This window comes from Mesonia aquimarina, from assembly GCF_003667275.1.
GTDB classification, from domain to species: Bacteria; Bacteroidota; Bacteroidia; order Flavobacteriales; family Flavobacteriaceae; genus Mesonia; species Mesonia aquimarina.
In genome coordinates, this window is the sequence record NZ_RCNV01000009.1 from 115,344 (window position 1) to 164,847 (window position 49,504).

At 34.4% G+C, this 49,504-nt stretch carries 43 protein-coding genes, 1 rRNA gene, 2 pseudogenes and 1 riboswitch (1 of these 47 running past the window's edge); of the genes and pseudogenes, 17 read left to right on the forward strand and 29 right to left on the reverse strand.

Annotated elements, in window-relative coordinates; genetic code table 11:
• The 7 genes and pseudogenes from D9R05_RS11995 to D9R05_RS12025 all read right to left on the reverse strand — a co-directional run.
• On the reverse strand, nt 1-125 hold the 5' end (the start) of the coding sequence (locus D9R05_RS11995) for an AAA family ATPase (RefSeq protein WP_121667464.1). Its footprint begins 1,078 nt before the window's first position; 125 of the gene's 1,203 nt are visible here — the first part of the coding sequence; it begins with the start codon at nt 123-125; its stop codon lies off the left edge, out of view.
• 1 nt (nt 126) lies between these two features.
• Nucleotides 127-1,335, reverse strand: coding sequence for a restriction endonuclease subunit S (locus D9R05_RS12000; protein ID WP_121667465.1), 1,209 nt, complete (start codon nt 1,333-1,335; stop codon nt 127-129).
• Nucleotides 1,332-2,879, reverse strand: coding sequence for a type I restriction-modification system subunit M (locus D9R05_RS12005; RefSeq protein WP_121667466.1), 1,548 nt, complete (start codon nt 2,877-2,879; stop codon nt 1,332-1,334). Before D9R05_RS12005 ends, D9R05_RS12000 begins: the two co-directional genes overlap by 4 nt.
• 404 nt (nt 2,880-3,283) lie before the next feature.
• Nucleotides 3,284-5,503 (reverse strand): annotated as a pseudogene (locus D9R05_RS12010) (AAA family ATPase).
• Nucleotides 5,504-5,697: 194 nt separating this feature from the next.
• Entirely contained in the window at nt 5,698-6,573 is an 876-nt protein-coding gene (locus tag D9R05_RS12015) for a hypothetical protein (protein ID WP_121667467.1), read from the reverse strand.
• 167 nt (nt 6,574-6,740) lie between these two features.
• Entirely contained in the window at nt 6,741-8,702 is a 1,962-nt protein-coding gene (locus D9R05_RS12020; protein WP_121667468.1) for an AAA family ATPase, read from the reverse strand.
• 157 nt (nt 8,703-8,859) lie between these two features.
• On the reverse strand, nt 8,860-9,078 hold the full coding sequence (locus D9R05_RS12025; RefSeq protein WP_121667469.1) for a helix-turn-helix domain-containing protein: 219 nt from the start codon (nt 9,076-9,078) through the stop codon (nt 8,860-8,862).
• A gap of 206 nt (nt 9,079-9,284) precedes the next feature.
• On the opposite strand from D9R05_RS12025, the gene D9R05_RS12030 reads away from it, so the two are divergent.
• Both D9R05_RS12030 and D9R05_RS12035 read left to right on the forward strand, forming a co-directional pair.
• Nucleotides 9,285-10,118: an RNA polymerase sigma factor gene (locus D9R05_RS12030; protein ID WP_240463046.1), complete on the forward strand. Its 834-nt coding sequence runs from the start codon at nt 9,285-9,287 to the stop codon at nt 10,116-10,118.
• A 72-nt stretch (nt 10,119-10,190) separates the two neighbouring features.
• The gene (locus tag D9R05_RS12035) at nt 10,191-11,288 is read left to right on the forward strand and encodes a transposase (RefSeq protein ID WP_121667470.1); all 1,098 of its coding nucleotides are present in this window, start codon (nt 10,191-10,193) and stop codon (nt 11,286-11,288) included.
• A 2,537-nt stretch (nt 11,289-13,825) separates the two neighbouring features.
• On the opposite strand, the gene D9R05_RS12040 is transcribed toward D9R05_RS12035, so the two are convergent.
• From D9R05_RS12040 to D9R05_RS12055, 4 genes are all read right to left on the reverse strand, one after another.
• Nucleotides 13,826-14,257, reverse strand: a complete 432-nt coding sequence (locus D9R05_RS12040; RefSeq protein WP_121667471.1) for a UPF0158 family protein — start codon at nt 14,255-14,257, stop codon at nt 13,826-13,828.
• Nucleotides 14,258-14,535: 278 nt separating this feature from the next.
• On the reverse strand, nt 14,536-15,090 hold the full coding sequence (locus tag D9R05_RS12045; protein WP_121667472.1) for a DUF4494 domain-containing protein: 555 nt from the start codon (nt 15,088-15,090) through the stop codon (nt 14,536-14,538).
• A gap of 1,361 nt (nt 15,091-16,451) precedes the next feature.
• On the reverse strand, nt 16,452-16,826 hold the full coding sequence (locus D9R05_RS12050; protein WP_121667473.1) for a DUF2200 domain-containing protein: 375 nt from the start codon (nt 16,824-16,826) through the stop codon (nt 16,452-16,454).
• 26 nt (nt 16,827-16,852) lie between these two features.
• A complete protein-coding gene (locus D9R05_RS12055; RefSeq protein ID WP_121667474.1) occupies nt 16,853-17,290 on the reverse strand; it encodes an SRPBCC domain-containing protein in 438 nt (145 codons plus the stop codon).
• Nucleotides 17,291-17,436: 146 nt separating this feature from the next.
• Nucleotides 17,437-17,529: riboswitch (TPP riboswitch) on the forward strand.
• 155 nt (nt 17,530-17,684) lie between these two features.
• Here D9R05_RS12055 and thiM point away from each other — a divergent pair.
• The 9 genes and pseudogenes from thiM to D9R05_RS12100 all read left to right on the forward strand — a co-directional run bounded on the left by thiM (nt 17,685) and on the right by D9R05_RS12100 (nt 27,235).
• A complete protein-coding gene (thiM, locus tag D9R05_RS12060) occupies nt 17,685-18,488 on the forward strand; it encodes a hydroxyethylthiazole kinase (RefSeq protein ID WP_121667475.1) in 804 nt (267 codons plus the stop codon).
• Nucleotides 18,481-19,113, forward strand: coding sequence for a thiamine phosphate synthase (thiE, locus tag D9R05_RS12065; RefSeq protein ID WP_121667476.1), 633 nt, complete (start codon nt 18,481-18,483; stop codon nt 19,111-19,113). Before thiM ends, thiE begins: the two co-directional genes overlap by 8 nt.
• Entirely contained in the window at nt 19,110-19,949 is an 840-nt protein-coding gene (gene thiD / locus D9R05_RS12070; RefSeq protein WP_121667477.1) for a bifunctional hydroxymethylpyrimidine kinase/phosphomethylpyrimidine kinase, read from the forward strand. Before thiE ends, thiD begins: the two co-directional genes overlap by 4 nt.
• Nucleotides 19,936-20,589, forward strand: coding sequence for a thiaminase II (gene tenA / locus D9R05_RS12075; protein ID WP_121667478.1), 654 nt, complete (start codon nt 19,936-19,938; stop codon nt 20,587-20,589). The genes thiD and tenA overlap by 14 nt, the downstream gene beginning before the upstream one ends.
• A 909-nt stretch (nt 20,590-21,498) precedes the next feature.
• Nucleotides 21,499-22,077: a cob(I)yrinic acid a,c-diamide adenosyltransferase gene (locus D9R05_RS12080; protein WP_121667479.1), complete on the forward strand. Its 579-nt coding sequence runs from the start codon at nt 21,499-21,501 to the stop codon at nt 22,075-22,077.
• Nucleotides 22,078-22,214: 137 nt separating this feature from the next.
• The gene (locus tag D9R05_RS12085; protein ID WP_008272287.1) at nt 22,215-22,436 is read left to right on the forward strand and encodes a DUF2795 domain-containing protein; all 222 of its coding nucleotides are present in this window, start codon (nt 22,215-22,217) and stop codon (nt 22,434-22,436) included.
• Nucleotides 22,437-22,523: 87 nt separating this feature from the next.
• The gene (secA, locus tag D9R05_RS12090; RefSeq protein ID WP_121667480.1) at nt 22,524-25,880 is read left to right on the forward strand and encodes a preprotein translocase subunit SecA; all 3,357 of its coding nucleotides are present in this window, start codon (nt 22,524-22,526) and stop codon (nt 25,878-25,880) included.
• A 392-nt stretch (nt 25,881-26,272) separates the two neighbouring features.
• Nucleotides 26,273-26,602, forward strand: a pseudogene (locus tag D9R05_RS12095) (outer membrane beta-barrel protein); the annotation flags it as partial.
• Between the two features lie 138 nt (nt 26,603-26,740).
• Complete coding sequence (locus D9R05_RS12100; protein ID WP_121667482.1) at nt 26,741-27,235, forward strand: DUF4199 domain-containing protein; 495 nt, start codon at nt 26,741-26,743, stop codon at nt 27,233-27,235.
• Nucleotides 27,236-27,562: 327 nt separating this feature from the next.
• On the opposite strand, the gene D9R05_RS12105 is transcribed toward D9R05_RS12100, so the two are convergent.
• The 5 genes from D9R05_RS12105 to D9R05_RS12125 all read right to left on the reverse strand — a co-directional run bounded on the left by D9R05_RS12105 (nt 27,563) and on the right by D9R05_RS12125 (nt 31,615).
• A complete protein-coding gene (locus D9R05_RS12105; RefSeq protein ID WP_205589291.1) occupies nt 27,563-27,979 on the reverse strand; it encodes a hypothetical protein in 417 nt (138 codons plus the stop codon).
• Nucleotides 27,980-28,257: 278 nt separating this feature from the next.
• Nucleotides 28,258-28,944, reverse strand: coding sequence for a peptidoglycan DD-metalloendopeptidase family protein (locus tag D9R05_RS12110; RefSeq protein ID WP_121667484.1), 687 nt, complete (start codon nt 28,942-28,944; stop codon nt 28,258-28,260).
• A 76-nt stretch (nt 28,945-29,020) separates the two neighbouring features.
• Nucleotides 29,021-30,469, reverse strand: a complete 1,449-nt coding sequence (locus tag D9R05_RS12115; RefSeq protein WP_121667485.1) for a hypothetical protein — start codon at nt 30,467-30,469, stop codon at nt 29,021-29,023.
• 8 nt (nt 30,470-30,477) lie between these two features.
• Nucleotides 30,478-31,086, reverse strand: coding sequence for a hypothetical protein (locus D9R05_RS12120; protein ID WP_121667486.1), 609 nt, complete (start codon nt 31,084-31,086; stop codon nt 30,478-30,480).
• The gene (locus D9R05_RS12125; RefSeq protein WP_121667487.1) at nt 31,070-31,615 is read right to left on the reverse strand and encodes an RNA polymerase sigma factor; all 546 of its coding nucleotides are present in this window, start codon (nt 31,613-31,615) and stop codon (nt 31,070-31,072) included. The genes D9R05_RS12120 and D9R05_RS12125 overlap by 17 nt, the downstream gene beginning before the upstream one ends.
• A 276-nt stretch (nt 31,616-31,891) precedes the next feature.
• Between D9R05_RS12125 and D9R05_RS12130 the strand changes: the two genes are divergently transcribed.
• Nucleotides 31,892-32,455 carry a DUF2911 domain-containing protein gene (locus D9R05_RS12130; RefSeq protein ID WP_121667488.1) on the forward strand — a complete coding sequence of 188 codons (564 nt, stop codon included), beginning with the start codon at nt 31,892-31,894 and terminating at the stop codon, nt 32,453-32,455.
• Nucleotides 32,456-32,548: 93 nt separating this feature from the next.
• Complete coding sequence (locus D9R05_RS12135) at nt 32,549-33,244, forward strand: hypothetical protein (RefSeq protein WP_121667489.1); 696 nt, start codon at nt 32,549-32,551, stop codon at nt 33,242-33,244.
• Nucleotides 33,245-33,314: 70 nt separating this feature from the next.
• Here D9R05_RS12135 and D9R05_RS12140 read toward each other — a convergent pair whose 3' ends face one another.
• Nucleotides 33,315-33,740 (reverse strand): organic hydroperoxide resistance protein, encoded by a 426-nt coding sequence (locus D9R05_RS12140; protein WP_121667490.1) that lies wholly within the window; start codon nt 33,738-33,740, stop codon nt 33,315-33,317.
• Between the two features lie 99 nt (nt 33,741-33,839).
• Between D9R05_RS12140 and meaB the strand changes: the two genes are divergently transcribed.
• Nucleotides 33,840-34,925, forward strand: coding sequence for a methylmalonyl Co-A mutase-associated GTPase MeaB (meaB, locus tag D9R05_RS12145; RefSeq protein ID WP_121667491.1), 1,086 nt, complete (start codon nt 33,840-33,842; stop codon nt 34,923-34,925).
• A gap of 230 nt (nt 34,926-35,155) precedes the next feature.
• Here the strand turns inward: meaB and D9R05_RS12150 are convergent, their stop codons facing one another.
• The 4 genes from D9R05_RS12150 to D9R05_RS12165 all read right to left on the reverse strand — a co-directional run bounded on the left by D9R05_RS12150 (nt 35,156) and on the right by D9R05_RS12165 (nt 38,455).
• Complete coding sequence (locus D9R05_RS12150) at nt 35,156-36,100, reverse strand: NAD-dependent epimerase/dehydratase family protein (RefSeq protein WP_121667492.1); 945 nt, start codon at nt 36,098-36,100, stop codon at nt 35,156-35,158.
• Between the two features lie 191 nt (nt 36,101-36,291).
• On the reverse strand, nt 36,292-36,852 hold the full coding sequence (locus D9R05_RS12155; RefSeq protein ID WP_121667493.1) for a phosphatase PAP2 family protein: 561 nt from the start codon (nt 36,850-36,852) through the stop codon (nt 36,292-36,294).
• 3 nt (nt 36,853-36,855) lie between these two features.
• Nucleotides 36,856-37,083 carry a hypothetical protein gene (locus D9R05_RS12160; RefSeq protein ID WP_121667494.1) on the reverse strand — a complete coding sequence of 76 codons (228 nt, stop codon included), beginning with the start codon at nt 37,081-37,083 and terminating at the stop codon, nt 36,856-36,858.
• Nucleotides 37,084-37,096: 13 nt separating this feature from the next.
• Nucleotides 37,097-38,455 (reverse strand): MATE family efflux transporter, encoded by a 1,359-nt coding sequence (locus D9R05_RS12165; protein WP_121667510.1) that lies wholly within the window; start codon nt 38,453-38,455, stop codon nt 37,097-37,099.
• A gap of 134 nt (nt 38,456-38,589) precedes the next feature.
• On the opposite strand from D9R05_RS12165, the gene D9R05_RS12170 reads away from it, so the two are divergent.
• Nucleotides 38,590-39,201, forward strand: coding sequence for a hypothetical protein (locus tag D9R05_RS12170; RefSeq protein ID WP_121667511.1), 612 nt, complete (start codon nt 38,590-38,592; stop codon nt 39,199-39,201).
• Here D9R05_RS12170 and D9R05_RS12175 read toward each other — a convergent pair.
• Nucleotides 39,198-40,730 carry a GH3 family domain-containing protein gene (locus D9R05_RS12175; RefSeq protein WP_121667495.1) on the reverse strand — a complete coding sequence of 511 codons (1,533 nt, stop codon included), beginning with the start codon at nt 40,728-40,730 and terminating at the stop codon, nt 39,198-39,200. The genes D9R05_RS12170 and D9R05_RS12175 overlap by 4 nt on opposite strands.
• Before the next feature lie 178 nt (nt 40,731-40,908).
• On the opposite strand from D9R05_RS12175, the gene D9R05_RS12180 reads away from it, so the two are divergent.
• On the forward strand, nt 40,909-41,505 hold the full coding sequence (locus D9R05_RS12180) for a hypothetical protein (protein WP_121667512.1): 597 nt from the start codon (nt 40,909-40,911) through the stop codon (nt 41,503-41,505).
• Between the two features lie 40 nt (nt 41,506-41,545).
• On the opposite strand, the gene D9R05_RS12185 is transcribed toward D9R05_RS12180, so the two are convergent.
• The 6 genes from D9R05_RS12185 to D9R05_RS12210 form a co-directional block, all read right to left on the reverse strand.
• Nucleotides 41,546-42,709: a sigma-54-dependent transcriptional regulator gene (locus tag D9R05_RS12185; RefSeq protein WP_121667496.1), complete on the reverse strand. Its 1,164-nt coding sequence runs from the start codon at nt 42,707-42,709 to the stop codon at nt 41,546-41,548.
• 1 nt (nt 42,710) lies between these two features.
• Nucleotides 42,711-43,610, reverse strand: coding sequence for a DUF6268 family outer membrane beta-barrel protein (locus D9R05_RS12190; protein WP_121667497.1), 900 nt, complete (start codon nt 43,608-43,610; stop codon nt 42,711-42,713).
• Between the two features lie 135 nt (nt 43,611-43,745).
• Entirely contained in the window at nt 43,746-45,041 is a 1,296-nt protein-coding gene (locus D9R05_RS12195) for an ABC transporter permease (protein ID WP_121667498.1), read from the reverse strand.
• Entirely contained in the window at nt 45,034-45,963 is a 930-nt protein-coding gene (locus D9R05_RS12200) for an ABC transporter ATP-binding protein (RefSeq protein ID WP_121667499.1), read from the reverse strand. Before D9R05_RS12200 ends, D9R05_RS12195 begins: the two co-directional genes overlap by 8 nt.
• Nucleotides 45,964-46,151: 188 nt before the next feature.
• The gene (gene dnaJ, locus D9R05_RS12205; protein WP_121667500.1) at nt 46,152-47,273 is read right to left on the reverse strand and encodes a molecular chaperone DnaJ; all 1,122 of its coding nucleotides are present in this window, start codon (nt 47,271-47,273) and stop codon (nt 46,152-46,154) included.
• A gap of 30 nt (nt 47,274-47,303) precedes the next feature.
• The gene (locus D9R05_RS12210; RefSeq protein WP_121667501.1) at nt 47,304-47,882 is read right to left on the reverse strand and encodes a nucleotide exchange factor GrpE; all 579 of its coding nucleotides are present in this window, start codon (nt 47,880-47,882) and stop codon (nt 47,304-47,306) included.
• Between the two features lie 103 nt (nt 47,883-47,985).
• On the opposite strand from D9R05_RS12210, the gene D9R05_RS12215 reads away from it, so the two are divergent.
• Nucleotides 47,986-48,711, forward strand: coding sequence for a YceI family protein (locus D9R05_RS12215; RefSeq protein WP_240463047.1), 726 nt, complete (start codon nt 47,986-47,988; stop codon nt 48,709-48,711).
• 708 nt (nt 48,712-49,419) lie between these two features.
• Here D9R05_RS12215 and rrf read toward each other — a convergent pair.
• Nucleotides 49,420-49,504, reverse strand: a 5S ribosomal RNA gene (gene rrf, locus D9R05_RS12220); the annotation flags it as partial.

Below are 49,504 nucleotides of genomic sequence, written 5' to 3' on the forward strand. Positions count from 1 at the left end.
GATACTAATTCCTTAAACTCTCGCGACAATCTGGTTTTACCAGTCCCATTAAAAGCATACATTAACTGAACCCTTTTTTGAGAATCTACAAGTTTTTGCGCTATTTGTTCTAAAGATTGACTCATCTTATACTTCTATATTTTCTTTTGGAAAGTCTAACAACATTGAACGATAGTATTCATATTGTTTTTTACGTAATTCTATTTCTTTAGGTAAGCCTTCGCTTATTGAAGTGGTAAGGGTATCAAATTTATCGAGAATAGAGACGATGCGTTCTTGTTCTTTTGGGGAAGGGATAGGAACTAGAAACTTTTTAAAACCGTTCATATCTACAGACGCGAAACTAGATTTTGTTGTATTATTTTTACACCATTCATCTAATAGAAAACTATAATAAAAAAGAAATTTTATATTAAATCTATTTTTATATTTTTTCTTTAGACTCAAATTAGTAAATCTTTGATTAGATAAATAAGGAACAGTGATTAAAGCATGTTCTCCAATAGTTGCAGAAGTAGCAATAATAATAGAATTAGCAGGAAACAACTTACCGCCTTTAACTCCTTTTTCATTAACCCTTTGAATAGAATTATCTAAAACTCTTCCATGTTCTCTAATATCTTCCATACGGAACCAAGGAATAGTACCATTTGTCCAATACTCTTTATTCTTTTTAGAAGGTGTATAACCATTTTTAACATTAAAAATATCCTCTAAAGTTTCCCATTCCACTTCCTCCTTATCAAAACTCAATAACTGGTCGCGATAATACTCAAACTGCTGTTTACGGGCGGTAAGCTCTGCGGTAAGCTCTGCGGTAAGCTCTGCGGTAAGCTCTGTAAACGTATCGAGAATATCAACTATTTTTTGTTGAATTTCTAGGGATTTTTTTGACTTATCGGGACAAGGGATGGGAATTTCCTTATTCGCATAATTACTAATCCATTGTCGTTTATGATCACCATCAACTAAACCACTTGGAATTGTGTTTAACCAATAATACAAATACTTTAATAAAGCTTTTGATTCATCTTTAGAGGTAATCATTTTCATTGCAGATGATTTCACTTTAAAATCAAAGTCTACCCACTTGTTAGCAGTCGTAAAATCATCAAAAATTATCACAGGATTTTCTGATGCCTTGTATATACCGTTGGTCTCATTAGTATATCCCAATAAAAATGTTTTACCTGCAGTTAATACAGGTGTTTTGTATTCGTCACTATAAAGTTTTGATTTTACGCGATATTTAGTTGGCTGTTCATAATCGGCATAATCACCCAAAGTTTTCCATTCAACCTCAACCCCATCCAATAATTTTTCTAGATAATTCATCCTTCAATCTCTTTTACGATGTTATCAATCTCAGCACGAAGAGTATCTATTTTTTTTACAGTTTGCGCAACTTTTTTATTCAGCACCTCGATATCTATTTCCTCTCGGGTGTCTTTTGGTTCTACATAAGAACTTACGGAAAGGTTATAATCGTTTTCTGCAATCTTTGAATTATCAATAGTCGTAGCTACGTGTGCTTCTTCCTCTTTGCTGTCGAACATCTCTATAATCCTATCGATATGTTTGTCTAGCAATACATTATTATTCGTTTCTTTTTTAAAGAAATCTTCTCCGCTTACATCTATAAATTGGGTTTTCGTATCGGTTTTTCTTTTAGAAAGCACCAAGATATTTACCGCGATAGAAGTCCCAAAAAACAAGTTAGGCGCTAACGAAATGACGGTTTCTACAAAGTTGTTATCAACCAAGTATTTTCTAATTTTTTGTTCTGACCCGCCACGGTAAAAAATACCCGGAAAACAAACCAAAGCTGCTCTTCCTCGACTGGACAAATAACTTAAAGCGTGTAGAACAAAAGCAAAATCTGCCTTCGATTTAGGTGCTAAAACACCAGCCGGAGCAAAACGGTCATCGTTAATCATTGTTGGATCGTCCTTACCAATCCATTTTACCGAGTATGGCGGATTGGAAACAATGGCATCAAAAGGTTTTTCATCACCCAATTCAGGAGCTACCAGCGTGTCACCGTGTACTAAATGAAACTTGTCGTAGTTGATGTTATGTAAAAACATATTCATACGTGCCAAGTTGTAGGTGGTGTAGTTAATTTCTTGTCCGTAGAAACCTTCTTGTATAATATGATTTTTAAAATAGGTTTTCGCTTGTAGCAATAACGAACCAGATCCAGCCGCAGGATCATAAATTTTATTTACGGTCTCTTGTCTATGCAATGCTAATTTAGCGATAAGGTGAGATACATTGGGAGGCGTGAAAAATTCCCCTCCAGATTTACCTGCATTGGCGGCGTAGTTAGAAATCAAAAATTCATAAGCTTCCCCAAAAAAATCGATTTTATTATCTTCAAAACTACCAAACTTTAAACCGTCAACACCTTTGAGGACTTTAGCCAATCGGCTGTTTTTACTTTCAACCGTACTTCCCAGTCGGCTGCTCGTGGTATCAAAATCCGCAAACAAGCCTCTGATATCTTCTTCTGAAGGAAAACCGTTGGCAGAACTTTCGATTGCAGAAAATATAGCTGCTAAATCTGTATTTAAGTTTTCATTAGAATTAGCCTCTTTAACTACATTTATAAAAAGTTGGCTTGGATATATAAAATAACCTTTCGTTTTTACGGCATCTTCTTTAATCTCCGGCGTAATTACATCATCTGATAAACTAGCATAATCTATACTTTCGTCTCCACCCTCAATGTAAATGGTAAAATTTTCGCTGATGAATCGATAGAAAAGCGTTCCTAAAACGAAGTGTTTGAAATCCCACCCATCTACTGAACCTCTAACTTCATTTGCTATTTTCCAGATTTGGCTCTTTAATTCGGCACTTTGTGCTGTACTTGTCATTTATTGATTTTATGTGTTTTGCTCCACGTAACGGAACTATTTTTGAACTGAACATCCTGTAAATCTTTCCTAGCTTAAAAACTAACCTAGATTTTTTCTTAATAAAAGCCTAAATATAGGAAAAGTATAGGGTTATGCTATGATTTACCATTGGATTTTGTAGAATTATTGAAAAAATTTAAGTCAAAAATTATATACTATTTATATTTAATTTTTAAACATAATATTTAGTTTTTTATTGACCCAACCAATATATACTAAAAAGAATGATTTCTTGGTTACCACAATGTGCGAGATCAAGAACGTGTGGTATGAGGTTATGATTGGAATTGTTGGGTAAATTAATTATTTTGTTTCTAAAGGTGCTAGCTATTGGAGGTAAACCGATGTTGTGGAATCTTACCCTACTTAATCATTTTCTTATGATGTTCCTCATAACCCGCAATCTTAAATAGTTCCTCAAATCCATCTTTAAAATCATCATAATCAAATTCTTTAAAGTCAAATATATTTTGTCCTAAAGAATGGGATTCCCTGTTTATATACCTGTAAAAAGCTTGAAATCTGTTTGAATTAAGTGGCTCTTGTTTAAAGAAGTTGTTCAAATCTTTCTTCTCAACAAAATTGAAAAAATATTCAATTACATTTCTCATACAATTCGCAATTAAAGCTGGGTGTTGCTTTTCATCTTTAATTATATACCAATATGCTTGATAATCATTTTGTATTTCTTCATATCTCATTCTTTGAAAAGAGCTACCATCACCATTCTTTATTAATCTAATTAGTTTCTGATTTTCTTTTCGTTCTTGGTGTTTGGTTTCGGTAATCTCGTAGAAAAAATATAAGCTATGAGTTAGAATGAAAACTTACTCATAATTGTAATTCCAATTTACAATTCGTTCTCCCGTGTCTGGATTTTTTTTATTTTCTTTTTTTCCAAAAAACTCATTTTTTATTAATCTGCCGATATTAAAAACATAAATATGAGAAAGACTGGAAATTGGATCATCAATAACTATAATCTTCTTTTTTCCAGTTTCTGTAACTTCCTGTTTTCCTTTACACATCTCAATAAAATACAAGAAACTGATAATCATTTTTTCTCCTTCGCTTAAGGAACGGAAAACCTTTTCTTCATTATCTTCTCGGACTATTTTGTATAAATTTTCAGAATGAGGTTCAATTTTAAAATCATTTATTCCTAAATCAATTAAACCGTCATTTATACTTTTAATTGCTTCTTTAATATTGACAGTTTGTTTTTGTTGTTCTGAAATAATATTTCTTTGCTCAGAAATTTTATCATCTAAAGCTTCAATTGAATCGGTTAATTTATCCGATTTAATTTTTGAATTATTTTTTTCTTTATTATAGGATTCAATGGTTTGGTCATAATCCCATCTCATATTCTCCCAAAATTGACTTTTTATTTTTGATCTAACTTTTGTTTTCTGGTCAATATTCTTATTATGTTCTAAAATTGAGGTATTGATTTGATCTACGAGTTCATTAAAATCTTGTGTAGCTTTTACCGAACTATCTAAGGCAATGGCAACACTCGGAGTTTTTATTTTAGACTCTATTTTCTCTTTATTTGATTCAACTATTTTCGTTAATCTGGCATATATAATTTCAAAGTCTTGTTTAAAGTCTTCGAATTTTGGATTTGTTTCATATATACTTTTATCTGGAATTGTCTTGATAGCATTAGAGTACTCATCTAAATAGGCTTTAAGTGAATTAAGATCAGATTCGTATGATTCATCAAAGTAACCTTGAATATTCTTTATCAGCTCATTGGTAATGCTTTTTTCTTGACAAAACGGACAATTTTGATTTTCTTCTAAAGGAGGATTGGGTAAGTATTCCAAACCATCTTTAACCCAATCAGAATTACCTAGCTTAGTGATTAATTCCGATACGCTACTATTTTCATTACCAACAATTGCCTTGCTAAATAATTCTTTTGATTCAATACCAGATGATGAAAAATTTATTTTTGGGACGTGAGTATATTTTTGAGCATTTTCACCAGAAATTGATTGTACTTCATCTTTAAGGTTTTCAATTGTTTTACTTGGCTTTGTAGTTGGTTTTGATATGGATTCTATATGACTAAATAACTTATCTTTTGATCCTTTATGTCCTTCTAAGCAAAATTCAAGTACCCGATCACCTCCGCTGTAATCAGTCTTAATTTTCCAAACAGTATTTTTTGCGTTATCAAGTTTATTATCTAACGATTTTTTTTCCTTTCCTAAATCTTCAATCTTTTTTTCTTTTACTTTATCAAGTTCATTAATTTCTTTTTCAGCTTCAGCTATTTTTATTTCGGCCTCCTTATTTTCTTTTGATAAAGTGAAAATACCTTTGAGATTTTCAGATTCGAAAAAGCTCTCTTGTATGAAAGTTTGGTTATATACAAGTATTTCGTGATTATCATCTAAACCCTCAACGGAACAATTTTTAAATTTCTCAAGATCTCTTTTGAGCAGATAATTTGATAATGTGCTTTTACCCGTTCCATTTAAACCGTAAATCAGATTTACCTTCTTATCCGTTTCTAATATCGCTTGACTTTTATAGCTCGCTACTTTATTTAAATTTATCTTACTTATCAATTCTTCAGTTTTTTATGAAACGATAGTTTTCTGGGGTATGGCGCACACCGTGTTTACATATAGTTTATTGCGTGTTTTAAGCACCTAATTTAGCAAATACAAACCAAATAGAAAATCCGCGAGGATTTTCGTAAGTAGGCTTGCACTAGCAATAAATTATATGCGGTATTGCAAACTGGCTTTTAATTTATTTCTTATCCTAAATTTCCTTTTCGAGATTCCCATTTCCTTTTTTCTTCCTCAAAGTTTTCTTCCTTAATTCGTAGATTTGAAAATTCTATTACTGGTTTTAAAAAAATTCTTGCTCTACTAAATCTGTAGCTTTGTTCTACACTAAAACCATTTTCAATGTAATCTTCAGGCTCCATAAATTCCAATTCATCTTCTTGGATTTTAGAAATTCTTTCAATGACGCCCATTTTTACAAATCCAATATTAACAAAAAATAAATTTTTTAAGTCGTTTAATTCTTCAATCTCTAAATTTGATTTGAAAATTAACCTTTGTAAAACTTCTACGGTATTATAAATATTTTGTGCAAATTCAGTGATATTTGATTCGTTAGGATTGTATAATTTTAGTAATTTGATTATAGCAGTTTTCTTTTCTTTTTTAAATTGTTCATCTGATTTATCAATACCTTGATAAACTTCATATAAGTTTTTATCAAGAAAAGTAATAGCTTCGTCTCCTTTCAACTTTTCCATATTAGTATCAAAGTTGAAATTCTCAATATATTTTTCAAATCTATTGAGTTGATTATAAACTAGACTAGTCGTTCTATTCATTAAAAACTCTTTGCGAGTTTCTTTCATTTCGTTTCTTTGTAATTCTAATTCAACTCGTTGATTTTGTAATTCCTGCTTTTGAATTAAAATTGTGACAATTACTCCAGCTAGAGCAAGACCTGAAAACAAAGCATTAAGTGCTCCATATGTGTCGCCAAAAGTTCCGCTTTTCGTCCAATCTGAGAAAAAATAATTTACGCCAAAAGGATATCCAATAGATATAATTATTAATAAAATTGCTATTAGAGTAAAATTCTTTAAATGATTTTCTTTTTTGCTCATAATTTATATAGAATCCTTACTTTTTTTCAGCCTGTTGGCAATGTCTCCTCCGGCTATGAGTAGTTGCGTGGATTAGCACTGAACTTTGCAAATACACGCCAAACTGAAAATCCTCAAGTATTTTCTGAAGTAAGCGATATATAGCAATTACTTATAGTTGTGTCTAGTTATTTTATTATATCTTTTATTTCTTCAATCCAACCTAATGTTTTATTTATATCAGAGTTTTCAGTTATTTCTATATATTTTTCAGCAAAAACTATTTTGTTGTTGCCATAATTTTTATTAAAAAAAGCTTTCAAAATATCTTTTTCGGAATCCTTTAAATCTAATGCGTTTTTAGAATAGATAGATTCTTCTCTTATACTTTCAGGTTTAATTAATCGTTTTAATTCTTCATTGTCATTTGACAGATGTTTTAAAGCTTCTATGTAATGAGTTGAGTCTAATGAATCTTCTATTGTTGTTTCTGTAGTCAAATCAGAATTAATTTTGTGTAAAATTGTGTTATCGTTTTTATTAAATACTAACCTTTTAAAATACAGGTTTTTATTGTTAATGACGGTCTCTGCATCAACTCTATTTGCATCAGTGTCAATTAAACAAATTATTTTTCCTTTTTTGTCATAATCGGTATCTTTAAAAGGTCCCAATAAATAGTTATAAATTTTCATTACTTCTTCGTAACCTCCAACAGGTAGTATCCTTAGTTTTTGTTCTTGTATCTCTTTTTTAAAGTAATATTCAAAATATATTTTTTCTGATGAACCTTCACATATTATCCAATTATAAGGTTCTTCTTGAATTAAAGAAATAGTAATAGATTGTATTAAATCATTATAAGATTTAATACGATAATCTATTGATAAAGGTCCTCTAATTTTAGCTTTTTTATGTCTTTCTTTTTCTTGTTTTATAAATTCTCTAAAATTGCTTAAACTGAAAAAATCTGTTGTGATTTTATTGTCAGAATTTTTATTTATTGAAGTTGCCGTTCCTTCTGTTACGATTGGTAAAAAACCGTACCAATGAGTTGTAATTAAGATTTGATGATTTTCTCTAGCTATTTCAATTAACTTTTCGAATTGTTCGTAACAATTACTAATATGTAATGATGATTCAGGTTCGTCAATTGCTATTATTAGGTTAGAATCTCTATCCAAATTCTTTTTTAAGAAAGAATATGCTAAACCTATTAAAGCTTTTCTTTTTTCACCTGAACTTAGTTCATTTACAGATATTGTTTTTGTTGAACCAGGGATTTTTTTGTTAAGTTCTTTAATAGAAAAATAAGATTCAATTATTTTAGAAACTAAATCTGGCATTGTTAAGTTATTTTTATATTTACCCTTATAAGTATAGGTTTCTAAAACACTTTCAATGTCTTTTACAAATTTATCTAAATGTCCATTTATTTGATTAATAGTTTTTTGAGTAATTGCTTTTTCAATTTCTGATTGAACATTTTTGTCCATTAATTTTTGCATATCCTGTGTTTCTAACTTAGTATAAGTTTGAACATCAGTTTCTACAGGTATATATAAATACGAGTAATGTGAAATTATATATTCATAAAACCCATTAAAATATTCTTGCAATTCTGTTTCTTCATATTCTTTATGAGGTTTATCATTTATAAATGAAAGTTTCTTTTGATATGAACCAAAAAAACAACCACTACTTTTATATTTTCTTCCTACTAATAATAAAAAGTATTCATCAGGACTAAATTTTTCTTTAATTTTTTTTCTATGTTCATAAAAAGCTTCTAAAGATGCTCCCTTTGCCTTTTCATTTGTGCTCCATAAAAAATCTGATAAATTTTCAGCTTTTTTATATTGTTCTATATCTGCTTTTAAGGAATTACGTAATTTATTTTTAGGAATTAAAAAAATAGGAAGAATATAAGGACTATTATTTCCACTTATACCTTCGGATTTAGCCTCATAATTGATAGACCAATCAGTAAAAGGTCTTTTGTTAAAAAAACAATCAAAGGACTCTAAAATAGAACTTTTTCCTGCTCCATTTTCACCAAGAATACTTGAGAATTTTGTGCCGTCAGATAATGGTAAATAGTTAACTCCTTTATATATCTTATAATGTCTTATTATTAGTGATATTATCATTTATTATTTCTGTTTCTAATTAGGCACAATAGGTTATATTGTAACAAATATTCCGTTTTATAATAATTATTCCAAGATGATTTTTTGTTATGGTTGTAGTAAAGAAAGAATGAGTTTCTAAGCCAATTCAAGAATTATAGAAAGTATAATTCTAACTCTATTTGTTCGGCAACTCAATATCCTTACAAACTTTTTTAAAAAGAAAACCGGGATCCTCATCTACAGCTAACGCAATTAAATATAACTCTCTAACTCTTAATTGAGTGCTTGGATTATTCGCCAATTCACTCAACCGAGTTTTGCTAATTCCTGTTTTACGAGAAACATCTGATCTATTAATAGATTTTTTAGCAAAATAGAGCCCTAGTTCAGTCATCAATTTATCTTCTTTTCAATACATAAAGTTAGGCTTTAAGTTAAAGTTTTCCGATTATCTAAACTTTTACTTGTGATTTTATCTTTTAATCAATACATTTATTCCGAATTTAAGAACATATTATCATAATAAATAAAATATTATTTTAACTGATAAACACAATATCCCATTTCACACCCTCATTTCTGCTTTAAAAAAAGCTAAAAATGCGCGTTAAAGCCCGAAATCTTATGCAAACCCAAGACTTCCAAAACCTAAAACAAGGTAAGCCCATCGCTTTAGAACACCTCTATCAACAATACAGTCGCATGCTTTTTTGGTTGGGCAAGGAATTGATACGGGATGAGTTCGTGATTGAAACCTTGGTACAAGAAAGTTTTTTAACCCTATGGAAACATCGGGATACGCTAGAAACCCCACAGCACATCTTCTTTTTCCTGCGCTATGTCATGAAACGGGAATGCACCTATTATTACTGTCGGCCCAAAAATAAGTTTAACCGTTCCATCAACCGACTCAGTTTTTACGGCAACTATGAAGATTATATGCTAGGGCACGATCCGGTGGCGGAGGAAGATGAACATTTATTGGAACAAGAAGCTACCCAACGAGCCTTTGAACAGGTTAAAAACGTACTCCCCTACTTGAGTGCCGAGCGAAGTCGGCTGATCGAACTTTGCATTACCTATGGCTTTCAGTATAAAGCCATTGCCGAGGTGATGGGAAAAGGAATTACCCAAACCGCCAATGAGGTAAAACGTGCCATTGCCGAACTCAAAAGCATCCTGCGGCAAGACAATGCCCTTGAACCGGAAAAGCCCCAAAAGGCGCTAAAGCTACAAGGCAAAATGACCGAGGAACAAGCCAAGGTGTTTCAATTGCGTTGTGAAGAGGCCTATTCCTTTGCCCGTATCGCGGAAGAATTAAACTGCTCTCAAAAAGAAGCGCAACAGGAGTTTATGACCGCCTATAGCTTTATGCAGCAACAGCACGAACAACAAACAAACTCCCTCGGGGCAAGCCTCCAAGGCATTCGTTAGAAACAAATTTTCAATTTCAAGGCAAGCCTCGGGGAGTAATCCCGTTGGCGGTGCCAAAAACCGGTATCTAAGATGAAAAAGAATACGATCAAACTCACCCGAAAAATACAAGTGGTAGTCGATCTCCCCACAGCGGAAGAACGCAAAGAAGCCATCGGAAAACTATACGACTGGCAAGATCGCGCGTATAGAACAGCAAACCTGATGGCTTCGCACCTCTATGTACAGGAAATGATAAAAGAATTCTTTTACCTATCGGAAGGGATACAATACAAACTAGTCGATGAACAAAAAGAACCAAACGGCATCTTACAAACCTCCCGGATGAATACCATCTATCAGGTCACCTCCAAACGTTTTAAAGGCAAGATGCCCACCAACATTATTTCCTGCTTAAAGGCGACTATGTACAGTAATTTTAAAAAGAACCGTGATGCTTATTGGCGGGGCGAAAGTTCCTTGATGAACTTTAAACGGGATATGCCTTTTCCTTTTACCACCGAAGGCATGAGCAAACTGGTCTATGACAACGAAAAGAAAGCCTTTTGCTTTCGCTTGTTTAAGATTCCATTAAAAACCTATTTAGGCAGGGATCATAGCGATAAGTGGAAACTGTTGCAGCGTGTCACCCGAGGTGAACTCAAGTTATGCACCTCCCATTTACAGCTGAAAGACGGAAAAACCTTCTGGCTAGCGGTATTCGAATTGGAAAAAGAAAAGCATGCCTTAAAACCAGGAGTGGTAGCGGAAGTTTCACTTTCGTTGGAATATCCCCTCGTGCTTAAAGTCGGAACAAAACGTTTTCCCATCGGTACCAAAGAAGAGTTTTTACACCGAAGACTTGCCATACAAGCCGCTCGAAAACGCGCACAGGTAGGCGTGACTTATGCCAAATCAGGCAAAGGACGCAAACGGAAATTAAAAGCTTTAGAAAGCTACCGGCAAATGGAACGGAACTATATCAAAAATCGCTTACACGTCTATAGCCGGCGATTAATCGATTTCTGCGTTCAACAACAAGCAGGAACATTAATGCTGATGAATCAAGAAGATAAAATCGGCATCGCCAAGGAAGAAGAATTTGTATTTCGAAATTGGAGCTATTACGAATTAATCACCAAGATAAAATACAAAGCCAACAAAGCGGGGATTGAAGTGATTGTTGGGTAGTGAGAAGTGAGTAATGAGTAATTAGTAGTTAATGAGGAATAAAATGCTAAATTTTGAATTTTAAATTTTAAATATTCATAAAAAACCACAATGAAGTACCGTCACCCTGAACTTGATTCAGGGTCTCATCCTCAAGATATTGTTTTTTCAGTATAGTAGAAACTCTTGAATTTGAAATTCGAAATTAAAAATTTGAAATAACCGAGGGTGCTTGCACACCCGTAAGGTGAGGTAACAATTACACTCACTAAGTATTTTAACATGCAACGCGTGGGCTCTTTTTTTTGTTTTAAGCAGTAGGCTGTAAGTCGTAAGCTTTATGATTAAAATTACTAAAGCCCCAAACTATAACATTAAACCTTCAACATTAGACATTAAACATTTTTAATCCCCGGCCTATCGAAAAAAGGATTAAAAATCAAGGAAGCAGCGAGGCGATGGGATGAAAATCTGTTTGAAACCGACCGAAAGGGAGGTTGAGTTATTTTCATTCGTGGCGGCGGGTTCCGTAGTATTTTTTTATGCTTTTTTCGTAAGCCTAGATCTTTTTGTTACTTTTTACAGCAATGGTAAAAAGTAAATAGCATTAGTTTCGTAAGCCTAGACTTTTTTGGTTCTTTTTTATCGTAACCGACCAGTGTAAGCAGAGAATTACGTTGGCAAAAAGTAAAAACAACTCATGGAAAAAGAATATATCACAAAAAGATACTTCGACTCCACTTCGTTCGCTCAGTATGACAACTTAAATTTTAAAGCTCTAGGCTTTATGCGATAAGTTTTAGACTATATACTTAAAGTTACTGAAAACCTAAATACAACATTAGACATTAAACCTTAAACATTCCAACCCCCGGCCTACAGAAAATAGCTCGTAAAATTTGAAGAGCCGGCTCCGTAAAATTTTAGGCTGTTTGAACGGAGTGAGTTCCTAAAATTTAGGAGGCAATCAATAAATTTAGAGCTAGTTTCTTAAGCCTAGACTTTTTTCTTAGTTTTTGCGGCAATGGCAAAAAGTAAAAACATGGTTTAAACCTAGCTCATTGATGAGATCCCGGATCAAGCCCGGGATGACAAATCGATTTTGAATTCAAATTTGTCAATTAGATTAATTTTTAAGAAATGTCATGGAATAAAAATTGTATCGAGAACAGTTACTGCCATCCAGAGCTCAACACAGTAAAGCGAAGGATCTTTCCGTTATGAAGAAGCAGATTTTTCGACTCCACTTCGTTCGCTCAAAATGACAACTTAAATTTAAAAATACAGTAGTTTCACCCTCCCCCGGCCTACAGAAAATAGCTCGTAAAATTTGAAGAGCCGGCTCCGTAAAATTTTAGGCTGTTTGAACGGAGAGAGTTCCTAAAATTTAGGAGGCAATCGATAAATTTAGAGCTAGTTTCTTAAGCCTAGACTTTTTTCTTAGTTTTTGCGGCAATGGCAAAAAGTAAATAGCATTAGTTTCGTAAGCCTAGACTTTTTTGGTTCTTTTTTATCGTAACCGACCAGTGTAAGCAGAGGATTACGTTGGCATAAAGTATAACAACTCATGGAAAAGAATACATCGAAAAAAGATACTTCGACTCCACTTCGTTCGCTCAGTATGACAAATTGTTTGTTAAAGCTGTTCGCAGTAGGCTGTAGGCTGTAGGCTGTAGGCTATATGCTTAAAGTTACTGAAAACCTAAATTCAACATTCAACTTTAAACCTAAGATCCCGGATCAAGCCCGGGATGACAAATCGATTTTGAGTTCAAATTTGTCAGTTCAAGTGATTTTCAAGAAATGTAATGGAATAAAAATTGTATCGAGAACAGTTACTGCCATCCAGAGTGTAACACAATGAAGTGAAGGATCTTTCCGTTATGAAGAAGCAGATACTTCGACTCCACTTCGTTCGCTCAGTATGACAAGTTTTTTGTTAAAGCTGTAGGCGCTAAGCTGTTCGCAGTAAGCTGTAAACTGAAACCATCAAAATTAAACATTCAACATTAGACATTAGACATTCAACATTCCAACCCCCAGCCTATCAAAAACTACAAATCACCTCTTATTTTCTTACCTCATCCCCATAGATACCCCCTATCCACCCCAGACTGAGTCCATACCGCTAGCAGGACGAGAGTACTAATTCCCCTATAAACCGTAGTCTTAGGCTCTTTTTAGTCTTATGTTACTCCGCTTTAACCTTCTGCTATCCTACGCTTTAGCCTTAACTGCCTATACGCTAAATCCTAATCATTCAACACTATTCCCCCATGCAGCAACTCGCTAGCTACTCCCCGGCAAACCTATAGCTAACCCAATACTGAATCGTAGCTTGTTCGAGGCTAAGCCGTAAAAAATCCCTGATTACGGGCGAGATACGACCGAATCTCGAAGGAGCTGCGACTTAGCTATACATGATCCAGCACTAAACTATACCCAAAACAGGCTTTAGCCATAGGGCGGTAAAAAATTGTTTGTGTTCGATGAGCGTAGATTATAATTTATAGTGGAAAACTAGAGTTAAGTTTCTTACCAACGTAAGTGTTGACTTTTTACTCATGTTCAGATGCGAAAATCTGGTCTTTAACCCATAACATATGCTGCGCCAATTTGAAGTCGAACCATTCTTGCCTGTAGTTCGAGCCTTCCACTAGATAGTTAAAATTCCCAAAGGGTTTAGGTCGATTTAATGCATCAATAACTTTTTCACGTAAAGGTTCTGCTTCTATATTTCCAGTAAATTTTTCCATAACTCGAAAGGATTGATTAGAATTCATGCCTTCTATTCTAATGTAGTCAGCCGGATTGTTTTCAATCTTATCTATAATATCTTGCCAAGGAATTTCTTCGTCATAAAGCAGATCTGTTTCTTCCGGATAGTATTCAATTTTTTCGGTTGTTTTTTCTAAAAAGCATACATGGCCGCAATCGATTAAATCTGCAAGTTCTCTTATTGTTTTCTCGGAATAGTTCATTTTGCACATAATAATAGTTATGATCAACTAAATTTATAAAAAAACACTTAATCAGCTTTAAAATTTTTTAGTAGATATCTTTAAATCAAAAACCTTGGTCGTCTTTCTTAAATTAATTAACAAGCTTCCTTAGTTTTAACTCCCCTATTCCTCCTAGCCTGAACTCGATTATTTTCATTAAACCTTGGATTTCAGGTTCCGATAATGATTTATAATTCATCAAGATAAGATTCTGAAAAAATTCAGAAAGACAGATTCTGATACCTTTTAAACAGTCTCATTTTTATTTATTCACTTACCAAGGAATCTTCCATAGCTAAAGCTTCATCTTCTGTAGTTGAAAAAGCAGCAGAATCTTTTAAACGCATAAATTCTTCTACCTGCGCTGCATTGTCTTCTTCTCCCGTAAAATAAGGAAAAACATCTATAATAGGTGATTCCGAAATGGCAGGGATACTATATTCTCCCATCGTCTCTTTCATTACATGAGTTGTGTTTTCAAAAGCCTCTTTAATATCATTGGCCTGAACCAATAAATATTGATTGGTTTTACGCTCTTTACCACTTTCTTGATCAAAAGCAATGAGCGATACTTTAGCCTTAAACCATCGATCGGCTTTTTCAAAAGGATGTATTTCGGCGTAATTGGCTACTTTGATATTGGTTATTAAGATTTCTTCTCCTTCACTTATGTACACCGACATTTCTTCTGTAATACGTTTTTCGGCTTCGGTATACGAAATGGCATCGACCAAAAAGGGCTCGGTTTTTACTTTTCGAACGCCTGAAGCTTCATCTGTTTTTCTATATTTTACCTTGCATTCATACCAAGTTGCACTCATAGCTTATTTTTTTAGAGCGCCAAAAATAGAATTTCAATACGGCTAAACAAGCTGAAATACTCAATAGATATTCACAATTTTAAACAGGCATTTTTACAACAGTGGAAATCAACGATTCACGAACACTTATAAAGTAATAAAGTGGGTTAGTAAATAAGTAAAAACAACTCTTGGAAAAGAATACATTGAAAAAAGATACTTCGACTCCACTTCGTTCGCTCAGTATGACAACTTAAATTTTAAGGCTCTAGGCTTTATGCGATAAGCTTTAGACTATATGCTTAAAGTTACTGAAAACCTAAATACAACATTAAACATTAGACATTCAACATTCCAATCCCCCGGCCTACAGAAAATAGCTCGTAAAATTTGAAGAGCCGGCTCCGGAAAATTTTAGGCTGTTTGATCCCGATGGCGATCGGGAGAGTTCCTAAAATTTAGGAGCCAATCGATAAATTTAGAGCTAGTTTCTTAAGCCTAGACTTTTTTCTTAGTTTTTGCGGCAATGGCAAAAAGTAAATAACATTAGTTTCTTAAGCCTAGATCTTTAGTGCATCCGACGACCAACGGGAGAGGAATGCATTTTTACAGCAATGGTAAAAAGTAAAAGCAATTCATGGTAAAAAGAATACCTCGAAAAAAGATACTTCGACTCCACTTCGTTCGCTCAGTATGACAAGTTTTTTGTTAAAGCTGTAGGCGTTAAGCTGTTAGCAGTAAGCTGTAGGCTTAAAGTTACTGAAAACCTAAATACAACATTAAACATTAGACATTCAACATTCCAATCCCCCGGCCTACAAAAAATAGCTCGTAAAATTTGAAGAGCCGGCTCCGGAAAATTTTAGGCTGTTTGATCCCGATGGCGATCGGGAGAGTTCCTAAAATTTAGGAGCCAATCGATAAATTTAGAGCTAGTTTCTTAAGCCTAGACTTTTTTCTTAGTTTTTGCGGCAATGGTAAAAAGTAAATAATATTAGTTTCTTAAGCCTAGATCTTTAGTGCATCCGACGACCAACTAGAGAGGAATGCATTTTTACAGCAATGGCAAAAAGTAAAAGCAATTCATGGTAAAAAGAATACCTCGAAAAAAGATACTTCGACTCCACTTCGTTCGCTCAGTATGACAAGTTAAATTTTAAAGCTTTATACTGTAAGCTATTCGCAGTAAGCCGTATGCTTAAAATTAACTATAATACAATATTAAACATTCAACTTTTAAACCTATCTCATTAATGAGATCCCGGATCAAGTCCGGGATGACAAATCGTTTTTAAGTTCAAATTTGAGAAATCGAACTAACAGGCCAAGACGCGACGTGACAATTTGCTTTTTTTAGCTGACGCGTAATCTTACAAGCGCTCTTACTTTCTTTCTCGTAAAATTTTTTCCATTTTCCGACCTTTTGCTAATTCATCTACCAACTTATCTAAATACCGACATTGTCTATACAGCGCAAACTGATCTTCTATATCTTCTATTCGATAACCACAAATCACACCTTTAATCAAATCTGCATTAGGGTGAATGTTTGCTTGTTGAAAAAATGTTTCAAAAGTGGCTTTTTCTTGCATAAGTCCCTGCAAGTCCTCTTCATCAAAACCGGTTAGCCATTTAATGACTTGATGAAGTTCTTCTTTTGTACGGCCTTTCTTCTCTACCTTCGTTACATAATGCGGATAGACAGATGCAAAGCTCATGTTGGCTATTTTTTCGTTTTTTTCTGCGGTTACTTTCATCTTAATTTTTGTTATAAATTATCTGCTTACTCTCTCATAAAGTCAAATGCACCTTTTCGCAGTTGTATGCCATACTCTAAATAGGCTTTTAAACATGCCAGGAAATTCGCCCAACCTCCGGAATTTAAGAGTGCCCATTCCAAATTTTCTTCATTTAATTCTTTTTCTTTTTCGTTGATGCGAACCACAGTACTTTCATCGGCTAATTCTTCCAGTGTAATGGTCACACGAGTTTCCGGATCCCAAACAAATGAAATCAACTGATGATGTTCTGTTTGAATTTCTGTCACAGGAAACTCCTCTTCAAATTCAGGGAACTTCCAAATTACTTCTTTTCCTGATTCAAGTCGTCCGCTGCTTTCAGAAATAAAATATTTCGTCATATGCTCCGGATTCACAATTCCTTCAAAAACTTCTGCCATCGGTTTTTGGATTTGTATAAACGCTTTCGATTCTAAGTTCATCGTATAATTTTAGCAAATCTATTTCAAAAATAGATTAATTAGTTCCTTTTCCTGTAAAGTAAGACCTTCTGTTCGTTTTTACAAATATGAAAATTCTTTTTCTTGTAAAAGCGCTATTCTATTTTAGCAGATAATCCGTACATTTGGGTTGGCTTTAGGGGTATTCTGAAAAGAATTGAGAGAGTCCCTTTGAACCTGATTCGGTTAGTACCGGCGTAGGGAAAAGTTGAACTTGTATTTCTTTCTATTCTAGAGGAATTCGTCCTTCAGCCATTTATAAAGTAAACTACCTCGGGGGTAAGTCCACGAGGCATTCGTTGGAAACAAATTTTCAATTTCGAGGCAAGCCTTGAGGTATTATACCCTCTGGCAGTGCCAATAAAAAACTTAAATGATGAAAGAACTCCTTTGGAAAAATATCACACAACTTCGAACACAATCTCCGCTGGTTCATAACATTACCAACTATGTGGTGATGAACAACACGGCTAATGCTTTATTGGCAGCCGGAGCTTCTCCTATTATGGCACACGCGCATTCCGAAATGGAAGCTATGATGAATATCTGCCAAGTTTTAGTCATCAATATTGGTACGCTTGATGAGTATTGGGTAAGCTCCATGAAGAAAGCCGCAACACAAGCCCATCAATTGCATAAACCTTGGGTACTCGACCCGGTAGGTGCCGGAGCAACTCCTTATCGAGATGAAGTTTTAGCGGAATTATTACAACTGCAGCCCACGATCATTCGTGGAAATGCTTCAGAAATTATGGCTTTGGCTAAACATAACACAACACCTACTAAAGGGGTAGATAGTTCTGCTGAAAGTAACGAGGCTGTTGCAGCCGCTAAATTTTTAGTCGAAAATTATCAAACAACGGTTTGCATTTCCGGAGCCACCGATATTATTCTGAATAAGAATAAAGAAATTCATTTGACTAACGGAAGTGAACTCATGGCAAAAATCACCGGTATGGGTTGTTCGGCTACAGCTTTAGTCGCTGCTTTTTCTGCCGTTATCGAAGATAAAGTTGAAGCCGTAACTACTGCCATGGCTTTACTTGGAGTTGCCGGAGAATTGGCAGCAAAAGAAAGTAAAGGCCCGGGAAGCTTACAAATGCACATCTTAGATAAATTGCACAACATTGCTGAAGAAGAATTCACTTCTTCATTAAAACTAGAAATAAAACGTGGCTAATTCTTTTCCTTATAAATTGTATTTGGTGATTTCTGAAGAGGCTTGTGTTTACGATCACTTTTTAAACGTTGCAGAACAAGCCGTAAAAGGTGGCGTAGATTTGGTTCAACTACGAGAGAAGAATAGTTCGACTGAAAAATTTCAACAAAAAGCTTTTCAACTAAAAGAACTTTTAGCACCCTATAATGTGCCCCTTATTATTAATGACAATTTAGAGGTGGCAAAACAAGCAGAAGCCTATGGAATTCACGTTGGGACTTCTGATATTCCCCCCACACAAATCCGTCAAGAGTGGAAAAACCTTCAATGTTTAGGATATTCGATAGAAAACCTTAATCAGCTTGAATCTGTAGAAGTCAAAACAGCCGATTATTTTGGGATAAGCCCGGTATATAAAACGGCAACAAAAACCAACACCATTATTGAATGGGGATTATTAGGAATTCAGCAAATTAGATCTATTACGGAAAAACCATTGGTTGCCATTGGAAATATGAACGCGGAAAATGCACAGGAGGTTATTAAAGCCGGAGCCGATTGTATTGCCGTGGTTTCCGAAATTTGTGGAGCTCAACATCCTACAAAAGCAGCAGAACACTTGAGAAATGAAATTGAAAAAATATGAATACAACAAAATACACTTATCCGTCGGTACTCACTATTGCGGGATTTGACGGTAGCGGTGGTGCCGGTATTCAAGCCGATATGAAAACTATTTCTGCTTTAGGATGCTATGCAACCTCTGCGCTCACCGCTTTGCCGGTGCAAAATACGACGGGCGTTAAATCTATTTTCAGTATTCCGGAGAAAGTGGTAGGTGAACAAATTAAAACCATTATGGAAGATATTTTTCCCGATGCAATAAAAATCGGAATGGTACATACCTCAGCATTGGTAGCAATAATTGTTGAAAAACTAAAGCACTCTCCTAACCTACCCATCGTTTTTGATCCTGTGATGGTAGCCACAAGCGGCGATAAACTCATTAAGGAAGAAACCATACAAACCATCATTCAACAGTTGTTCCCTATCGCCAATGTCATTACCCCTAACTTAGATGAAGCTGAAATTTTAGCCCATATGAAGATTGAAACGGTGGAAGAAATGAAAATTGCCGGCAAGAAAATTATGGAACTCGGTTGCCAATCAGTTTTACTAAAAGGCGGACATTTAAAAACCGAAAAACTCACTTCGCTCTATTTTTTACCGGACGGAAATATAGAGCGTTTTGAATTTTCTAAATACGAAACCAACAATACCCACGGTTCGGGTTGTACACTTTCATCTGCTATCGCTTCGTATTTAGCGCAAGGAAAATCTTTGTTAGAAGCGGTAAGTTTAGGACAAGACTACATTCATCAAGCAATTTTTCATGGAAAAGATGTGACGATTGGCAAAGGCAACGGACCGGTAAATCACTTTTTTAACCCACAAAAACTTATCAAAAATGAAATGGACTGATAAAACTTGGCAACAAATTGAACCCATTTACCAACAAATCATTGAAATGCCTTTTATTGAAGAACTTCAAAATGGGAGGCTCCCGTTAGAAAAATTTCAGTTTTATATGGGGCAAGATTCCTTTTATTTAGAGAATTTTTCTCGGAGTTTAGCCATAATCGGTGCTCGAGCAGAACGTGTAGATCATGCGTTAGATTTTATTCGTTTTGCTGAAGGAGCTATTGTAGTAGAAAAAGCACTACACGATTCTTATTTTAAAGAATTTGGTTTAGCTGATCGAGGAAATATTGAACCGACCACGCATCATTACATCAATTTTCTAAAAAGTACCGCTGCTTTAGATCAAGTAGAAATAGCCATGGCCGCTGTTTTACCTTGTTTTTGGATCTACCAAGAAGTAGGCGATTATATTTATGAAAATCAACTGGTGAAAGATAATCCCTATCAAAAATGGATTGATACCTATGCCGGTGAAGAATTTGGAGAATTAGTGACCAAAGCTAAAAATATTTGCGATACAGTAGCAGAAAATTGCACGGAAGCACAACAAAAAAGAATGACACAAGTATTTATTGCAGGCAGTAGATTGGAGTTTATGTTTTGGGATAGCGCCTATCAGTTAAAGAAATGGGGAGTTTAAGTATCTCCCTTTCAATTTTTAAATTAGTAAAACTGTTTAAAAAGCGAAATACTATTCTTAAAGGAGAAAATATACCATTTCATAAATACCTTAATAAAATTATAGAACCAGTAGATAGTTCCCAGTAAATCATTAAAAATTCATAAACAGCGTCCTAAACGATTTTAAAATAAACTGCTAAAGTCTTTATTAAAATGGGTTTTAATAATATTTTTCAATCTTATAGGTTACTTTTTAAAAAAACACTTTTTGGCATATTGAAAATTTATCGTGAAATTTGAAGCGAAGTCCCCGTAAAATTTTAGGCTGTTTGAGCCAGCCAGAACATTCTGCAAAAACTGTTTTTAAAGGCGAGTTCCTAAAATTTAGGGGGCAAGCAAAAAATTTAGATAAAGTTTCATAAGCCTAGATTTTTTTGATTCGTTTTTTCATCAATGGAAATCTCTGATTCATGAACACTTAAACAATAGTAAAGTGAGTGAATAAAAAATGAATGAATGAAATTATTTAGAACAGGATTGAAAATTAGTAGGAAATATCTAGTTGAGCCTTTCACTATCGCTCAAGTCAGGTTTAAATCGAAACCTTTAGTTAACGAATAGTTCTCGACTCCGGTCGAACGGACAACCACACATGCTTTAAATACCTAAACAATAATGTTCTATTATTAAACTTACTAAGCATTTACCTATTGATCTTTATAGTATTTTTATCATAAGAAACTTATCATTTTTTTTTAGAAAATAATAAAACCACTTTACAGTTTTATACGAATTCTGTTTACCGGTATAGCTTATATCAAATCTTGCTTCTTTACCGGACAACAATGAAAAACAATAAAAATCAACTTCAAAGAAACTTCCGCTTTTCTATTCTATTTTTTACCTTTAGCCATCAACAAAAGACAATATGAAAATATACACCAAAACCGGAGATAAGGGAACCACCGCACTTTTTGGAGGAACCAGAGTTCCTAAAAGTCATATCAGAATAGAAAGCTATGGCACCGTAGATGAGCTTAACGCTAATATTGGTTTAGTAAGAGACCAAGCTATAGACCAACATACAAAAAAAATACTCAAAAAAATTCAAGAGAATTTATTCACCTTAGGAGCAGAATTGGCAACCGATCCCAAAAAAGCAAAATTAAAAAACGGAAAAGAGCGGCTTGCTATTTCAAAAATAGCGAGTCGCCACATCGAGGAATTAGAGCACGAGATGGATGCCATGAACGAACAACTCCCTGAGATGACACATTTTATATTGCCCGGTGGACACACCACCGTGTCATATTGTCACATTGCCCGTTGTGTTTGTAGAAGAGCAGAGCGGTTAACGACTGCTTTGTATGACATCGAAGCTTTTGACGAGCATATTCTTAAATACCTCAACCGCCTATCAGACTATTTGTTTGTGCTGGCACGAAAGTTGACTAAAGACTTAAACGCAGAAGAAATAAAATGGATGCCTGAAAAGGAAAATTCTTAATTTACTTCCGAAAAAAATTATAGTGTGACACACCCTATAAAACTTACGTTCTTAAAAATATTATTGAATTAATAGATTTTTTACTTGACTTTTACGTCGAAAAATTTATTTTTGCAAAAATTAAACACGATAATCAAATGTATTGGACATTAGAATTAGCATCATATTTAAGCGATGCTCCTTGGCCGGCTACGAAAGATGAATTAATTGATTACGCGATTAGAACCGGAGCTCCGCTTGAGGTTGTAGAAAACCTTCAGGCTATTGAAGACGAAGGAGACTCTTACGATTCTATCGAAGAAATTTGGCCAGACTATCCTACTGATGAGGATTACCTCTGGAACGAAGATGAATATTAGATAAAGCAAAAAAACAATAGTAAAAAGTCTCAATTTGAGGCTTTTTTTTTGCTTACATTTGAATACTATTTAAAACCATTAAACATTATGAGTTTTTTAGACTCTGTACTAAAAATTTTCGTGGGCGATAAATCTGAAAAAGATGTCAAAGCTATCCAGCCCATGGTAGATAAAATAAAATCCTTTGAAAGCGAACTAGAAAAGCTTTCAATTGACGAACTGCGAAATAAAACGGTACTTTTTAAAGAAAAAATTGCAGCAGCAACCAAAGAAACTACCGAAGAAATAGAATCGCTCAGAGAAAAATCTGAAGCCTCAGAAGATATCGCAGAGAAAGAAGATATCTATGCGCAAATAGATGCGCTTAAAGACAAGTCTTACGAAATTTCTGAAGGCGTTTTAAACGAAATCTTACCCGAAGCTTTTGCGGTTGTTAAAGAAACAGCAAAACGCTTTTTCCATAACGATACCTTAGAGGTAACTGCCTCTTCTTTTGATAGAGAACTCTCTGCAGAAAAAGACTATGTAAATCTTCAAGAAGATAAAGCCATTTGGAACACTACTTGGGATGCAGCCGGTAAAGAAGTAAAGTGGGACATGATCCATTATGATGTTCAGCTAATTGGCGGTATTGCTATGCACCAAGGTAAAATTGCAGAAATGCAAACCGGTGAAGGGAAAACCCTTGTGGCTACACTTCCTGTTTACCTTAATGCATTAACCGGACGTGGTGTGCATTTGGTAACGGTAAACGATTATCTGGCTAAACGTGATAGCGCATGGATGGCACCTATATTTCAATTTCATGGGATGAGTGTTGACTGTGTAGATTACCACCGTCCTAATTCAGAAGCGAGAAGAAAAGCCTATAATGCCGATATTACTTACGGAACCAATAACGAATTTGGTTTTGATTATTTAAGAGATAACATGAGCCACTCGCCTAACGATTTGGTTCAACGTCCGCATAATTACGCCATTGTAGATGAGGTAGATTCTGTTTTGGTAGATGATGCCAGAACACCTTTAATTATCTCAGGGCCTGTACCCAAAGGTGATGTGCACGAGTTTGACGCGTTAAAACAACCCATTTCAAAAATTGTTGAAGTTCAACGAAAATATTTAGTAGGGGTTTTAGCGGAAGCTAAGAAATTAATTAAAGCAGGAGAAACAAAAGAAGGAGCTTTCTTATTACTGAGAGTTTACCGCGGATTGCCTAAAAACAAAGCGCTTATAAAATATTTAAGTGAAGAAGGCATCAAACAATTGCTTCAGAAAACAGAAAATCATTACATGCAAGACAACAACCGCGAAATGCCGAAGGTTGATGCTGAATTGTATTTTGTGATTGAAGAAAAAAACAACCAAATAGATCTTACCGATAAAGGAGTAGAATTTTTATCAGGGAAAGAAGATCCGGATTTCTTTGTCATGCCCGAAATGGGAATGGAAATTTCTAAAATCGAGAAGCAAAACTTATCGAAAGAAGAAGAAGCAGAGAAAAAAGAGGAATTATTTAGAGACTTTAGCGTAAAAAGTGAACGTATTCACACCTTACGCCAATTGCTAAAAGCATACACCTTATTTGAAAAAGATACCGAGTATGTGGTGATGGATAATAAGGTTAAAATTGTAGACGAACAGACCGGGCGTATTATGGACGGGCGTCGTTACAGCGATGGTTTACACCAAGCCATTGAAGCTAAAGAAAACGTAAAGATTGAAGATGCTACGCAAACTTTTGCTACCGTAACCTTACAGAATTACTTTAGAATGTACAGTAAGCTTTCCGGTATGACGGGTACTGCCGTAACGGAAGCCGGAGAATTCTGGGAAATTTACGAATTAGATGTTGTTGAAATTCCTACCAACAGACCAATCGCAAGAAAAGATAAAGAAGATTTAGTTTATAAAACTAAGCGTGAAAAATACAACGCGGTTATTGAAGAGGTTACCAATTTATCGCGCGCCGGAAGACCGGTACTTATTGGTACTACCTCCGTAGAAATTTCTGAATTACTGAGCAGAATGCTTAAAATCAGAAATGTAAAACACAATGTATTAAACGCGAAATTGCATAAAAAAGAGGCTGACATTGTAGAAGAAGCCGGTAAATCGGGTATTGTTACCATCGCTACCAACATGGCAGGTCGTGGTACCGATATTAAATTAAGTAAAGAAGTTAAAGAAGCCGGCGGACTTGCCATTATTGGTACAGAACGTCACGATTCTAGACGTGTAGACCGACAATTAAGAGGTCGTGCAGGTCGTCAAGGAGATCCTGGAAGCTCACAATTCTACGTTTCCTTAGAAGACAATTTAATGCGTCTATTTGGTAGTGAACGTATTGCCAAGTTAATGGATAAAATGGGTCTTGAAGAAGGCGAAGTTATTCAACACGGGATGATTTCAAAATCTATAGAACGCGCACAGAAAAAAGTTGAAGAAAACAACTTTGGGGTTCGTAAGCGTTTGTTAGAATATGATGATGTAATGAATGCACAGCGTGAAGTTATTTACAAACGTCGTTATCATGCCTTATTTGGTGAGCGCCTACGGGTAGATATTGCCAATATGCTTTTTGATATTTCTGAACTCATTAGCGAAAACAATAAAGCCACCACAGACTTTAAGAATTTTGAGTTTGAATTGATTCGGTACTTCTCGATGAATTCTCCGATAAGCGAAGCTGAATTTGAAAAAATGCCAGCGCAAAAAATTTCGGCAGAAGTTTACAAGGCTGCATACGAAGCTTATCAGGAAAAAATGAAACGCAATGCAGAATTAGCTTATCCGGTAATTAAGCGTGTTTACGAAGAACAAGGCGATCGATTTGAACGAATTGCCGTTCCTTTTTCTGATGGCCACAAAACCTTACAAGTCGCTACTAATTTAGCGAAAGCATACGAAACCGAAGGGAAAGAACTCATCACCGATTTCGAGAAAAACATTACCCTTGCTATTATTGATGATGCTTGGAAAACCCATCTTCGAAAAATGGATGAGTTAAAACAAAGCGTTCAGTTAGCGGTTCACGAACAAAAAGATCCCTTATTAATTTATAAGTTTGAAGCTTTTGAGTTGTTTAAAGCTATGCTAGATGATGTGAACAGAGATGTAATTTCATTCTTATTTAAAGGAGAAATACCGCAACAAGAAAATAACAACATTCAAGAAGCGAAAGAAACCAAGCCTAAAGAGCAACTGGAAACCAGTAAGGAAGAAATTCCGAATATGGATGAACGCGCCGCTCAGAGTAGAGCTGCCGGAGAACAAGCACAGCAACAACCACAAGTAACCGAAACGATTGTTAGAGAACAACCAAAAATTGGTAGAAACGAAAAGGTTACCATAAAAAATGTGGTGAGCGGAGAAAATAAAACCATGAAATATAAGCAAGCTATCCCATTACTTGAAAAAGGCGAATGGATTTTAGCGAACTAAGAACAAATTTTTTCTCAATAAAGAGGCTATCTAAAAAGATTTAAAAAACGTCATTCTGAATTTATTCCGATAAGTATCGGAACAGAATCTCACCTCACTGAAATACAAATTAGTATGAGAACCTGAATCAAGTTCAGGTTGACAGAAATAGACTTTTTAGACAGCCTCTTTATTATTTTAGCACGCAATAATAACTACTCTTATGCGGCTAACAAACCTACTTTTTGTCTCTTGCTTTTTTATAACGATGTTCACCTTTGCACAAAAATTGCTACACCTAGGCGTTAAAGCCGGAGTAAACCTATACCGGCAGCAGTATTAATAGCGGTAATTCCGGAATAAACTTTGGCGGCCTGGCAGAACTGCAATTAAACGATTAATTTTCATTACAATCTGAAATTATTTATAACAGAAAAGGAGGATTATTTGATGTTAGAGACGGGAGCTTTTCTGAATTTTACAGTATTAAAACTGACCTTGATTATATAGATATTCCCATTCAGGCGAAAATTCATGTGCTGAAAAAAGTAAGTTTAGATCTTGGTGCACAAGTAGGCTTTTTATGGAATAGTACAGGTGAAATCACAAATTCTCAAAATAATAATGGTGAAGAAGTTGAATTTACATCTGCAAATACGTTGGATGCCGGCGTAAACGGCGGTTTTACTATAAAATTTCACGAAAAATTCTCGATATGCCAGATTTCAGCCCCCATAAACTAAAAGTGTATCCTCGTCTCAATGATAACAAGTACTTTCAAAAAAACACGCAAAACGTTTAGCACGCTATTGTTCTTAAATGCGTAAATTTCAATATCTTTGAAAGCCTTAGTTGAACCAATTTATATTAAAAAAGTTTAGATGAAAAATTTCAGCATAGAATTTAAATGGGCCATGGTGTTTACTGTATTTTCTTTAATCTGGATGTATGTAGAAAGAAGTCTAGGCTGGCATAGTAATTCGATTTTTAATCATCAAATATTCACTAATTTACTGATTATTCCGCTCCTATTTATTTTTACTATCACTTTTGGCCTTCGCGAGAAAAAAAGGATGTATTATGACGGCATCATCTCTTGGGAACAAGCCTTGGTATCCGGCGGAATTATTTCGGTGATCATTTGTGTTTTCACCCCTGCGCTACAATATATTTTCTCTGAAGTTATTTCTCCTGAATATTTTGAAAAAGCCGCAATACAACTTTCTGAACGTGGCGGAACCTCTATAGAAAAAGCAAAAGATGTGTACAATTTAAAAGCTAGCATTATTGATGCCGTCGTTTTTAACCTAGCCATGGGTATAGTTACGTCGGCTATTGTAGGTGCTTTTATAAAAAATTCAGCTAAAAAAAATTAGGCATACCCAGCTTAAGTACGTAGATTTAAAAAGCATCAATCAACTGAAAGTAAGTATTTTAAGAAATATATAATTATCAGAAACACGATCGAATCCTATTTGTTTAATCAAATTGTGCTTTGCCTATGCTCCTCCTGAAAATTTACTCAAAGCCAAGGTTTTAGACCCCAACTTTGTTACATGAATATCTACGAGGATTTTCCGCATTAAACCTAAGATCGTAAATTTGTGAGAACTTTTTCGAAATGAAAGTCAGAAGCAATGAACACTAGCTGGTCGTAGCGAGTCATTATCTTTAATTCCTGTTCAATTTCTTCCTTAGCTTTTTTAGTTAGCTCTCTGTCTTTTCACCTCTACCTTTTTTCTTTGCTGAGTAATTTCATTTCTTTGGATTCTCGCTTGCTTTCTTTGACTTACAGCCTGTGCTCTTTGTTGTCTTCTTTGCTGTTTCGTTTGCTCTCTTTCACTTTCAATTAATTCTCTTTGTTGAGTAACTTCTTTTCTTTGAATTTCCGCTCGTTTTCTTTGACTTACAGCCTGTGCTCTTTGTTGTCTTCTTTGTTGTTTCGTTTGCTCTCTTTCACTTTCGATTGATTCTCGCTGTTTTTCTACTTTTTGTTTTCGTTCGGTTCTTTGATCTGTTTGATTTGATTGAACTTGAGCATTATTTACATTAGAGACTAGCAATAACATTAAAGTTATTAGTGTTATTCTACTCATTTTTGTTGTTAAATATAGATTCATAACTTTTGTCTTTAAATGTTAATAGTAAATTTTGCTTTCTTTTATATAGGTTTCTTTATAACGTATTTTGATAAAATTTATTTTTTAGTTCTCTCTTCTAAAAATCGTCTTTCAGTTTTTTAATTTAAGTTTTTCGGTCATTCATTAATGATTTTTCCAAAAACGTCATACTGAACTTGATTCAGCATCTCATTCAGAATGGGGTGAGACCCTGAATCAAGTTCAGGGTGACGGAAATTTTCAAGATGGTAATATCAACCAGATATGAGAAAAAAAGATTAATAGATTTTTAGAAGTAAATTAGGATCCGGACAGTTTTTTCGGTAAAAATCTATCTTTTGTCTGGAGGAAACGCCCGGATAATCCCCGCGCTTATTTTCAAGATTCAGTATCAGTTGAAAATGCAAGTGTGGAGCATAATCTCCGTTGACACTTGGATCTCCCAAACTAGCAAATGAATCTCCTTTTTCAATGGACTCACCAATTTGGCAATTTTCTATGGATTGAATTGATAAATGTCCGTACAGTGTATAAAATTTGAAATCCTCCAGTTGATGTTCTAAAATTATTGTCGGTCCGTAATCTCCAAAATTCTGATTATTCTGAAAACTGTGAATTTTTCCGTCTAATGGAGCCATGATTTTAGTTTTCGCAGGCGCCCAAATATCTAACCCGATATGAATGTTTCGCTCTAAATCTTCATCTTTTTCAGCAAAAAAATGTTTACTCCTTTTGTATAAAGTGCGTTTTTCCATATAGCCGCCATAAGCAACTTTGGCATTATTTTGTTCTAAAAGTTCCGTGATATAATCTTGAAAAATAGCTACTGAAGTTATATCTATTTTTTGCAAGGATTCATTCTCTTCAGACAAATCTATAGCCAGGTAATCTCCCTGTTGATAAGCCGTATCAATTACTGGGGTAAATGTTGAAGTTAACGCATTTATCTTTTCTAAATCATTCATATAAAAAAATTGCCTTGCTAAGATAGCAAGGCAATTTTGAAATGATACAAACAACTATAAAAAATATCAAATCAACTTACTGCATCATAACTTCACTAAACTTGGCATTAATCGTTATGTTTTTATCGGTATTTCGAGATTTATAAAATCCGTTAATCAATTTACTTCCATAGCTGTCAGAAACCGTAGTCGACATTTTCTCGGGAACATTTACATTGCTACGAGAACCGCTATAATTAAAGTTAAATGAGGTCTCCGGTAGCTTTAATACCAAATCACTATTTTCTAAATTAATGTCTAAGCGTTTAAAGTTATTCCCTAAAGATGCGATAGAAAGCTCTCCAAAAACGCCTGAGATAATTCCTGTTTCATCTATACTTTCTATGACAACATCACTAGCATTAGAGTTGAGCTTTATGCTTTTAATTGAATTTATACGACATTCTTTTACATAACTTAAATTTAATGCGCCATACTCCCAATTTTTAATTGCTACCGGTGCATAAGCTACGTTTATAGCGGTTTGCTTTCCGGCTATTTCATCGGCATTAAAAGCAGTGTAAGCTAAATTTCCGGAAAGATTTTCTGCAGGGTCTTCTAGCGTTAGACTACCGTGACGTAAATTAAACTTGAGTTTTGCGTCTTTAGGCATTTTTATCAGAATTTTTCTACGAACATCATTTTCATTCACCGGTGAGGAATTCCCTGAGTTTCTGTAATACACACTAACCGATTTAGATCCGTTGGGGCTAGTGGTAACTTTTTTGGTTACTTCTCCTCCACCTTGTGCCATACGGGTTGCCATTTGCTCCATGCGTTTTCCCCAGGCTTCCATTCGTTTTGCATATTCTTCTTGACGCTTTTCTAATTCGCCGCTTTCTTCTAACATTTTCATTCGTTCTTCGACTTGTTTTGCCCAGGCTTCTGCATTTTTTTCAAAACGCTCTCCCCATTTTTCCATGGCAACTTCAAAATCTTTTCCGAAGCTTTTTTCTATTTGCTTTTCGTAGCGTTCTACATAAGCTTCTCCTTCTTGCTGATAGGCCTCGTAATCAAAATTAAGTTGACTCATGCCCTCATAAAATTGAGGCGGTAATTGTGCTGAAGAGATTCCTTCTAGCATTGGACCTACCATGTTTTTCATTAAGGGAGCCACAAAGTCACGATGTAGAGAACTTATAGAGCCACTGTGAGAATTTGGTATTCTATGGTGTGAAGATTGAATTGTAATTTGATTGCTGTTGCCCATAATATTTACATTCCAAGCTTCTGCCAATTGATCTAATTCTTCATCATTTAACTCTTCACCGCTAAGGCTTGCTTCTATTTCTACGGAATTTCTATTCCAAGTTTCTACAACAATTTCAGTTTGGCGCGCATCTAAGGAGATTTCAACACCATCTTCTACATCGTAACTTTCTGAAACTTTTTCTTTACTGTTTTGTGCCAGCGTGAGTTGGGAACTGAACAGTAATGCGAACACCAGTAGAAAAGTTAAGCCAAATTTTTCTTTATTCTTTTTCATGATTTTTTTTAAATTTTACGCTCGTGCATTTCTGCCGCAGCGGACTTTTTAATCTCAGTTAATTTCTTTTTTAATTTGTAAAGCAATTCTAAACGCAGTTCTAAATTATTGATGAGCGCGCTTACCGTTTCTTCATTAACTCCGGTATCATCAAGCTCTGCATTTAATTTTTTATATTCTTTGTCTAAGGCAGAAAGTTGCAGCATAAAAGAATCTATGAGTTCTTTATTTTCTTTGTTGATGTTTAGTTGCGATAATTCTGCATTGATATTTGCTAAATAAAAATCTTCTATTTTTTTAAATTCCGGAGAAACATCACTTAAATAAACCGGTTGAACTTTTACCGAAGGATCGGTTTGTAAATTTTCGTTAGCATTTACCACCGGATTTTCTATGCTACTTGCATTTTGTTGATAGATAAAAAATGTTGCTGCTAGGGCCACAATTAAAATTGCTGCGATTTTCAGCTTAAAAAAAGAAGTTGTTTCTTTCTTTTTTTCTGCCGGCATTTCTTTTTCAAGACGCTCTAGAAAACGGTTTTGATGACCGCTTTCTAACGGAGCTCCTATCTTCTTTTCTTTTTCATTTTCAAAAAGTTTTCTAAGATCCTGTGCCATGATATAATGTTTTAAGTCTTTTTTGTAATTTTTTCTTTCCGCGATGAACCAGCGTTCTTGAAGAAACTGCCGTAATTCCTAATATTTGTGCTATTTCTTCATGATCGTACCCTTCTATTAAAAAAAGCAAGACCGGATATTTGTAATTTTCAGGTAAGGCTTCAATTTCTTTCTTGATTTCATCTACAGATACCTCGTCTGCAACAGACCAATCGTTATCTTCTTCTACCGTTCCTAAGGTTTGTTCATTTATAGCTGTAAAATTCACTTTTCTCGCTTTCAATTTATCAATGCTCTTATTGATAACAATCCGTTTTAACCAAGCACCAAAAGTTACTTCTCCTGTAAATTGATGCAGTTTTAAAAAGGCTTGAACAAATCCTTCATGCATTGCTTCTTCTGCGTCATGCTGATTTTTTAAAAAGCGGAGCGCCACATAATACATCCCGTCACAGTACTTATTGTACAGTTCTAATTGAGCCTTCCTGTTATTTTGCCGGCATTTTTCTATTAATTCAATTTGTAACAAAATTTGTTTAGTTAGTTGCTATTCATTTATAAAGACATGCTAAAATTTTAGATGTTGCATTTTTTTTCAGTAAATTTCCAAAAGCAAGATCAGTAGATAATGATAAGAAATATGTTGATACAAAACGAAGACACAGTTTATTATTAAGGTTCATATAAACTAGCTCGGGACAAATCCAAAAGGCATTCGTTATAAACAAACTTTCAATTTCGAGGCAGGCTCGGGGTATGAAACCTTTTGGGGGTACTCACAAATTTAAAACTAATTATTTTTTTAATGCACAAGAAAATTAAATGGACTGTTTTAAGCCTTGTTATTCTAATTCTAGGCGGCACAATTGGATTTTATAGTTGGAAAGGGGAAACCAAATCTTATAGTCCGGAAGACACCGTAAACTTTAAACAAGCGGGATTAAAAATTGAAGTCTTTTATAACCGGCCTTATAGAAAAGGAAGAGAACTTTTTGGGAATTTAGTTCCGTATGGAGAAGTTTGGCGAACGGGCGCTAACGAAGCAACCACCATTAGCTTTAATAAAGATATAATGGTTGACGGCTCTTTGCTGAAATCGGGTAAATATACCCTGTGGACTATTCCGAATAAAGATTCGTGGAAAGTGATCTTTAACGATAAAATGTACGCTTGGGGAATTGAGCTCACTACCGAAAAAGCCGCTAGAGAAGCAAGCTTTGATGCACTTACTTTAGAAACCCCCGTTACAGAAAATAAAGAACTCGTGGAGCAATTCACCATTTCCTTTAAAGAACAACAAGGATTAATCAATATGAAGTTAGCTTGGGGAAAAACGCTGATTTCTATTCCTATAAAAGAAGTTAGTTAAATAATTAATTGCATATTTATTAAAAACATGCATTATAACAACATAATTAGTTAATTTACGTTATAAAATATAAATTTACGTAAATATATTCCAATGAAACCTATTGTTCTTTCTTTATTAATAGTTGTTTTTGGTACTTTGACAACTTTTGCACAATTGCAGCGTGCACATTATAAGGTTGTTTCTGAATTTAAAAAGCAACCCGATAGTATTCAAGCCAATCAAAACCTTTCGCTAGCTGTTCTTAACCAAATTATGCAACAGGAAACCTTAGTACCTATTTTAGAGACTACAGCAACTCCAAATAGAATTAAATTTCGCTATTTACCTCCACAACAAACTAACTCAGGATTATCTATACAAATGCCTAATGTATTGATTGTATATAATAAGGAAAAAGAAAAAACAACCATTTATAATGCTGAAACTCAAATAGTGAAAGAAATCTGGATGCTTTCTTCAGGTGAACATGAACTGTTAAAGGATAAAGACAGCCTTATCAACGGTAAAAACTTAAGAGTGATTGAATTAGGCTTAAAAGATTCCCCTGAAAAAGGAACACGTTTATTTTATATTGACGAAACTTTACCTGAAAATATAACTCCTATTCATGGAGATTTTCAGAAAGAATTAAATGTAAAAGGAGGCATTCGGGAGTATCATGTTATTCACGAAGATAAAATTCTTAAATATATATTGAAGTCACATAAAGAAATACCCACGGAGGTTTTCTTATTTCACAATATAACAACGCTACCCGAACCCATAGAAAAAATTGCTTTCTTTTAATATAAAATTCGTTTTAAAAACAAAAAGCTCGCTTAAAATAAGCGAGCTTTTTTATAAAGTAAAAACTATATTATTCGTCTAATAACAAGTTTAATGTTACATCAATATTATCGCGTGTAGCTCTAGAGAATGGGCAAACTTCATGTGCCTTGTTTACTAGTTCCTCTCCCGTTTCAACATCTACTCCCGGAAGATAAGAATCTAACACCACAGACAACTGAAAGTCTCCTTCATCAGTTTTACCAATGCTTACAGACCCTGTTACGCTAAAATCTCCTAAATCTAAATTTTTCTTCTCAGCAATAGATTGTAAAGCACTACCGTAACAAGCTGAATAAGCCGAAGCAAATAATTGCTCCGGATTTGTACCGTCGCCACCATCGCCATTCATTTCTTTAGGCACGCTCAAATTCATATCTATTTTACCGTCATCACTTTTTACGGTTCCCACCCTACCTCCGTGAGCAGTTGACTTGGCTGTATAAAACGTTTTCATAAATTTATTTTTTAGTTATTAATTATGTGTTGAATATAGAAAGGATTGAAAGGCTTTTCAAAAATGAATTCATAAATTTGTGCTAAATATTTAATCGATTTGAAGCAGCCCAATAAAAAAGATTCCGCTTTACACGAAAAGCAAGGAAAATCTATCGAGAATAGCGTAAGTTCTAAAAGTGCTGATCGTATAAAAGCGCTTCGGAAGAAAAAAGTATCGGCAAAAAATTTGCTTGATTCTATTTTAGAGGGCAACAAAACTGCTTTAAGTCGAGCAATCACCTTAATTGAAAGTCAGCAACAAAACCACGCAAAAGATGTTTCTACCCTAATTGAAGGTTGTTTACCGCATGCAAACAAGTCGCTTAGAATTGGGATTACAGGCGTTCCCGGCGTGGGTAAAAGTACGTTTATTGAAGCCTTTGGTAATTTTTTAATCCAACAAGGAAAAAAAGTAGCGGTTTTAGCCGTAGATCCTACCAGTTCCATTTCTCACGGAAGTATTTTAGGTGATAAAACCCGAATGGAGGAATTGGTAAAGCAAGAAAATGCATTTATTCGTCCCACAGCTTCAGGCGATTCTTTGGGAGGTGTGGCAAAGAAAACACGTGAATCTATTATTTTATGTGAAGCTGCCGGTTTTGATACTATTTTAATTGAAACGGTTGGCGTAGGGCAAAGTGAAACGGTGGTGCACAGTATGACCGATTTTTTCTTATTACTGAAATTAGCCGGTGCCGGCGATGAACTACAGGGGATTAAGCGGGGTATTATGGAAATGGCCGATGCCATTGTCATTAATAAAGCCGATGGTGAAAATGAACGTCCTGCCAAAAAAGCCAAAGCAGAATTTAAAAAAGCGCTTCACCTCTACCCGACCAGAGAAAGTGAATGGATCCCAAAAGTGAAATTAGCCAGTGCTTTATACAATACGGGAATTGAAAATATTTGGAAGATGATTTCTAAGTATGAAAATTTAACCAAAAAAAACGATTACTTTTTTCATAAACGCCAAGAGCAAAATAAATTTTGGTTGCTGCAAACCATCAATGAAAAATTGAAATCCAATTTTTATAATCAACCCGCAATTAAAACGGAGTTAAAAAAGCAATTGCGATTAATTGAAGAACAAAAAACCACTCCTTTTGAAGCGGCTAATTTTTTATTACAACTTGCTAATTCTTAGTAAAACTCACTATTATCTGGTAAAGAAACAAGACCGCTTCGCTTTTAGAACCGAGAAGCAAGACTGGATATTAACGAACTAATAAATAGCTTTTTGAAGCGTATAAAATTTATTTTCGAGTTTTATGAGCTACATTTTTACGCATAATTTTTCAGGTTATTTTTTGCAAGTTCAATCCAAATTATAGTCATAATTCACCGTTTTATGGACTCAGCATAACGTAAAACTTGCTAATCAATAAAATTAGTTTTATACCATTTTACTTGCTGTTCTAAACCTTCGGTTAAAGTTGTTTGCGGATTGTAATCTAGGAGTTTTTTCGCTTTATCGATTACGGCTTTTGTCCGCCATTGATCGCCCGGTCGTTTTTCTACAATAGACAATTCAATTTTTCTTCCTAAAATTTTTTCAACAGTTGCTATACCTTCTTGTGTAGTATGTTCTACTTCGGTCCCTAAATTGATTATCTCTCCGTCAATTTTCTGATAGCGTTCTACTGCTTTTACAATTCCGTCAACTATATCTCCCACATAGGTAAAACTACGCAAGTGTTTTTCGCTTCCGCTGAATAATGGAAAAGTTTCATTCTTAAAACCGCAAGCGATAAGTTTAGTATATAATTTCTCCGGACGTTCTCGTGGTCCGTAAACCGAATAAAGCCGTAATGAACTTGCTGAAAGTTTTTTATTTCTAGATGCTGACAATACCAATTGTTCTGCTGCTAATTTGGTAATTCCATAATGAGAGGCCGGTTTTGGCGCTACACTTTCAGGAAAAGTAGCTTCTAGTCCATAGATTGACGAAGTACCGATGTTTATAAAATGCTTTAGGTTTTTATTTTTTAAACTGAAGTCGATTAGATTTTTTGTTGCTAAAAAATTATTGGTAAAGTAATCTTCAAAAGAACTGCTTGCAGAAATCCCGGGTTGTGCAGCAAAATGAATAATAAACTCAAAATCTGTTGAAAGCGTATTTACATCTTTAGGCTTTCGAAGGTCGAGATCTAAAACATCTATATCTTTGGCCGATAGGGCTTTTTCATTTAAACGCTTTAGGGAAAGCGAATAATAATCAGAAAAATTATCGACACCAACAACTTCAAAGCCCATTTTACTTAAGCGTTCAGCCGCATGCGAACCGATAAACCCAGCAGCGCCGGTTACCAATATTTTCATTGAATAGTATTTTATTTAACTAAATTTCTTTTAATTTCGAACAAAGCTGAGCGACTGTATACAAAGTTTACTTTTGTTAACATGAGCTTGATTTACTTCATTGAATCTTCTATTTCACTTTACCATGCCCCCCTGCAATTCAGAATCTCATATCTTCATTCTGTGTAGAAAGCCTCCAATTAAAATAAAAATTAAGCCATATATTTTTTCAGTAAAAACTGTTGAAGCTTATAAAATACAAAGCCCAAAAATGCTCCAATTATAATTCCGGTAAGTACGTCTCCCGGATAGTGTTTCCCTACGTAAATTCTACTGTAGCTGACAATCATTGCCCAAAAAAACATCCCGAATAAAGCGTATTTATACCAATGTTTTAAAATTGAACCTAAATATATTGCCAAGGCTGTAGAGCTTGCCGCGTGTGCAGAAAAATACCCGTAACTTCCACAGTAATCCATTAAAAATCTGCCTTGCTGCATAAAATCTTCTTTGCAAGGTCTGGGACGCTCAAAATAATCTTTAAACACATTTGCTAATTGATCTGTACAGGTTATTAATCCTGCAATTAGAACTACTGTTACGATTACAGCTTTCCAACCATAATTTTTAATCAGTAAAAAAAGTAAAAATGCATACAGCGGAATGGCAGCAAATTTGTGCGTAATAAAAACCCAAAACCAATCCCAAGTAGATGTTCCTAAGTTATTGAGGTATAAAAACACATCTTGATCGAGCTGTAATAATTCTTCCATAGATTATTCTTGATAACGTTCTACTTCGCGATCATAAAACTCAGAAGCTTCTTTAATTAAATTTTCTGCTTCATTTTGTAATTCTTCTTCGTCATTTTTATCAAAATCTTCCAGCCACTCTACCTCATCATCCTGTAAATTAATAATAAAACGAGGAAACTGTGTATGTACTACAAAAATAGCATCGGGATAATCTGTATTATCCCCTAATAAAAATCGTGGAAATTCCATTAAAAAAATCTAATTAAGGTGTTGTTAAAACACCGTGGTTTATTAATTTTTTACTTAAATAATTAAATCGAAGATACAACATTATTGCCGAAGCAGACAAACCTGCCAGCAAACCAAGCCAAATTCCTATACTGCCTAAAACAGCTTCTTTTCCTGTAAAGTATGAAATTGGAAAACCGATTAACCAATAAGAAATAAAACAAATAAGCATGGGTATTTTTACATCTTGTAAACCTCTAAGCGCCCCTAGAATTACTACTTGTAGTCCGTCACTTAACTGAAAAAGTGCAGCTACAATTAATAGTTGTGCGGCAATTTGTGTTACTTCAAAATTATCTATATAAAATGTTGGTAAAATATCTTTTAGTACAATAAAACCGATTGCGAAAACAGCTTCGATCAGGAATACTAATAAAAATGTTGAAAAAGCAATTCTGTGCATTTCTTTAAAATCGTTTCTTCCTTTTTGATTTGCTACGCGAATTGTTGCGGTAACACCAATTCCCACCGCAATCATAAAAGTCATAGAAGATAAATTGAGTGCTACTTGATTGGCCGCTTGCGGATTGGTACCCAGCATTCCTGCTAAAAAAACAGAACCTGTAAAAATAGCTACTTCAAAAAGCATTTGTAAAGCAGTAGGAAATCCTAAATCCCACATACGTTTAAACACTTTTTTCTGAAGCGATTTTTTTGCCCAGATAAAGTAAGTGCTAAATTTTTTCTTCGATTTTAAAATGTAATATAAAAAACCAAGCATAAAAAACCTCGAAATTAAAGTTCCGATAGCAGCACCTTCTAATTCTAAGCGGGGAAAAATCCAAACCCCATAAATTAATAAATAATTGAATAAAACATTTACCAGATTAGCAGCAATAGTAGCGTACATCGCATACTTGGTTTGCGAAAGTCCATCACCAAATTGTTTAAAAGCTTGAAACAACATCAATGGCAATAACGAAAAAGCTACGATATTAATGTAAGGCAATGATAAATCGACCACTTCCGGCGGCTGATCTAAATAATACAGCAATGGTTTTGCCGCCCAAACCAATGCAAATAAAATTATACCGTTAAGCAAACACATAATAATACCGTGCTGAAAAAAAGAACGGCCTTTTTCTATATCTGCGGCTCCATCGGCTTCTGCAATAAGTGGCGTAATGGCAAAACTAAAACCAATACCAATAGAAAGCGCTATAAAAATTAAACTGTTTCCTAAGGAAACTGCAGCCAAGGGCGCAGCTCCTAATTGCCCAACCATAATATTATCGGCCAAGCCGACCAATACATGACCTAACTGACCTAACATTACCGGAAAGGCAATTTTTATATTTTTCCGAAATTCTTGTGTATAGGTAGAAAGTTGCACCAATTTTTTTTGCAAAGATATTTTATTTCAACTTGAAAAAATCTGTTTTTACCAGAAGATTTAAGACTACTTTAATAGAAAAAGATGTTGCTTTCTACTACCTTACTTTTTCAAATTTATCGGTTAAAAATTTTATGACGTACAGCAATAAAGAAATTCCTAAATCCATAGAAAAACAAGTTGAAAAAGCGCTAAGTTTTTATCCTGAATTAAAAGAAACTCCAATTTCATTTAAATTCAAAAAAAGCATTAAAAAATCTACCATGCAAGCGCAACCAAGATACGAGAGCTTTTTAAGAAGTAAGAAAAACAGAAGTTACATTATTTTAATCAGTGAGAAATTTCATATTGAAGATGAAGAATTTCACATTACCGATGTTGAAGATGATGTATTGATTGGATGGATTGGTCATGAACTTGGCCACGTAATGGATTACAGAGACCGAAGCACACTTGGCATGCTCATTTTCGGAATTAAATATTTATTCTCTAAACGACATATTAAAGAAGTGGAACGTGCCGCAGACACCTTTGCTGTAAAACACGGGATGTATCAATATATTTTAGCCACTAAAAACTTTATTTTGAACAATACCAGCATCAGTCCAACATATAAAGCCCGTATTAAACGACTTTATATGTCGCCCGAAGAAATCATGGAATTGGTCAACAATTTAAAAACGGAAGAGGTCGAGAAAAAAGTTGAAAAAGAAGCCGAAGAAGAAAACCAAACGTTTAGCTATTAGGCTAGTTGTTTTTTAACAAAAGCTTCAAAATCTGTAAACTTTTCGTCGTCCATAACTTTTTCCATTTTTACTTGTCCGCCTTTTTTCTTGTTAGCTCCGCTCCATTCATAAAAAACATCCATGGGAATCAAGTTTACTTTTACTCCTTTTAATGCTTTAGATCGAGCAACTTTATAATTTTTATTGGCATTTTTTAGACTTTCATCTAATGCTTCAGCTAATTTCTGTTCATCAATATTAATTTTTTCGTCGGTACCTAAATGCCAGACGTGATAAAATTCACCATCGATTTTTACAGCTGCAACAGTAAATTCAGGCAATTCGATATCAAATTTTTGTTCAACTTCCTGCACCGCATCATTCATCTTATTTACCGAAAGTTGTGAGCCTACAACATTTAGAAAAAACTTGGTTCTACCGGTAATTCTAATTTCAGCTTTTGCTACATCAGTAAACGCAATGGTATCGCCAATTAAATAACGCCAGGCTCCCGAAACCGTACTAATTAGTAATACATAATCTTTATCTTTCTCTACTTCTTCTAAATTTACAACCGGTGCATCTTCGGTTATGGAACCGTCTTGATTGATATAGTCTGGATGAAATGGAACAAACTCAAAATATACCCCATTATCGGTAATCAATTGCATTGCTGAGGTACTAGGACGCGTTTGGCAAGCCATAAAACCTTCTGATGCTAAATACGTATCTATTACCGTTATGGGGTGAGCCAATAAAGCATTAAAACTTTTTTCATAAGGCTCAAAAGCTACCCCCCCGGAAGTGTACACTTGTAAATTTGGCCAAACTTCGTGAATATTTTCTACCTTGTGGTATTTTATTACAGCCTTTAGCATTAACTCCATCCAAGACGGAATTCCGCTTAGGGCACCAATATCCCAGTTTTTAGCATTTTCGGCAATATGTTTTACACGCTCATCCCAATCGTCTATTTTAGCTATTTCTTCTCCCGGTTTATAATATCCGCGAAACCAAAATGGAATATTACTAGCGCTAATTCCACTAATTTCACCTTCTAAATGGTCTTCTTTTTTTTGAAGATTAGTAGAACTTCCCAACATCATAATTTCTTTTTCAAAGAAATCTGAAGGAAGATCAAAATTAGAAAGTGCCGTAACTTGTTTTATCCCCGCTTGTCTAATCGCATCTAACATATCATCGGTTACCGGAATTTTTTTACTGGTCTTCCCGGTAGTTCCAGAGCTTATTGCATAATAAGATGGCGCCCCCGGCCAGGTAATATCTTCTAAACCTTCGTGTAATTTATACCACCACTCTTCTTGCATTTTATGATAATCAAAATAAGGAATCTTCTCTTGAAAAGCTTTTTGTTGATTTTCGCTTTCAATAATTCGCTGAAAACCATAATATTTTCCAAAAGCAGTATTTTTAGCTTTCTTTAATAAATTATGGAGCACTTTTTTTTGATTTTCTATCGGATTATTTTCGGTAGAAATACTTCCGGTAACATCGATAACTCCTTTGATAATTGAACCTATTATAGCCATTGCTTTATATTAAAAGTGGGTTATCAAATATATATTGAAATGAGTTTGGAGCGAAAAATAGCGCTATAAATCTTTGTTAATTAAACTTACGCCTAGTAAGCATTATGGAATAGAAAGTCAATATTTCTTAAAATGCTTAGTTTTTCTTTTTATATCTTTGTCCCTAAATTTATTCAGTTTGAACAAGGAAGTTATTATAGATCGGGTAGCAGAAATTCTTAAAGAAACGCCTACCTCTATGGAAATAGTAAAAAAAGGGGGCAATCGTGATGCACGTTTTCATTATTTAGCAACTCACATGGTTGAGAAAGCTATTGAAAAAGATGCCTTAGTTTTATCTGAAAACGAAATGGGTATTGCTATTTTATTTAGAAATAGTGAAAATCAAGCTAACTTCTGGAAAGATACCATTGAAAACATTAAACTGGTCTTAAACGTTACCGGTTTTAAAAATGTTTCTAAAATTCTGCGGAATCAAAAATATGTAAAAAATCAGCGTCCTAAAGATCAAGATTATTTATACTGTTGGTTTTGGGGAATTGTTAAAGATAGTCGTGGAGCCGATACGCAAGTAGGTAAACAAATGAAAGATGAATTTTTGAGTCGTGCAGATAAATATAACTTACCCTTATTTGCTGAAACGCAAACCAGAAGAAATACAATTGTCTATCAAAAATTTGGTTTTGAGTTGTTTCACACCTGGAATAGACCGGATGGAAAAACGATGTATTTTCTTAAATACGATCCAAAAAAACAAGCAGCTAAGCGAAATTAAGTATATTTTCTATTATTTAATTAAGAAAAAGTAAATACAACTATTTACTGGCAAATAATTTTACATCTTGCTCTTCAATTGTTTTTCCCCCTAAAATAATTAAGCGTTCCACAACATTACGTAATTCTCTGATATTGCCTGTCCAATCATACTCTTGTAGTAGTTTTAACGCTTTATCTGAAAATGTTTTTTCGGGTGTACCTTGTTCTTCAGCTACTTTTTGCGCAAAATAATTTACCAATAGCGGAATGTCTTCTCTACGCTCATTAAGCTCAGGAACATTGATTAAAATCACAGCTAGACGATGGTATAAATCTTCTCTGAATTTTTTCTCTATAATTTCTTCCGATAAATTTTTATTAGTAGCAGCAATAACACGAACATCTACTTTTATGTCTTTATCGCTTCCTACCCGGGATATTTTTTTTTCTTGAAGTGCACGTAGAACTTTTGCCTGAGCAGAAAGGCTCATATCGCCAATTTCATCTAAAAAGATTGTCCCACCGTTTGCCGCTTCAAATTTACCGGCACGATCTTTATTTGCCGAAGTAAAAGCACCCTTAACGTGACCAAATAATTCACTTTCTATTAATTCTGAAGGAATTGCGGCACAATTTACTTCAATCATCGGTCCTTTTGAACGATCACTTTTTTGATGAATCCAATGTGCTACTAATTCCTTTCCGGTACCATTATCTCCGGTTATTAAAACGCGTGCATCGGTTGGAGCTACTTTCTCAATAATATCTTTTATCTGATTTATTTCTTCAGACTCCCCTATCATTTTATAGTTTTTACCAACTTTCTTTTTAAGGCGTTTATTTTCGGTTACTAACTCTTTCCTATCAAGAGCATTACGCACGGTGTTTAATAACCTATTTAAATCTGGTGGCTTAGAAATGTAATCAAAAGCACCGATTTTCATGGTGTTTACCGCCGTATCTATATCTCCATGGCCCGAAATCATGACCATTGGCGTTTCGGGTTTAATTTTTTTAGTAGCTTCTAACACCTCAACACCATCCATTTTGGGCATTTTTATATCACAAAGTACTAAATCGTAATCTTCATTTTTGATCTTTTCCATTCCTGCGAGGCCATCTTCGGCTTCTTCTACGGAATACTCTTTATTTTCTTCAGTTAAAATTTTTATTAAAACTCTACGGATTGCCGCTTCATCTTCTATGACAAGTATTCTAGCCATGTTATATTTTTAATTTAATTCCTGTTCTTACGTAAAAAGCATTATCATTTTCAATTACAAATACATCATCTCGATTATTGTTTCTAATGCGGTATTCGTTATAAATTGTATGACCTGCATAAAGGTAATATAAAATATGTTCTGTAAAATAATGTTCATAACCTATACCCAAGGTTACGTTGGTCATCGAAATATTTTGCCCTACTCTGTTTTTGCCTTCTACTACGATATCTTCTTGAATATTGGCAAAGAAACCATCAAGTGTAGCAAATGTTTGTAGGTGATTTTTTTCATTAAAAGAATAGCGTAATAAAGATTTAGGAACACCGGCAGTATAGGACCAGTTTTCGTCAATTTCCCTAAAATAATTCAATAATGGTATAGGGTAGCCTCTACCCGGAGTGGTGGTATAAATTAAACCGAAAATGATACGATAAGGTTTTCCTAAAGCTACTCCGTTTTCATCTGTATTCTTTACATCATTAATGGCATAAATTGCGCTCAAAAAAATAAAATCGTCACTTCCTAAAGTAGTTTGAAAATTCGAGGCTATTCTCATCCCCGTTTTTACAGCAATTCGCCAATTAGAATTTCTAATTTTTCTGATGTAACCAACTGTAGTTTCTATACGTTGAGTAGATTCAATTGTACTGGTTTCAAAAGGAAAACGATCGTCAAAATCTAAATCTAACTTTCTATATTCCCCTCCAATAACTAAAAAGTCTTCTTCATTTAAAGGAATTGGTAATTGTGCTAAACCTCTAAAACGGTTTAAAGATTGGTTACCATTACTAAATGGAATTCGCAAAAATTCTATGCGCGCTAAATCTGTTGTTTGGGCCTTAGCGGTAATTATAAATGCAAAAAAAGTAAGGCAAAAAATTAAAAGGTTTTTTTTCATAAAATTATCAATCCGTATAACTTAACTCGTAAGCATAGAAAGATACTATTTTTGAATAAAGACAATTAATAATTAACGTTTATTTGGGCTTGAAACCCTCGGAAAAATAAACTTTCGTTAAAACTATTAAGAGTTTTAATATTTTAACCACTTATATAATTCTTTATAGGTTGGTTTTTTACCATACATTAAAATTCCGATTCGATATATTTTAGCCGCTAATAGTGTGACTAAAAATATAGTCCCGATTAAAACCAGCATCGATAATAGAATTTCCCACCATGGCACCCCAAAAGGAATTCGCATTAACATGACAACTGGAGAAGTTAATGGTATAAAAGAAAATATGGTAGAGACAATTCCGTGAGGGTTTTCAATTACCGAAAAGAAACCAACATAAATCCCCAACATTAGCGGAATAATAATAGGAAACATAAACTGTTGTGTATCGGTTTCGTTATCTACCGCCGCACCAATAGCTGCATAAATTGCACTGTATAAAAAATAACCGCCAATAAAATAAAACAGAAAACATAAAATCAGTTTTCCTAAAGGAAGATTAACAATATCTGTTATAATTTTTTGAATTTCTCCATTGGCTGCTTGAGTAACTGCTTGTTGAGAAACTTCCGGTGGTTGAACATCTAAACCAAAAACAGCGCTTAGGCCAAACAATAAAATTCCCCCTAAAATAACCCAAATTAAAAACTGTGTAATACCTGCAAAACTGGTTCCTAAAATTTTGCCCAACATTAATTGCATCGGTTTCACAGAAGAAATTATAATCTCAATTATTCGGTTTGTTTTTTCCTCAATCACACTACGCATAACCATATTCCCATAAATAATGATAAACATCATTAAAAGGTAACCGGCCGCACCGCCAAAAAACATTTTAATGTAATTTGCCATTTTAGAAGTTTGTTCCCCTTCAAAAGTCTCTATTTGCAAATTTACCTTTGTTTTAGCATCAGCTAATTTGGTTAAATCTACGCCATTTTCAACCAAATTAGAATTGGTTAGTTTTGTTGCAATTTTTTGTTCAACACCAGAAATAAATGAATTACTCGGTGCATCTTTTGCGAAAAATTCAATTTTATTCGACAATACTGTTTTATCTTCTTCAACAGGAATATATAACAATCCGTAATATTCTTTAGCATCTACCGAATCTATTGCTTGTTCTAAACTATAAGTAGAATAGTTGATGTAAGTTATATCTTTTGTATCTACAAATTCTTCCTCAAATAAATTTGCCTCGTCGTGTAAACCTACTATCCGTTTCTCGTCATTATTAATACTGCTTAAATAGGCAATAAGTGCGATCATCCCCACCATAATTATGGGACTTAGAAAAGTCATTATCACAAAAGTCTTATTTCTAACGCGGGCTAAATATTCGCGCTGAATGATGAGTTTTAGGTTACGCATGATCGTTAACGGTTTTTATAAAAATATCGTTTACAGAAGGTATTACCTCCACAAAATGGTTTACCACACCATAATTCATTAAAAATGAAAGCAATTCGTTAGGTTGATGTGTTTCAGAAATTTTCACATTTAATCGTACATCTTGATTGATACTGTGGAAATCTGCAGGCAGTACGGTAAACTTTTCATTTATCGCTTGTAAAAATGCCGCATCATCCTTTGTTTGTATAGATATCTGGTATTCATTTGTTTTAAATTGCTGTTTTATATCAGCAACTTTACCATCTAAAACCTTGTTTGACTTATGAATTAATGCCAAAGAATCACACAACTCTTCTACACTTTCCATACGATGTGTAGAAAATAATATGGTAGCACCTTCTTCTCTTAACTGAAGAATTTCATCTTTAATTAAGTTTGCATTTACGGGATCAAAACCACTGAAAGGCTCATCAAAAATTAAGAGTTTTGGTTGATGCAATACCGTTACAATAAATTGTATTTTCTGTGCCATCCCTTTAGAAAGCTCTTGAATTTTTTTATTCCACCAATCGCCAATTTCCAGCCGATCAAACCAATATTGAAGTCTCTTTTTTGCCTCTTGTTTAGAAAGACCTTTTAGTTGTGCCAAGTATAAAACCTGCTCTCCAACTTTCATAGATTTGTATAAACCCCGTTCTTCAGGCAAGTAACCTATATATTGAATATCTTCAGGTTGAAGCGGTGTACCATCTAACAACACTTGGCCTTTATCTGGCATGGTAATTTGATTGATAATTCTAATGAAAGTAGTTTTTCCTGCTCCATTTGGACCTAAAAGGCCAAAAATACTTTGCTGAGGAATTTGCAATGAAAAATCATTTAAGGCGGTAAAATTACCAAATGATTTTGAAACTCCTTCAGCTACTAAAAGATCATTCATAAATATGGTCTAAAATTTTGCGTAACAAATATAGGTATTCAGGTTGAGTTTTAGACAAAAAACAAAACCCACCCTTAAAATTATACAAATTAAGGATGGGAAAAAAAATTGCTATGAAAAAGAAAAATATCACTACAAAATGCTGTAGTGATATTCAAATATATATAAATTTTTGTTAATAAAATGAATTATGAAAACATATCTTTAACTTTTTCAAAGAAAGATTTATCATTTTTTTCTGGATTCGGCTGGAAATTATCGTCATTCTGCATAGTTTCAAAAAACTCCTTTTGCTCTTTAGAAAGTGTTTTAGGTGTCCATACATTTACATGAACCAATAAATCTCCACTACCGTAACCATTAATACTAGGAATACCCTTGCCACGTAAACGAAGTATTTTACCACTTTGAACCCCGGCTTCAATCTTTATACGCACTTTTCCACCTACAGTTTGAATTTCTTTAGAAGCTCCTAAAGCTGCTTCAGAAAAACTTATATATAAATCGTAATGTAAATTATCACCTTCACGTTGCAAATCTGCGTGTGGTTTTTCCTCAATAGCAACTAATAAATCTCCCGCAATTCCATTACCCGGGGCTTCGTTCCCCTTTCCGGCAACTTTCAATTGCATTCCTTCTACAACGCCGGGAGGAATTTTTATAGAAACCGTCTCCTCTTCCATTCGCAAGCCTTGCGCATCTGCGTCTTGAGGCTTTTTATCGATCATTTGTCCAGAACCGCCACAAACATTACAGGGAGATGCGGTCTGCATTCTTCCTAGAATAGTATTGGTGACACGAGTCACTTGCCCTGTACCTTTACAAGTAGAGCAAGTTGTATAGGTTGTACCTGGCGCTTGAATTTTACGTTTTACTTTTATTTTTTTCTCAACTCCCTTGGCAATTTCCTCTAAACTAAGTTTTACACGAATTCTTAGGTTGCTTCCTTTGGCTCTGCGTTGGCCACCGCCGAAACCACCCCCGAAACCGGAGAATCCGCCTCCACCAAAAGCACCGCCAAAAATGTCTCCAAACTGACTAAAGATATCATCCATATTCATTCCGCCTCCGCCGAAGCCTCCAGAACCATCAAAAGCTGCATGACCCATTTGGTCATAACGTGCTTTTTTGTCAGGATTACTTAGCACCTCATAAGCTTCTGCAGATTTTTTAAACATCTCTTCTGCCTTTGGATCATCAGGATTTTTATCGGGATGGTATTTAATTGCCCTTTTCCGATAAGCCTTTTTTATCTCTGCTGCACTTGCGTCTTTACTCAGTCCTAATATTTCGTAATAATCTTCTTTCATCAAAAATCTTCTTTTCTAATTTTGCACTTCTTACTTTCCGGTAACAACTTTAGGATATCGAATTATTTTTTCTCCTAAAGTGTATCCTTTTTCAACTACATCAACAATTTTGCCTTTTAATTTTTTGTCAGGTGCTGGAATTTGTGTTATTGCTTCGTGTAAATCAGCATCAAACTTATCTCCCTTTTTTACATTCATCAAAGTTAAGCCTTTACCCTTAAGTGTTTCTTTTAGCTTATTGCTGATTAACTCAACACCTTTTAATAAATCTTTATCTTTAGATTTTTCAATTTCCGCTAAAGCGCGATCAAAATCATCTAAAACCGGTAACATCGCTTGCATTACTTCTTGTCCGGCGGTTTTAAATAGCTCTACACGCTCTTTACTAGTGCGTCTTTTATAATTCTCGAATTCAGCAAACAGACGCAAAAATTTATCTTTTTCTTTCTCTACTTCATTTTTTAATTGATCTACTTCAGAAAGCTCTTCTTGCTCTTCCTGCTTTTCCTCCTGGGTTTCTACATCTTCAATAGCCTCATCTATAGTCTGTTCCACTTGATCTTTTACAGTTTCGTTTTCTTTATTGGTAGTTTCTTCTTTCTTACTCATGGTAACATTATTTTTTATTTGATTTGGCAAATGTACTGCCAATAAAGAATAATTGTCAAAATGTCACTTTATATTTTTTAATATATATTTAAGAAACTGCGCTATGGAAAACTTTAAATTTGGAGATTACTTAAATCTAAATAATCAAATCATGAAAAAGGCATTTTTAAATGTATTTTTATTGGCAACTATAGGGATAGCTGCCGTTTCTTGTAAAAATGACAAGAAAAACGAAACAGAAGCGAAAGAACCGGAAAAAGTAGCTGAAGCTAGTGAAATGGCAGCTACTTACAAAGTTGACACCGAACAATCTGTTATAAACTGGAAAGGAGCTAAACTTACCGGTGGCGGGCACGAAGGTGTTATTTCTTTTAAAGGAGGTGAACTAAGCATGAATGACAATATGCTAGAACATGGAGAACTTGTTATAGATATGACAAGTATTCAAGTTGAAGATTTAGAAGGTGAAAAGAAACAAAATTTAGAAGCGCACCTTAAGGGCACCGTAGAAGGTAAAGAAGGCGATTTTTTTAATGTAAAGAAATACAACACAGCTACTTTCGAAATTACTGGAATCAATAAGAAAGATGGGATGTATATGTTAAATGGAAACTTAACTTTAAAAGAAAAGACAAACAATATATCTATTCCTGTTCAGGTTGAAAAAAACAATGAAGCTTTACGTCTTTCTAGTGAAGCATTTATGATTGATCGTACAAAATGGGATGTTAATTACGGATCTAAATCTGTGTTTGACGACTTAGTTGGAAACAATGTTATTAATGATGAAATTGAATTACAAGTAAAAGTTTATGCTTCAAAGGTTTAATTAAGGCCCATATCATAAACTTTTTTAATAGAAGAATAACAGGGATCGCGATTCCTGTTATTTTTTTGTCCAATTCTAAATTTTACACATTGTGAAAAGAAGATTTATTTAGTAATAAATTCTTGAAGTAGTTCAAAAGGGGTGACGAGCTCAATGGATTTTAGAGAAATTATAGAAACGTGGATTGAGAAAATGCTGGGAGGAGAATTGATAGTTATCTAGACTTAGACAAGTACCAAAAGACCGAAAATACCAATACCTGTTATGGTTTTGATTAGAAAAATGTAAGAACATCCTCCGGAGAATCCCAAATCCAGCTTGCCAAGGATCGGAACGCTTCCTTTAACTCAGTGATTATTCTTAAACGTGTCATTGTATTGCTCTACGCTAAAGCAATAAGCAATAGCGAAGAACAAATCAAGGGAGAAAGCCATATTTTAGAATTATTCATCAATAAAATTTTAAGAGGCAAATGTAATTGATTTAAAATTGAAAATAAAGGCTTATAATTTATTTCAAGGATATAAAAATAAAATGATTAAGCTTATAGGAATGGCGTTCCTTCGGTCGGGCTATCACTACTCGCTTTTTTACAAACGTTTTGCGTTTTATAAAAAGAGCTCAAACACACCGTTCTATCCCGAACGCAAAACACCAATAAATTATTAAAACAAAAACCCCTTCATCGATTGATGAAGGGGTTTTAAAAAAAGGCGGCGACATACTCTCCCACAATAAGTAGTACCATCTGCGCTAACGGGCTTAACTGCTCTGTTCGGAATGGGAAGAGGTG

What these genes read in the sequence shown, in the direction of transcription:
- D9R05_RS12160 (WP_121667494.1), bottom strand. Translation starts at nt 37,083, where the DNA reads ATGGAATTTCCACGATTTTTATTAGGGGATAATACAGATTATCCCGAT.
- D9R05_RS12215 (WP_240463047.1), top strand. Translation starts at nt 47,986, where the DNA reads ATGGAAAACTTTAAATTTGGAGATTACTTAAATCTAAATAATCAAATC.
- D9R05_RS12135 (WP_121667489.1), top strand. Translation starts at nt 32,549, where the DNA reads ATGAAACCTATTGTTCTTTCTTTATTAATAGTTGTTTTTGGTACTTTG.
- thiD (WP_121667477.1), top strand. Translation starts at nt 19,110, where the DNA reads ATGAATACAACAAAATACACTTATCCGTCGGTACTCACTATTGCGGGA.
- D9R05_RS12100 (WP_121667482.1), top strand. Translation starts at nt 26,741, where the DNA reads ATGAAAAATTTCAGCATAGAATTTAAATGGGCCATGGTGTTTACTGTA.
- thiM (WP_121667475.1), top strand. Translation starts at nt 17,685, where the DNA reads ATGAAAGAACTCCTTTGGAAAAATATCACACAACTTCGAACACAATCT.
- D9R05_RS12185 (WP_121667496.1), bottom strand. Translation starts at nt 42,709, where the DNA reads ATGGCTAGAATACTTGTCATAGAAGATGAAGCGGCAATCCGTAGAGTT.
- D9R05_RS12015 (WP_121667467.1), bottom strand. Translation starts at nt 6,573, where the DNA reads ATGAGCAAAAAAGAAAATCATTTAAAGAATTTTACTCTAATAGCAATT.
- D9R05_RS12105 (WP_205589291.1), bottom strand. Translation starts at nt 27,979, where the DNA reads ATGAATCTATATTTAACAACAAAAATGAGTAGAATAACACTAATAACT.
- D9R05_RS12200 (WP_121667499.1), bottom strand. Translation starts at nt 45,963, where the DNA reads ATGAATGATCTTTTAGTAGCTGAAGGAGTTTCAAAATCATTTGGTAAT.
- dnaJ (WP_121667500.1), bottom strand. Translation starts at nt 47,273, where the DNA reads ATGAAAGAAGATTATTACGAAATATTAGGACTGAGTAAAGACGCAAGT.
- secA (WP_121667480.1), top strand. Translation starts at nt 22,524, where the DNA reads ATGAGTTTTTTAGACTCTGTACTAAAAATTTTCGTGGGCGATAAATCT.
- D9R05_RS12040 (WP_121667471.1), bottom strand. Translation starts at nt 14,257, where the DNA reads ATGTGCAAAATGAACTATTCCGAGAAAACAATAAGAGAACTTGCAGAT.
- D9R05_RS12115 (WP_121667485.1), bottom strand. Translation starts at nt 30,469, where the DNA reads ATGAAAAAGAATAAAGAAAAATTTGGCTTAACTTTTCTACTGGTGTTC.
- tenA (WP_121667478.1), top strand. Translation starts at nt 19,936, where the DNA reads ATGAAATGGACTGATAAAACTTGGCAACAAATTGAACCCATTTACCAA.
- D9R05_RS12190 (WP_121667497.1), bottom strand. Translation starts at nt 43,610, where the DNA reads ATGAAAAAAAACCTTTTAATTTTTTGCCTTACTTTTTTTGCATTTATA.
- D9R05_RS12085 (WP_008272287.1), top strand. Translation starts at nt 22,215, where the DNA reads ATGTATTGGACATTAGAATTAGCATCATATTTAAGCGATGCTCCTTGG.
- D9R05_RS12130 (WP_121667488.1), top strand. Translation starts at nt 31,892, where the DNA reads ATGCACAAGAAAATTAAATGGACTGTTTTAAGCCTTGTTATTCTAATT.
- D9R05_RS12110 (WP_121667484.1), bottom strand. Translation starts at nt 28,944, where the DNA reads ATGAATGATTTAGAAAAGATAAATGCGTTAACTTCAACATTTACCCCA.
- D9R05_RS12005 (WP_121667466.1), bottom strand. Translation starts at nt 2,879, where the DNA reads ATGACAAGTACAGCACAAAGTGCCGAATTAAAGAGCCAAATCTGGAAA.
- D9R05_RS12120 (WP_121667486.1), bottom strand. Translation starts at nt 31,086, where the DNA reads ATGGCACAGGATCTTAGAAAACTTTTTGAAAATGAAAAAGAAAAGAAG.
- D9R05_RS12035 (WP_121667470.1), top strand. Translation starts at nt 10,191, where the DNA reads ATGAAAAAGAATACGATCAAACTCACCCGAAAAATACAAGTGGTAGTC.
- D9R05_RS12055 (WP_121667474.1), bottom strand. Translation starts at nt 17,290, where the DNA reads ATGAACTTAGAATCGAAAGCGTTTATACAAATCCAAAAACCGATGGCA.
- D9R05_RS12030 (WP_240463046.1), top strand. Translation starts at nt 9,285, where the DNA reads ATGCGCGTTAAAGCCCGAAATCTTATGCAAACCCAAGACTTCCAAAAC.
- D9R05_RS12155 (WP_121667493.1), bottom strand. Translation starts at nt 36,852, where the DNA reads ATGGAAGAATTATTACAGCTCGATCAAGATGTGTTTTTATACCTCAAT.
- D9R05_RS12080 (WP_121667479.1), top strand. Translation starts at nt 21,499, where the DNA reads ATGAAAATATACACCAAAACCGGAGATAAGGGAACCACCGCACTTTTT.
- D9R05_RS12025 (WP_121667469.1), bottom strand. Translation starts at nt 9,078, where the DNA reads ATGACTGAACTAGGGCTCTATTTTGCTAAAAAATCTATTAATAGATCA.
- D9R05_RS12170 (WP_121667511.1), top strand. Translation starts at nt 38,590, where the DNA reads ATGACGTACAGCAATAAAGAAATTCCTAAATCCATAGAAAAACAAGTT.
- D9R05_RS12150 (WP_121667492.1), bottom strand. Translation starts at nt 36,100, where the DNA reads ATGAAAATATTGGTAACCGGCGCTGCTGGGTTTATCGGTTCGCATGCG.
- D9R05_RS12195 (WP_121667498.1), bottom strand. Translation starts at nt 45,041, where the DNA reads ATGCGTAACCTAAAACTCATCATTCAGCGCGAATATTTAGCCCGCGTT.
- D9R05_RS12050 (WP_121667473.1), bottom strand. Translation starts at nt 16,826, where the DNA reads ATGAAAGTAACCGCAGAAAAAAACGAAAAAATAGCCAACATGAGCTTT.
- D9R05_RS12000 (WP_121667465.1), bottom strand. Translation starts at nt 1,335, where the DNA reads ATGAATTATCTAGAAAAATTATTGGATGGGGTTGAGGTTGAATGGAAA.
- D9R05_RS12210 (WP_121667501.1), bottom strand. Translation starts at nt 47,882, where the DNA reads ATGAGTAAGAAAGAAGAAACTACCAATAAAGAAAACGAAACTGTAAAA.
- D9R05_RS12175 (WP_121667495.1), bottom strand. Translation starts at nt 40,730, where the DNA reads ATGGCTATAATAGGTTCAATTATCAAAGGAGTTATCGATGTTACCGGA.
- D9R05_RS12020 (WP_121667468.1), bottom strand. Translation starts at nt 8,702, where the DNA reads ATGATAATATCACTAATAATAAGACATTATAAGATATATAAAGGAGTT.
- D9R05_RS12045 (WP_121667472.1), bottom strand. Translation starts at nt 15,090, where the DNA reads ATGAGTGCAACTTGGTATGAATGCAAGGTAAAATATAGAAAAACAGAT.
- D9R05_RS12140 (WP_121667490.1), bottom strand. Translation starts at nt 33,740, where the DNA reads ATGAAAACGTTTTATACAGCCAAGTCAACTGCTCACGGAGGTAGGGTG.